This is a genomic window from Nonomuraea sp. NPDC059194 (assembly GCF_042754765.1).
Classification (GTDB): Bacteria; Actinomycetota; Actinomycetes; order Streptosporangiales; family Streptosporangiaceae; genus Nonomuraea.
Genome location: NZ_JBHZBH010000026.1, coordinates 54,261 through 111,264 on the forward strand (window position 1 = coordinate 54,261; position 57,004 = coordinate 111,264).

51 protein-coding genes (2 of these 51 only partly in view) are annotated in these 57,004 nt (G+C 70.1%); 29 read left to right on the forward strand and 22 right to left on the reverse strand.

All coding sequences use genetic code 11. The features are described from left to right. The 3 genes from ACFXJ8_RS28340 to ACFXJ8_RS28350 all read right to left on the reverse strand — a co-directional run. On the reverse strand, positions 1-561 hold the beginning of the coding sequence (locus ACFXJ8_RS28340; RefSeq protein WP_379647015.1) for an ABC transporter substrate-binding protein. Its footprint begins 1,077 nt before the window's first position; the window shows 561 of its 1,638 coding nt (coding positions 1-561); its start codon is at positions 559-561; the stop codon falls past the left edge of the window. Positions 562-668: 107 nt separating this feature from the next. After that, positions 669-1,142 (reverse strand): DUF1772 domain-containing protein, encoded by a 474-nt coding sequence (locus ACFXJ8_RS28345; protein ID WP_379647016.1) that lies wholly within the window; start codon positions 1,140-1,142, stop codon positions 669-671. After that, a complete protein-coding gene (locus ACFXJ8_RS28350) occupies positions 1,139-1,957 on the reverse strand; it encodes an NmrA family transcriptional regulator (RefSeq protein WP_379647017.1) in 819 nt (272 codons plus the stop codon). The genes ACFXJ8_RS28345 and ACFXJ8_RS28350 overlap by 4 nt, the downstream gene beginning before the upstream one ends. Positions 1,958-2,039: 82 nt before the next feature. Here ACFXJ8_RS28350 and ACFXJ8_RS28355 point away from each other — a divergent pair, with 82 nt between their 5' ends. The 4 genes from ACFXJ8_RS28355 to ACFXJ8_RS28370 all read left to right on the forward strand — a co-directional run bounded on the left by ACFXJ8_RS28355 (position 2,040) and on the right by ACFXJ8_RS28370 (position 8,714). After that, positions 2,040-2,969, forward strand: coding sequence for an AraC family transcriptional regulator (locus tag ACFXJ8_RS28355; protein ID WP_379647018.1), 930 nt, complete (start codon positions 2,040-2,042; stop codon positions 2,967-2,969). A 230-nt stretch (positions 2,970-3,199) separates the two neighbouring features. After that, positions 3,200-3,517: a hypothetical protein gene (locus ACFXJ8_RS28360; protein WP_379647019.1), complete on the forward strand. Its 318-nt coding sequence runs from the start codon at positions 3,200-3,202 to the stop codon at positions 3,515-3,517. Positions 3,518-4,107: 590 nt separating this feature from the next. After that, positions 4,108-6,729 (forward strand): Tex family protein, encoded by a 2,622-nt coding sequence (locus ACFXJ8_RS28365; RefSeq protein WP_379647020.1) that lies wholly within the window; start codon positions 4,108-4,110, stop codon positions 6,727-6,729. 713 nt (positions 6,730-7,442) lie between these two features. Beyond that, on the forward strand, positions 7,443-8,714 hold the full coding sequence (locus tag ACFXJ8_RS28370) for a hypothetical protein (protein WP_379647021.1): 1,272 nt from the start codon (positions 7,443-7,445) through the stop codon (positions 8,712-8,714). Between the two features lie 565 nt (positions 8,715-9,279). Here ACFXJ8_RS28370 and ACFXJ8_RS28375 read toward each other — a convergent pair. After that, positions 9,280-9,618: a hypothetical protein gene (locus ACFXJ8_RS28375; RefSeq protein WP_379647022.1), complete on the reverse strand. Its 339-nt coding sequence runs from the start codon at positions 9,616-9,618 to the stop codon at positions 9,280-9,282. On the opposite strand from ACFXJ8_RS28375, the gene ACFXJ8_RS28380 reads away from it, so the two are divergent. Further along, positions 9,581-9,970: a hypothetical protein gene (locus ACFXJ8_RS28380; RefSeq protein ID WP_379647023.1), complete on the forward strand. Its 390-nt coding sequence runs from the start codon at positions 9,581-9,583 to the stop codon at positions 9,968-9,970. The genes ACFXJ8_RS28375 and ACFXJ8_RS28380 overlap by 38 nt on opposite strands. Before the next feature lie 60 nt (positions 9,971-10,030). On the opposite strand, the gene ACFXJ8_RS28385 is transcribed toward ACFXJ8_RS28380, so the two are convergent. The 3 genes from ACFXJ8_RS28385 to ACFXJ8_RS28395 all read right to left on the reverse strand — a co-directional run bounded on the left by ACFXJ8_RS28385 (position 10,031) and on the right by ACFXJ8_RS28395 (position 12,504). Further along, a complete protein-coding gene (locus ACFXJ8_RS28385; protein WP_379647024.1) occupies positions 10,031-10,417 on the reverse strand; it encodes an STAS domain-containing protein in 387 nt (128 codons plus the stop codon). A gap of 122 nt (positions 10,418-10,539) precedes the next feature. Beyond that, entirely contained in the window at positions 10,540-11,928 is a 1,389-nt protein-coding gene (metG, locus tag ACFXJ8_RS28390; RefSeq protein ID WP_379647025.1) for a methionine--tRNA ligase, read from the reverse strand. A 120-nt stretch (positions 11,929-12,048) separates the two neighbouring features. Then, on the reverse strand, positions 12,049-12,504 hold the full coding sequence (locus ACFXJ8_RS28395; RefSeq protein ID WP_379647026.1) for a universal stress protein: 456 nt from the start codon (positions 12,502-12,504) through the stop codon (positions 12,049-12,051). Between the two features lie 87 nt (positions 12,505-12,591). Here ACFXJ8_RS28395 and ACFXJ8_RS28400 point away from each other — a divergent pair, with 87 nt between their 5' ends. Next, a complete protein-coding gene (locus tag ACFXJ8_RS28400) occupies positions 12,592-12,957 on the forward strand; it encodes a hypothetical protein (protein WP_379647027.1) in 366 nt (121 codons plus the stop codon). A gap of 4 nt (positions 12,958-12,961) precedes the next feature. Here the strand turns inward: ACFXJ8_RS28400 and ACFXJ8_RS28405 are convergent, their stop codons facing one another. Then, positions 12,962-13,648 carry a DUF998 domain-containing protein gene (locus ACFXJ8_RS28405; RefSeq protein ID WP_379647028.1) on the reverse strand — a complete coding sequence of 229 codons (687 nt, stop codon included), beginning with the start codon at positions 13,646-13,648 and terminating at the stop codon, positions 12,962-12,964. Between the two features lie 231 nt (positions 13,649-13,879). Between ACFXJ8_RS28405 and ACFXJ8_RS28410 the strand changes: the two genes are divergently transcribed. Further along, on the forward strand, positions 13,880-14,995 hold the full coding sequence (locus ACFXJ8_RS28410) for a sensor histidine kinase (protein WP_379647029.1): 1,116 nt from the start codon (positions 13,880-13,882) through the stop codon (positions 14,993-14,995). A 9-nt stretch (positions 14,996-15,004) separates the two neighbouring features. Here ACFXJ8_RS28410 and ACFXJ8_RS28415 read toward each other — a convergent pair whose 3' ends face one another. Beyond that, positions 15,005-15,913 carry an anti-sigma factor RsbA family regulatory protein gene (locus ACFXJ8_RS28415; protein ID WP_379647030.1) on the reverse strand — a complete coding sequence of 303 codons (909 nt, stop codon included), beginning with the start codon at positions 15,911-15,913 and terminating at the stop codon, positions 15,005-15,007. 274 nt (positions 15,914-16,187) lie between these two features. Further along, positions 16,188-17,528 carry an APC family permease gene (locus ACFXJ8_RS28420; RefSeq protein ID WP_379647031.1) on the reverse strand — a complete coding sequence of 447 codons (1,341 nt, stop codon included), beginning with the start codon at positions 17,526-17,528 and terminating at the stop codon, positions 16,188-16,190. A 111-nt stretch (positions 17,529-17,639) separates the two neighbouring features. Between ACFXJ8_RS28420 and ACFXJ8_RS28425 the strand changes: the two genes are divergently transcribed. Together ACFXJ8_RS28425 and ACFXJ8_RS28430 are read left to right on the forward strand one after the other, a co-directional pair. Continuing rightward, on the forward strand, positions 17,640-18,014 hold the full coding sequence (locus ACFXJ8_RS28425) for a hypothetical protein (RefSeq protein WP_379647032.1): 375 nt from the start codon (positions 17,640-17,642) through the stop codon (positions 18,012-18,014). 84 nt (positions 18,015-18,098) lie between these two features. Next, positions 18,099-19,538, forward strand: a complete 1,440-nt coding sequence (locus tag ACFXJ8_RS28430; RefSeq protein ID WP_379647033.1) for a DUF2079 domain-containing protein — start codon at positions 18,099-18,101, stop codon at positions 19,536-19,538. Here the strand turns inward: ACFXJ8_RS28430 and ACFXJ8_RS28435 are convergent. Then, positions 19,517-20,611 (reverse strand): glycosyltransferase family 4 protein, encoded by a 1,095-nt coding sequence (locus ACFXJ8_RS28435; protein ID WP_379647034.1) that lies wholly within the window; start codon positions 20,609-20,611, stop codon positions 19,517-19,519. The two genes, ACFXJ8_RS28430 and ACFXJ8_RS28435, sit on opposite strands and share 22 nt — an antisense overlap. 23 nt (positions 20,612-20,634) lie before the next feature. On the opposite strand from ACFXJ8_RS28435, the gene ACFXJ8_RS28440 reads away from it, so the two are divergent. The 3 genes from ACFXJ8_RS28440 (at position 20,635) to ACFXJ8_RS28450 (ending at position 26,041) form a co-directional block, all read left to right on the forward strand. Beyond that, on the forward strand, positions 20,635-21,477 hold the full coding sequence (locus ACFXJ8_RS28440) for a PIG-L deacetylase family protein (RefSeq protein ID WP_379647035.1): 843 nt from the start codon (positions 20,635-20,637) through the stop codon (positions 21,475-21,477). A 46-nt stretch (positions 21,478-21,523) separates the two neighbouring features. Next, positions 21,524-22,603 carry a lysylphosphatidylglycerol synthase domain-containing protein gene (locus ACFXJ8_RS28445; protein ID WP_379647036.1) on the forward strand — a complete coding sequence of 360 codons (1,080 nt, stop codon included), beginning with the start codon at positions 21,524-21,526 and terminating at the stop codon, positions 22,601-22,603. Between the two features lie 63 nt (positions 22,604-22,666). Continuing rightward, on the forward strand, positions 22,667-26,041 hold the full coding sequence (locus tag ACFXJ8_RS28450; protein ID WP_379647037.1) for a BTAD domain-containing putative transcriptional regulator: 3,375 nt from the start codon (positions 22,667-22,669) through the stop codon (positions 26,039-26,041). On the opposite strand, the gene ACFXJ8_RS28455 is transcribed toward ACFXJ8_RS28450, so the two are convergent. Then, a complete protein-coding gene (locus tag ACFXJ8_RS28455; protein ID WP_379647038.1) occupies positions 26,010-26,561 on the reverse strand; it encodes a hypothetical protein in 552 nt (183 codons plus the stop codon). The two genes, ACFXJ8_RS28450 and ACFXJ8_RS28455, sit on opposite strands and share 32 nt — an antisense overlap. A gap of 197 nt (positions 26,562-26,758) precedes the next feature. On the opposite strand from ACFXJ8_RS28455, the gene ACFXJ8_RS28460 reads away from it, so the two are divergent. Then, positions 26,759-27,277 carry a DedA family protein gene (locus ACFXJ8_RS28460; protein ID WP_379647039.1) on the forward strand — a complete coding sequence of 173 codons (519 nt, stop codon included), beginning with the start codon at positions 26,759-26,761 and terminating at the stop codon, positions 27,275-27,277. Positions 27,278-27,297: 20 nt separating this feature from the next. Here ACFXJ8_RS28460 and ACFXJ8_RS28465 read toward each other — a convergent pair whose 3' ends face one another. Next, positions 27,298-27,489 carry a YegP family protein gene (locus ACFXJ8_RS28465; RefSeq protein ID WP_379647040.1) on the reverse strand — a complete coding sequence of 64 codons (192 nt, stop codon included), beginning with the start codon at positions 27,487-27,489 and terminating at the stop codon, positions 27,298-27,300. Between the two features lie 119 nt (positions 27,490-27,608). On the opposite strand from ACFXJ8_RS28465, the gene ACFXJ8_RS28470 reads away from it, so the two are divergent. Further along, complete coding sequence (locus ACFXJ8_RS28470) at positions 27,609-28,472, forward strand: D-alanyl-D-alanine carboxypeptidase family protein (protein ID WP_379647041.1); 864 nt, start codon at positions 27,609-27,611, stop codon at positions 28,470-28,472. Positions 28,473-28,507: 35 nt separating this feature from the next. On the opposite strand, the gene ACFXJ8_RS28475 is transcribed toward ACFXJ8_RS28470, so the two are convergent. Then, positions 28,508-30,838, reverse strand: a complete 2,331-nt coding sequence (locus ACFXJ8_RS28475; RefSeq protein ID WP_379647042.1) for an arylsulfatase — start codon at positions 30,836-30,838, stop codon at positions 28,508-28,510. Positions 30,839-31,057: 219 nt separating this feature from the next. Here ACFXJ8_RS28475 and ACFXJ8_RS28480 point away from each other — a divergent pair, with 219 nt between their 5' ends. After that, positions 31,058-32,740, forward strand: coding sequence for a SulP family inorganic anion transporter (locus ACFXJ8_RS28480; RefSeq protein WP_379647043.1), 1,683 nt, complete (start codon positions 31,058-31,060; stop codon positions 32,738-32,740). 14 nt (positions 32,741-32,754) lie between these two features. Here the strand turns inward: ACFXJ8_RS28480 and ACFXJ8_RS28485 are convergent, their stop codons facing one another. The 4 genes from ACFXJ8_RS28485 to ACFXJ8_RS28500 form a co-directional block, all read right to left on the reverse strand. Further along, positions 32,755-33,195 (reverse strand): DUF6114 domain-containing protein, encoded by a 441-nt coding sequence (locus ACFXJ8_RS28485; protein ID WP_379647044.1) that lies wholly within the window; start codon positions 33,193-33,195, stop codon positions 32,755-32,757. 25 nt (positions 33,196-33,220) lie between these two features. Continuing rightward, positions 33,221-33,811 carry a DUF6230 family protein gene (locus ACFXJ8_RS28490; protein ID WP_379647045.1) on the reverse strand — a complete coding sequence of 197 codons (591 nt, stop codon included), beginning with the start codon at positions 33,809-33,811 and terminating at the stop codon, positions 33,221-33,223. 189 nt (positions 33,812-34,000) lie between these two features. Further along, the gene (locus tag ACFXJ8_RS28495; protein ID WP_379647046.1) at positions 34,001-34,837 is read right to left on the reverse strand and encodes a TrmH family RNA methyltransferase; all 837 of its coding nucleotides are present in this window, start codon (positions 34,835-34,837) and stop codon (positions 34,001-34,003) included. Next, on the reverse strand, positions 34,830-35,582 hold the full coding sequence (locus tag ACFXJ8_RS28500) for a DUF4184 family protein (RefSeq protein ID WP_379647047.1): 753 nt from the start codon (positions 35,580-35,582) through the stop codon (positions 34,830-34,832). Before ACFXJ8_RS28500 ends, ACFXJ8_RS28495 begins: the two co-directional genes overlap by 8 nt. A 103-nt stretch (positions 35,583-35,685) precedes the next feature. Between ACFXJ8_RS28500 and ACFXJ8_RS28505 the strand changes: the two genes are divergently transcribed. From ACFXJ8_RS28505 to ACFXJ8_RS28560, 12 genes are all read left to right on the forward strand, one after another. Beyond that, on the forward strand, positions 35,686-36,324 hold the full coding sequence (locus tag ACFXJ8_RS28505; RefSeq protein WP_379647048.1) for a cation transporter: 639 nt from the start codon (positions 35,686-35,688) through the stop codon (positions 36,322-36,324). A gap of 210 nt (positions 36,325-36,534) precedes the next feature. Then, entirely contained in the window at positions 36,535-38,214 is a 1,680-nt protein-coding gene (locus ACFXJ8_RS28510) for a substrate-binding domain-containing protein (RefSeq protein ID WP_379647049.1), read from the forward strand. 107 nt (positions 38,215-38,321) lie between these two features. Continuing rightward, the gene (locus ACFXJ8_RS28515; RefSeq protein WP_379647050.1) at positions 38,322-39,905 is read left to right on the forward strand and encodes a sigma-70 family RNA polymerase sigma factor; all 1,584 of its coding nucleotides are present in this window, start codon (positions 38,322-38,324) and stop codon (positions 39,903-39,905) included. A 263-nt stretch (positions 39,906-40,168) separates the two neighbouring features. Then, on the forward strand, positions 40,169-40,537 hold the full coding sequence (locus tag ACFXJ8_RS28520) for a hypothetical protein (RefSeq protein WP_379647051.1): 369 nt from the start codon (positions 40,169-40,171) through the stop codon (positions 40,535-40,537). Continuing rightward, entirely contained in the window at positions 40,534-41,664 is a 1,131-nt protein-coding gene (locus tag ACFXJ8_RS28525) for a GNAT family N-acetyltransferase (RefSeq protein WP_379647052.1), read from the forward strand. The genes ACFXJ8_RS28520 and ACFXJ8_RS28525 overlap by 4 nt, the downstream gene beginning before the upstream one ends. Positions 41,665-41,871: 207 nt before the next feature. Continuing rightward, a complete protein-coding gene (locus tag ACFXJ8_RS28530; protein ID WP_379647053.1) occupies positions 41,872-42,708 on the forward strand; it encodes a glycosyltransferase family 2 protein in 837 nt (278 codons plus the stop codon). A gap of 8 nt (positions 42,709-42,716) precedes the next feature. Continuing rightward, the gene (locus ACFXJ8_RS28535) at positions 42,717-43,718 is read left to right on the forward strand and encodes a glycosyltransferase family 2 protein (RefSeq protein ID WP_379647054.1); all 1,002 of its coding nucleotides are present in this window, start codon (positions 42,717-42,719) and stop codon (positions 43,716-43,718) included. Further along, positions 43,715-44,518 carry a polysaccharide deacetylase family protein gene (locus tag ACFXJ8_RS28540; protein WP_379647055.1) on the forward strand — a complete coding sequence of 268 codons (804 nt, stop codon included), beginning with the start codon at positions 43,715-43,717 and terminating at the stop codon, positions 44,516-44,518. The genes ACFXJ8_RS28535 and ACFXJ8_RS28540 overlap by 4 nt, the downstream gene beginning before the upstream one ends. Further along, positions 44,511-45,833, forward strand: coding sequence for a lipopolysaccharide biosynthesis protein (locus ACFXJ8_RS28545; RefSeq protein ID WP_379647056.1), 1,323 nt, complete (start codon positions 44,511-44,513; stop codon positions 45,831-45,833). Before ACFXJ8_RS28540 ends, ACFXJ8_RS28545 begins: the two co-directional genes overlap by 8 nt. Before the next feature lie 8 nt (positions 45,834-45,841). After that, complete coding sequence (locus tag ACFXJ8_RS28550) at positions 45,842-49,021, forward strand: hypothetical protein (RefSeq protein ID WP_379647057.1); 3,180 nt, start codon at positions 45,842-45,844, stop codon at positions 49,019-49,021. 50 nt (positions 49,022-49,071) lie between these two features. Continuing rightward, positions 49,072-50,259, forward strand: coding sequence for a DUF418 domain-containing protein (locus ACFXJ8_RS28555; RefSeq protein WP_379647087.1), 1,188 nt, complete (start codon positions 49,072-49,074; stop codon positions 50,257-50,259). A 50-nt stretch (positions 50,260-50,309) separates the two neighbouring features. Next, on the forward strand, positions 50,310-51,116 hold the full coding sequence (locus ACFXJ8_RS28560; protein WP_379647058.1) for an SDR family NAD(P)-dependent oxidoreductase: 807 nt from the start codon (positions 50,310-50,312) through the stop codon (positions 51,114-51,116). Positions 51,117-51,123: 7 nt separating this feature from the next. Here the strand turns inward: ACFXJ8_RS28560 and ACFXJ8_RS28565 are convergent, their stop codons facing one another. The 3 genes from ACFXJ8_RS28565 to ACFXJ8_RS28575 form a co-directional block, all read right to left on the reverse strand. Then, positions 51,124-52,503, reverse strand: coding sequence for a xylan 1,4-beta-xylosidase (locus tag ACFXJ8_RS28565; protein WP_379647059.1), 1,380 nt, complete (start codon positions 52,501-52,503; stop codon positions 51,124-51,126). A 105-nt stretch (positions 52,504-52,608) separates the two neighbouring features. After that, positions 52,609-53,361: an SDR family oxidoreductase gene (locus ACFXJ8_RS28570; RefSeq protein WP_379647060.1), complete on the reverse strand. Its 753-nt coding sequence runs from the start codon at positions 53,359-53,361 to the stop codon at positions 52,609-52,611. A gap of 31 nt (positions 53,362-53,392) precedes the next feature. Then, positions 53,393-54,421 carry a phosphotransferase family protein gene (locus ACFXJ8_RS28575; protein WP_379647061.1) on the reverse strand — a complete coding sequence of 343 codons (1,029 nt, stop codon included), beginning with the start codon at positions 54,419-54,421 and terminating at the stop codon, positions 53,393-53,395. A 300-nt stretch (positions 54,422-54,721) separates the two neighbouring features. Here ACFXJ8_RS28575 and ACFXJ8_RS28580 point away from each other — a divergent pair, with 300 nt between their 5' ends. Further along, entirely contained in the window at positions 54,722-55,804 is a 1,083-nt protein-coding gene (locus ACFXJ8_RS28580; protein WP_379647062.1) for a GNAT family N-acetyltransferase, read from the forward strand. Further along, a complete protein-coding gene (locus ACFXJ8_RS28585; RefSeq protein ID WP_379647063.1) occupies positions 55,801-56,922 on the forward strand; it encodes a DegT/DnrJ/EryC1/StrS family aminotransferase in 1,122 nt (373 codons plus the stop codon). Before ACFXJ8_RS28580 ends, ACFXJ8_RS28585 begins: the two co-directional genes overlap by 4 nt. Here the strand turns inward: ACFXJ8_RS28585 and ACFXJ8_RS28590 are convergent. Next, on the reverse strand, positions 56,903-57,004 hold the 3' portion of the coding sequence (locus ACFXJ8_RS28590) for a PLP-dependent aminotransferase family protein (RefSeq protein ID WP_379647064.1). The gene runs 1,329 nt beyond the window's last position; the window shows 102 of its 1,431 coding nt (coding positions 1,330-1,431); its start codon lies beyond the right edge, outside the window; it ends in the stop codon at positions 56,903-56,905. The two genes, ACFXJ8_RS28585 and ACFXJ8_RS28590, sit on opposite strands and share 20 nt — an antisense overlap.

The window sequence follows — 57,004 nt, forward strand, 5'->3', positions numbered from 1 at the left end:
GACCAGGTCGAGCGGGGCGGCGTACTTCAGCGTGAACTTCAGCGTGCCGTCATCGGGCGCCTCGATCTTCTTGACCGCGTCCCAGATGTAGGCGGCGCCGCTCTTCAGCTTCATGGTCCGCTCGATGGCCTTCTTGGCGGCCTCGGCGGTGACCGGGTTGCCCGAGTGGAACTTCACGCCCTCGCGGAGCTTGAACGTCCACTCCTTGCCGCCGTCGGCCGAGCTCCACTCGGTGGCCAGGCGCGGCTCGGGCTTCTGGGTCGTGACGTTGTAGCGGGTCAGCGACTCGTAGATGTTCTGCATCGCGATGTTCTCGTTGGAGTACGAGGTCGCGGGGTCCCAGTCGGTGACCACCTCGAGGTTGGGCGCGTAGACGAACGTCCTGTCGTTCTCCGCCGCCGTGCTCGCCTGGGGGGAGGCTGTGGATCCCGTGGCGGTCCCTGTGGCGGGCGCCGAAGGGGGCTGGCTGGCACCTCGCACCTGGCCGCCCGCGCACGCGGATGCGGTCATGGTCACGGCCCCGACGACCCCTGCGGTGAGCAAACGCTTGTGCCAGCGCATGGGGGGAGTTCCTTTCGTAAGCCACTCTGACGGGATCCGTGCTTTTCGCCCAGGTTTCGCCCCGCCGGGCAAGATCGTAGCGACTTACGCCTCCCCCTTTGCGGGCATCACCACAACAACAGCCCGGCCCCCGCGACGGCCAGGGACGCGAAGCTCACCAGGCCCCTGATCGTGTTCCACCTTCGCCAGCGGGCGGAGTAGGCGGCCCAGAGCCGCTGCGGCTCGCCCTGATCGGCCTCCAGGGCGTTGTTCATCGGCACGTTGACGGCGGCCGTGACCGCGAACGAGCCGGCGATGTAGAGCCCGCCCGAGGCGAGGAAGGCGATCCCCGCCCCGGACACGTCCTGCGTCAGCAGCAGCACGCCGGTCGCGACGGGAGCGACCGGGGCCGCCAGATACATCAGCAGGAACACCGGGTTCAGGATCTTCCTGTTCATGCTGCGCATCGCCGCGACCGCCTGCTCGGCCCTGATCGCGTCGAGCCCCGGCATCACCGAGATCGAGAACCCGTAGAACAGCCCTGCCATCGCGCCCAGCAGCACCAGGCTGAGCAGCGCGGCGATCTGCGTCAGCGTCGTCACCGTCCGCCCCACACCCCGGTCGCCGCGGCCTCCTCGGCGTACAGGCGGAAGTCGCGGGGCTCACGGCCCAGCGCCCGCTTCACGCCGTCGGCCAGGTAGGCGTTGCGCCCGTCCAGCACCTTCGTGAACAGCTCGGTCAGGAACTCCACGTAGTCCGCGGGCACCTCACCCTCGGCCAGCATGGCGGCGAACTCCTTGGTCGTCACCGACTCGTACCTGATCTCCCTCCCGGTGGCCCTCGCGATCTCCGCGACGGCGTCACCGAAGCTCAGCAGGCGGGGGCCGGTCAGCTCGTAGATCTGCCCTGCGTGCCCCTCGGTGGTCATCGCGGCGACCGCGACGTCCGCGATGTCCTCCGCGTCGACGAACGGCTCGCCGATGTCCCCCGTGGGCAGCACGACCTCGCCCGCGAGCACCGGCTCCAGCAGGAAGGACTCGCTGAAGTTCTGCGCGATCCAGGTCGAGCGCAGGATCGTCCAGTCGGCGCCCGAGTCGATCAGCGCCTGCTCGGTCGGCAGGCCCTCCTCCTCACCGCGGCCCGCCAGGAGCACCAGCCTGCGCACGCCCATCGAGACGGCGAGCCTGGACAGCGCCCCGATGTGCTCGGCCGCGCCCGGCGCCGCCATGTCGGGGTAGTAGGCGATGTAGGCGGCCGACATGCCGTCCAGGACCGGCGCCCACGTCCTGTCGTCCTCCCAGTCGAACCTCGGCGTGCCGTTCCGCGAGCCGACGCGAACCGGCAGACCGAGGGACTCGAGCTTGTTCACCACGCGGCGGCCGGTCTTGCCGGTCCCGCCCAGAACCAGGTTTGTCATGCCTCAAGCCTGGCCGGGACCCCCTGGCCGAGACCATCGCTGAGAAGCTCGCCCCCATCATCGAGCGTCTAGGCTTCGGGACATGGACGCTCTCGCAGGACTCCTCGACGGCCCGCGGGCCAGAGGCGCCTTCCTGCTCCGTTCGATCATGATCCCGCCGTGGTCGGTGCGCATCCTCGACCGGGCCCCGCTGACGCTGGTCTCCATGCTGCGCGGCGAGTCGTGGGTGGTCCCCGACAGCGGGTCTCCCGTACGGCTGCGGCCGGGCGACGTGGCGATCATGCGCGGGCCCGAGCCGTACACGGTGGCCGACGACCCCGCCACCGAGCCCACCGTGCTCATCCACCCCGGCGAGCGCAGCACCACCGTCGACGGCGTGGAGCTGTGCGCGACGATGGACCTCGGCGTCCGCACGTGGGGCGACAGCCTCGACGGCCCCACGATCATGCTCAGCGGCACCTACCAGATGCAGGGCGAGATCAGCACGCGGCTGCTTCGCGCCCTGCCGTCGACGCTGCTGGTGCCCTCGCTCGACTCGCCCCTGCTCGCGCTGCTCGGCGACGAGGTCGCCAAGGACCAGCCGGGCCAGGAGGTCTTCCTCGACCGGCTGCTCGACCTGCTGCTCATCGCCACGCTGCGCGCCTGGTTCTCCAGGCCCGAGGCGGAGCCGCCCGCCTGGTACCAGGCGCACAGCGACCCCGTCGTCGGCCGCGCCCTGCGCGTGCTGCACAACGAGGCCGCCCGCCCGTGGACCGTCTCCTCGCTGGCCGAACGCGTCGGCGTCTCCCGGGCGGCGCTGGCGCGCCGCTTCACCGAGCTGGTGGGCGAGCCGCCGATGTCCTACCTGACGAACTGGCGGCTGTCCATGGCCGCCGACCTGCTGCGCGAGCCCGACGCGACCGTGGCGTCGGTGGCCCACAAGGTGGGGTACGGCAGCGCGTTCGCGTTGAGCACGGCGTTCAAGCGAGAAAGAGGCCTGAGCCCACAGGAACACCGCATGGCCCCCGCATAGCCCCTCCGCGACCCACAGCTCCGCTCGCGGGCCTGCCATTCCTCGGAAAACGCCCACCCGCGACCACGCGGACGGCCGCACGGACCGGCCCCACTCTGCCGGCCCCCTCAGAAGAACGCCCGCCCGCGACCACGGGGTCGGCCGCGCGGTGGGGTGCCAGAGGGGCAGGCGGGGCGAATATTACGCTCCGTTGCGGTTCTCGACTCTGAGCGCCGGAGATATTACCCTGCGTGATCGCCGCAGCGCCCCGCCTGACCCCCGGCGGAAGAGCATGGCTGTGGGTGCTCATCGCCGCTCTCGCCTGGACCATGCAGGTCGGCGGCTGCACCACCGGCCACGCCGGGGCGCTCACCGCTGAACGTGAGGTGGTCACCCAGGACCGCGCCACCACCGTCGAGGAGGTCTCGCGGAGGTCCGAACAGCCCCTCCGCCGCCCCGCCCGCCGGGTGACGAAGGGGGACCGCACCCCCACCAACACCACAGCCGTCCCGCACCCGTGCGTGCGGACGGCCGAGCTCCGAACGCTGCTCTGCGTGTGGCGTACGTGACAGGGCCCGCGCCCGCCGTACCACCACATGATCGGAGCCAGAGATGAAGGATTGCTGCGTCGTTCTGGAGACTTGGACTCACCACTGCCCGCAGTGCCGCTCGGAGTGGCAGCACACCTATGAGGCATGGCACGTCGACAACGGGCGCGGCAGGTGCGCCGTGACCTGGCGTCACCACGGCCACCTGGTGCCCGCCCCGTGGTCGGGGCCCGTGTGTCCCGAATGTTCGACGCCGGCGAGGGCGACCGTTCCTCGCTGCGCCGGTGTCCCCAGGGCGACGGTTCCTCGCTGAGTGCGCGTGCCGCCGTCGTCTCCGCCGGACGGCGGCGGCATGCGCGTGGTCGTCCCCGCGTTCGCGGAAAACGTCGGTGCGGGGGTTTAGGGTTTCGGGTTCAGGCTCGCCGTGACGGCGGGGACCGAAGTCCTGCTGGGCGCGCGCCCTCGGCGGACGGGACCATGGGGAGACGGAGGCGCCAGACCGGCTTGCCGTACGGGAGGAATGGGCTTCTGCACGGCAAGGCGACGCCGGCGAGCGCACTCCGACCCCGGGTCCGGCACAATTGGGCGGCGGACCATCGAAAGGCGAATCAGTGCTCTCTATTCACCAGCGGATCGCGGAAGAGCTGGGCGTACGCGACGGGCAGGTGCAGGCCGCGGTCGACCTGCTCGACGGCGGCGCCACCGTGCCGTTCATCGCGCGTTACCGCAAGGAGGTCACCGGCACGCTCGACGACGCGCAGCTGCGCACGCTGGAGGAGCGGCTGCGCTACCTGCGTGAGCTCGAGGAGCGGCGCGCGGCGATCCTGGAGTCGGTCGAGTCGCAGGGCAAGCTCACCGACGAGCTGAAGGAGCAGATCCTCGCGGCCGACACCAAGGCCCGCCTCGAGGACATCTACCTCCCCTACAAGCCGAAGCGCCGCACCAAGGCCATGATCGCCCGTGAGTTCGGGCTCGAACCGCTGGCCGACGCGCTGCTCGCCGATCCGACGCTCGACCCCACCGCCACCGCCGAGCCGTACGTCGTGGAGGGGCTGGCCGACTCGGCCGCCGCCCTGGAGGGCGCGCGGGCCATCCTGATCGAGCGGTTCGCGGAGGACGCCGACCTGATCGGCACCCTGCGCGAGCGCATGTGGTCGTACGGCAGGGCAGCCTCGACCGTGCGCGAGGGCAAGGAGGAGGCGGGGGCCAAGTTCTCCGACTACTTCGCCTTCAACGAGCCGTTCACCAAGCTGCCCTCGCACCGGATCCTCGCGATGTTCCGCGGCGAGAAGGAGGAGATCCTTTCTGTCGCGCTCGAGCCCGAGGAGGGGCCCGAGTACGAGCTGCGCATCGCCTCCCGCTTCGGCGTCTCCGACCAGGGCAGGCCCGCCGACAAGTGGCTGGGTGACACGGTTCGCTGGGCGTGGCGCACGCGCATCCTCGTCCACCTCGGCCTCGACCTGCGCATGCGGTTGTGGCAGGCGGCCGAGGACGAGGCGGTGCGGGTGTTCGCCGCCAACCTGCGTGACCTGCTGCTGGCCGCTCCCGCCGGCACCCGCGCGACGATGGGCCTCGACCCCGGCCTGCGCACCGGCGTCAAGGTGGCCGTCGTCGACGCCACCGGCAAGGTCGTCGAGACCGCGACCGTCTACCCCCACGAGCCCAAGCGGCAGTGGGACCAGTCTCTCGCCGTCCTCGGCGCGCTCGCCCAGAAGCACGGCGTCGAGCTGATCGCCATCGGCAACGGCACGGCCTCCCGCGAGACGGACAAGCTGGCCGGCGAGCTGGTCAAGCACATGCCCGGGCTCACCAAGATCGTGGTGTCGGAGGCCGGCGCGTCGGTCTACTCCGCATCCGCCTACGCCTCCCAGGAGCTGCCTGACCTCGACGTGTCGCTGCGCGGCGCGGTCTCCATCGCCCGCCGCCTCCAGGACCCGCTGGCCGAGCTGGTCAAGATCGACCCGAAGTCCATCGGCGTCGGCCAGTACCAGCACGACCTGGCCGAGACCAAGCTGTCGCGCTCGCTCGACGCGGTCGTCGAAGACTGCGTCAACGCGGTCGGCGTCGATGTCAACACCGCCTCGGCGCCGCTGCTGACCCGCGTGTCCGGCATCGGTTCCACGCTGGCCGACAACATCGTCCAGCACCGCGACGCCAACGGTCCGTTCAGGTCGCGCAGCGCGCTGAAGGAGGTGGCGCGGCTCGGGCCCAAGGCGTTCGAGCAGTGCGCCGGGTTCCTCCGCATTCCCGGCGGCGACGACCCGCTCGACGCCTCCAGCGTCCACCCCGAGGCGTACCCGGTGGTCCGGCGGATCCTGACCTCGGTCGGCGCCGACCTCAAGTCGCTGATCGGCAACACCGCGACGCTGCGCTCGCTCAAGCCGGCCGAGTTCGTGGACGACACCTTCGGCCTGCCGACGGTGACCGACATCCTGGGCGAACTGGAGAAGCCGGGGCGTGACCCGCGGCCCGCCTTCAAGACGGCGACGTTCAAGGAGGGCGTGGAGAAGCTCTCCGATCTGGCGTCCGGGATGATCCTCGAAGGGGTCGTCACGAACGTCGCGGCCTTCGGGGCGTTCGTCGACATCGGCGTGCACCAGGACGGTCTGGTGCACGTGTCGGCGATGTCGCGCACGTTCGTCAAGGACCCGCGCGACGTGGTGAAGCCCGGCGACATCGTCAAGGTGAAGGTGCTCGAGGTCGACATCCCTCGCAAGCGCGTCTCCCTCACGCTGCGTTTGGAGGACGAGAACACGGCGGGCGCCCGTCAGGGGCGTGGCAGCCGTTCGTCGGAGGCGCGCGGGGACGGCCAGCAGGGCGGCGGCCGTCCGAGCACCGGCCGTCCAGGAGGCGGTCGCGCTGGTGACGGTCGCTCTGGAGATGGTCGCGGCGAGGGCCGCTCGGGTGGCCGCTCGGCTGACGGACGCTCGGGCGGCACCGGTCGCGGTGACGCTGGCGGTCGTGGCGAAGCCGGTCGCGGTGACAGTGGCCGTGGTGACGGTGGCCGCGGTTATGCGGGTGGCCGCGGTGATGGCGGTCGCGGTGACAGTGGGCGCGGTGACAGTGGCCGCGGCGGACGAGACGGGGGCCGCGGCAACGGCGGCGCGCGCAATGGAGACGGCCGTGACGGTGGTCGCCAGGGCGGACAGCGCGGCGGACAGCGCCGCCCCGCCCCGACGGGCGCCCTCGCCGAGGCCTTGCGCAAGGCTGGCCTGGCAGGCGACGACCACTGACCGCACCCGGGGTGCGGGCCCAACCAAGGCCCCGCACCCCGCCTCGCCCTGCCCCACCCCACACACCTTGTGCACCCGCCGGACCCGATCGGCCCACACCGGAACGGTCGAACCAGCTGGTCCGCATCGGAACCAGTCGATCGACACCGGAACCGGTCTATCCACATCCGCCGGAACCGGTCAGCCGTCACATCCCCGCACCGCAGATCGACGGTCGCCTTCCCCGCACTTCGCGGCATCGGTCGACGACCTCCCTCCCACACCTCCGACCGATGGTCGCTTTTCTCACCTCGCGACACCGGTCAACGACCGCCCTACCGCCACCTCAGATCGATAGTCGCCCCATACCTCGTGGCACGATCCGAGCCCGGTGATGGCATCTCACGACACCGACCAACGGCCCGTCGTGGCGCACCTCACGACACCGACCGACGTCGCGGCGCACCTCGCGACACCCGACCGTGGCGACACCGACCGACGTCGTGACGCGCCTCACGACACCGATCGGAGCCCGGCCGTAACCCACCTCGCGACAGCGATCGGAGCCCAGCCGCCTTCTCGCCGAATCCCGATTGGCCCATGTGGGGTGCCCCTCTGGCGTACCGCTTCGCTCCTCGCTGGGCCGGTGCGTTCGTGTCGGAAACACGCTGGTGCGGTTCAGCGGCGAGCGGACGGATGGCTGGCGCGCCTCGCCGAATGGGTACGGTCGGGGGGTGGACGAGACCAGTGACCTCTACCGCGACGCCGTCCGGCAGGCACGTGACCTGCTCAGGTGGCGATCGCCGCTGCGTGCCGAGCTGTGGGCGAGCAGGCTGACCGCCGAATGGCACGACGATGATGAGGCGAGACGCTCGTTCATGGAGCTCGCCACACGCGACGACACACCTGAGGCACGCCTGATCACGACCGCGCTCGCCTCCGTCGCCCAACCACCCGCCGCCGACGACGTGACCGACGGTGACGCGACCGCGAACGAGATCTCCGCAGCGAAGACGACCGGGGACGAGGCAATCGCAGGCGAGCTCTCCACGGCCGAGACGACCAGTGACGAGACGACCGCGAGCGAGATCTCCGCAGCCGAGGCGACCGGTGACCGTGTGCCCGGAAGTTCAACGCCCGCAGGTGAGGTGCTTCAAGACCCGGCGCTTCGATGGATGGAGCTCATGGGGCAGGCCCAGCCCAAAAGCGCGTGGTACGGCACTGCCGACCCCTACGGCGAGCAGGCGCTGGCCGTCATCTCCTTCGTCTACCCCAACGGCAAGGAGCCCCACCTGGCGGTGGTCGGCATCGACCAGGCCAACGGCGGGTTCGCGGTCGACGCGGTGATCGAGGAGCCGAAGTTCCTCGACGACCTCGATGTTCGCCCAGCCGATCCCGTGCGGGTGGCGGGCCGGATCATCAACGCGTTCGAGCTCACGGACGCCGTCCTGGGCGCCCCGGTCGCCGACACCCTCCCGCAGGGTCGCGCGATCGTGCTGGCCAGGGCCCGCAGCACCGAGGCCTCCACACCAGACACCAAGAGCACCGACACCACGCGCCCGGCACGTGCGAAGGACGAGGGTGTGGGCGTGCGTCGCGCGGAACGTGATGAACGAGGTCCGAGGGGCGGCGCGGGTGGGCGGCGGTCGCCGGATGACACCGTGGAGCGATTCGACGATCTTCCCGATGTGCCCGGCGCGGATGAGGCGTTCGCCACACTTGTGGAGTTCGTTGGCGATCGTCCGTCGTGGTGGAGTCCGGCGCGGGTCACACAGTTCGTGACCTCGTGGCTCCCCAGGGAAGCGATCATGAGCGAGACCGCCATCGACGCGATGCCGCAGGTCCTGCGGGCCTGGACGGCTCATCTGGGAGATCATCCGGAGGTGCGCGAACGCGTCGAAACCGACTCTCGGGATCTTCGGCTCCTCATGGCCGACGAGTTGCGGTTCAGTCTCGCCAAGCGGCTGAGGCTCGCCGAGAAGGACCACCGGGGGACGGACCGCTGACCAGTGCGGCTATGCTGCGCAGTGACCTTTTCTGCGGCCCATTGAGGGAGAGCTACAGCATGTACAAGGAGTTCGCGGCCGAGGCTGTCGTCTGGGTGGTCCCGATGGTGGTCCTCATCGGCCTCGCCCTCATGATCACCGCCTGATCCAGGGTATTCGCTGACTCAGCCCGCGAGACGGCCCTTTCCACAGGAGCCGTCCGTGGGCTTTCGGTCGTTTCCCTCGTTTGGATCGTCGTCCGTGCAGCCCGCGCATCGCGATCCCGGCCCTACGGCGCGGCCCTTGCCATACGGCGCGATCCCGGCCCTACAGCGCGGCCCTTGCCATACGGCGCGATCCGGGCCCTACGGCGCGGCCCTTGCCCTTCGCTGCGATCCTGGTGGGCCCTGCGGACCCCAGCCACGCCATCCGCCAGCGCGCCCCAGACCTTTCGCGCACCCTGGTTCTGGCGGGCGACGGCGCTACCACGCAACCGTGGCTTTGCGGCGCGTGCGAGGCCGCGGTATAGGTTTGCGGCGCGTGCGAGGCCGCGGTATAGGCCGGTCTCGAGGGTGATGCCTGCGGGTCAGCGGTAGTACAGGTAGCGGACGGCGGTGCGGGCGGAGACGTACCAGCGTCCGTAGTCGTACCGGTTACGCCACATGCTGGACAGCTTGCCCGACCGGACCGTGCAGGAGGCGATCCTGACGCTGCCCGCGCGCATCGTGCCCACCCAGTCGCCGCAGCTGCCGACGCTTCTCCCGTTGACCTTCAGCTTGGCGGTGAGCTTGACGCTGTAGACCGACTGCCGGGAGACGTTCTTGATCCGGACGTTGACCCTGCACGTGCTCCTGCATCTGCCGAAGTACGGCTTGCCACGCAGCAGCTTGGGCCGAGCCGAGGCGACGGCGGACGAGGAGGCCATACCGGACGAGGAAGCCGCACCGGACGAGGAAGCCACCGCCGACGAAGAAGCCACCGCAGAAGACGACCCCACCGCGGGCCAGGAAGCGACAGCGAGCGACGACGCCACAAAGGGAGAGGCAGCCACCGCAGAAGACGACGCCACTGCGGGCCCGGAAGCCGCAGCGAAGGACGACGTCACAGCGGGTGAGGGAGCGCCGAAGAGGGAGGACGTGGCAACCGACGAGAAAGCGGAAGGTCCCGCGGGGGCGGCCGTAGACGCCGAGGCGACGGCAGGCATTCCGAAGGCCAGCGAGGTGGTCACGGCAGCGATGGCGATATTTCGTAACATCCAGTCCCCAAGTCCCCCGTAAAGATCCAGAAGCCACGATTAACCCGCTAAACGATCGCCCCTGTCAACACAAGACAGGCGGCTAACCGGCGAACGGCGGAGCGTCCCCCGCCTCGGAGAGTTCGGCGATGGCGAGTTCGGCCGTGGTCCTGATGTCGAAGAACTTGTCGAGCGCGGTGATCGCGAACAGGTGCTTGCAGCGCCCGTTCAGCCCCGACAACAGCAGCCGCCCACCCGAGGCGGTGACCGCCTTGTGGAGGTAGACCAGCACGGACAGCCCCGAGGAGTCGCAGACACTGACGGCCTGCATGTCGATGACGATCATCGGAGGCTGACTGAGATCGAGCGCTTTGGTGACGCGATCTCGCACTTCGGCCGCCGATCCGAAGTCGAAGTCTCCTGTCAGCCTCGCGATGACACAGGGACCTTGCAGTCCGAGGCTGATCGACAAGGCCTGCTCCGCAGTCACCCAGCTCCACCTACCCGTGTAGCACGCTTCGATCCCGCTACCTTACCGAAGGTCGCGGGGACTTCCTCGCCCACCCGTCGGAGGGCGAGGCACCCGCGCATCACGCATCAAAGCACCACGGATCAAAGGAGCCGGGGGAACAGAGGCGCGGGGGCGGGCAGCCGCTCCCCCGTCACCTGCGCCGCCACCCTCGCCGCCGCTCCCGGCAGCAGATCTTCCAGCTGTACGGCAAGCGTCCGGCACGCGTGGACCAGCGTCGCCAGCGCGACCCGCGGGTCGGCCTGCTTCCACGGCTGTTCCCGCTCGATGTACTTGTTGGCCTCCTCCACGATCGACCACACCGCCGCGGCGGCCGCCCTGAAGTCGAACTCCTCCAGCGCCGCGTGCACCCGTTCCTCCACGTCGGGCACGAGCACGTCGGGAACGAGCACGTCGGGCACGTGCCCGTCGCAGAACCTGTGGACCATGGTGACCACGCGCTTGACCAGGTTGCCGAGGCCGTTGGCGAGGTCCTCGTCGTGGCGGGCGGCCAGCCGTACCTCGGTGAAGTCGGCGTCGCCGACGCGCGGCACCTCGCGCAGCAGCCACCAGCGCACCGCGTCGGTCCCGTAGCGGGCGGCGAGTTCGGCCGGATCGGCGGTCGCGCCGGACGACTTGGAGATCTTGCGGCCGTCGACGGTGAGGTAGTCGTGGACGTAGATCTCGGTGGGCAGCGGCTGGCCCGCGGACAGCAGCATCGCGGGCCAGTAGACGGCGTGGAAGCGGATTACGCCCTTGCCGACCAGGTGGATCTTGCGTCCGTTCGCCCACCAGCGCTCGTAGTCGTCCAGCGCGGTGACGTAGTTGGCGAGTGCGTCCCACCAGACGTAGATCACCTGGGAGGGGTCGCCGGGAACGGGGATGCCCCAGCCGCGGGCGCGTTCCTGCGATCGGGAGATGCTGATGTCCTGCAGCCCGGCATCGATGAAGGACAGCACCTCGTTCCTGCGGGCGGCCGGCTCGATCCGCAGCCGGCCGTCGGCGATCAGCGCCTTCAGCTCGTCCTGGTAGCGGGACAGGCGGAAGAACCAGTTCTTCTCCGAGACCTTCTGCAGCGGGCCGCCGTGCTCGGGACAGGTGTCCTCGGTGGAGAAGGCCTCGCAGCCGACGCAGTACAGGCCCTCGTAGGAGCGCTGGTAGACGTCGTGCTCGGCGGCCCGCCACAGCCGCTCGACGCCCGCGCGGTGGGAGGGGTCGCGGCTGGTGCGCACGAAGGCGTCGAAGGAGAGCGCCAGCGGCTCGCGCAGCGCCTCGAACGCCGCGGCGTTGCGGTCGACGAACTCCTGCACCGGCACGTTCGCGGCCTCGGCGGCCAAGACGTTCTTGAGCGAGTTGTCGTCGGTGCCGGTCTGGAAGCGCACCGGCTCGCGTCTGCGGTAGTGCCTGGCCAGCACGTCCGCCTGGACGATCTCCAACGCGAAGCCCAGGTGGGGACGGGCGTTGACGTAGGGGATGGTCGTCGTGATGTACATCGGGGAACCTCCAAAGGGGCCCCGGACATGCGAAGAGGCCCCGGTCATCAGGGCCTCTGCGAAGACGTCGGCGAGCCCCTAGGGGGCCATCATTCGCCGAGTCGTCATGGGTTGACGATATCAGGCGGAGTCCTCCTTGGACGGCACGATCAGCACGGGACGGCCCGCGTGGTGCAGCACCCGGTCGGACGTGCTGCCGAGCAGCAGCGACCTGACCCCGCCCTGCCCCCTGGTGCCCGTCACGATCAAGGTCGCGTCGAGCTCCTCGGCCACGTCCACGATCGTCGACCAGACCGCCAGCGAGTCGGGCTCCCAGCGCGCCGTGGCGTCGAGGCCCGCCTGGACGGCCAGCCGGGCCCCCTGCTCGGCCAGCTCTCTGGTGGCGGCCTGGATCGCCGCGTCCTCGGCCGTGGTGTCGACCGGCGCGATCATCCCCGCCGAGCCCCTGATGGAGGCGAGCGCCAGCCGCTCCCACACAGCCAGCACGACCGCCTCGTGTCCCTTCAGCAGGCTGCCCGCGTAGGCGATGGCGGCCTTCGCGTCGTCCGAACCGTCGTACGCCACCAGGATCGTCATCTCGGCTCCCCTCAACGTGGTGATCTCTCTCCACGTCCTACCCGGGGCATCCGTTTCAATCGTTTCGGGAGCGGTAGGGCGGATGCTATGACCGTGACAAGGTTCCATGATCTCTCGCTCGCCGACCGCGACAGGGAGTGGGACGCAGCGGAGGCCGAGCAGCGGGTCCGTTCCTGGGCGAAGGCCGAGGACGCGCCCAACGCGAAGTACCGCGAAGCCCACGTCTGGTACGACTCCGACAACGCCGACGAGTTCGGTGGGTACAAGCTGCCCATCGCCGACGTCGTCAACGGCACGCTCAAGGCCGTTCCCCGGGCGATCATGGCGGCGGGCGCCGTCATGCAGGGCGCGAGGGGCGGGGTGAAGATACCGAAAGACGAGGTGGACCGGGTCAAGGCCCACCTCGCCAAGTACTACGCCAAGCTCGGGGAGACACCCCCGTGGGAGCGTTGACCACCTACGCGGCCAGCGACCGCGACGTCTGGGCGGGAGCCGTCGCCGCTGGAGCGGCGTGCTGGACGGACACCAGCCGGTGACTGCGGTGGGCCCTCCCGTGCGGTAGCCGTACCAGATGCAGGGTCAGGAACAGCAGCAGCCCGAGCTCGGAGACCACCACGAACCGCTGGGTGAGCCCGGCCGGAATGTCGCTGTTGCTGAGCGGGATCCCGAACATCCTGACCACGTAAGGGATCACGACCAGCACCAGCGCGCCGAGCGCGACGGCGCTGAGCGCCTTCATCGCCCACGCGTAGCCCACCCTGGCCCTGGCCAGCAGGAGGCCCGCCACCGGCAGCACCAGGAAGGCGACGAACCCGGCGTAGCGGTGGATGCCGCCCGACAGCGACAGCGGCACCCCTGGCCGGTCGGTCGGGAAGAGGCCGAGCAGGAAGATGCATACCCCCCACACCGCCACCAGGGCCACGACCCTGCCGTCGCCGCCCGACCTGCGCAGCGCGACCGCGATGAGCGCCGCCCCGGCCGCGAAGAGCGTCAGCGAGGCGGGCAGCAGCCACCCGATCGGGTGGAAGGCGTACTCGCTGATCAAGGTGTGCATCGGGTCGAGCCCTGCCCCCGTCTGCAGCGCGAGCATCGCGCCCGCGCCCGTGCCGAGTGCCGCCAGTCCGCCGATGAGCAATCCCTTCATGCCCTCAACGCTCGTGGAATGCGGCCTTGCGGAGTATCGGAGATCGGCCCCACGCGGTCCCTGAACCGACCCTTACGACCTTGGGAGGAGCGTCCCCTGCACCACCCCGATGACCTGCCGGAAGCCGACCCTTGGTGGGGCTGCCCCCCTCAGGGTGAGTACGGCGGGCGCCCACATGTCCGTCTCGGGGATGATTCGCCGCCGCCCGAGGTCGCTCTACAGTCGGGGTTCATGAGGCTCGACTGGGCGATCGCCGCGATCGTGGCCGTGTTCTCGCTGGCAGAGGAGTTCGGTGGCCGGACCGTCGAACCCGACCGCGCCCACCCGGCGCTGTGGATCGGGCTCGCCCTGGCGAGCGCGGCTCTGGTGGCCGTACGGCGGCGCATCCCGTTCGCCGCGCTGGCCGTCTACACGGTGTTCGGCGGCGTGGCCATTCCCCTTTCGCAGGAGACGCTGGGCGCCTGGCAGTTCTATGTCGAACTGCTGCTGCTGTTCACGCTGATGGCGGAGGTGCCGCCAAGAAACTGGCGTACGCCCGCGGGCCTGGCACTCGCGCTCGGCTTCGTCGGCCTGATCGTCTTCACCGACGACGCGCCCATCGGCCCCGGCGACCTGGCCATCGCCCTGGTGATGACCAGCGTCGCGGCGGGCGCGGGCCTCGCCGTCCAGCGCTACAGGGAGGTCGCCGCCCAGGCGCAGGAGCGTGGCGCGCTGCTGGCCAGGGAGGCGGTCAACGAGGAACGCAACAGGATCGCCCGCGAGCTGCACGACATCGTCGCCCACAGCGTCAGCGTCATGGTGATGCAGTCGGGCGCGGTGCGTCGCTGCCTGAACGAGGAGCAGACGCGCGAGCGGGAGGCGCTGACGATCGTGGAGGAGGCGGGCCGCGGGGCCGTACACGAGCTGCGGCGCATGCTGGGCGTGCTGCGGTCGGGGCCCGAGACGGAGGTCAACATCCCGCAGCCCAGCCTGGCCCGGCTGGAGGAGCTGGTGGAGCAGGTGCGTGTGGCGGGCCTCGATGTGAAGCTCGACGTGCGCGGCGAGCCCGTCCCGCTCTCGGCGGGGCTGGAGCTGTCGGCCTACCGGATCATCCAGGAGGCGCTGACCAACACGCTGAAACACGCGGGAGCGACCAGGGTGGCGGTCACGGTCGCGCACCGGCGCACGGAGCTGTCGCTGGAGATCACCGACGAGGGGCCGACGCCGGGTCACGAGCCGCCGGAGCGGCGCGGGCTCGGCCACGGCCTCATCGGCATGAGCGAGCGGGTGGCGCTGTTCGGCGGCCGGATGGAGGCGCACCCCCTGCCGGAGGGCGGGTTCACCGTGCGCGCGACGTTGCCCGTCTGATCGTGTGGTTCACCGGTCGAAGTACGCCCGCACCACCGTCGAGCCCTCACGGGTGTGGACGCGGACCAGGTCGCTGAGCAGGTTGACGATCAGCAGGCCGCGCGAGCCAGGCGTGCGCGGGTCGACCGGGGAGCGGCCGGCGAGCGGGTCGGTGATGTGCCCCCCGTCGCTGACCTCGCAGACCAGGCGGCTCTCCTCGTGCCAGATCCGCAGCACGCCCGATCCGCCCCCGTGGTCGAGGCTGTTGGCGCCCAGCTCGGAGACCGTCAGCTGGACGTCGTCGAGGCGGGTGCCGGTCAGCCCGGCCGCCGTCGCCCACTCGTTGGCCAGGTGCCGTACCTGGCCGAAGTTGGTGCTGTCGAAGTGGAGCGCGACCGAGGCGGGCGGCTCGTAGAGCGGCACGTTGTAGCCGTCGATCACGCGCAGGGGCGCGTAGGCGGCGCTCTCGCGCTCGCCCGTGATGTCCTGGACGACGGGGTGGGTGAGCTCGGCGTCGTCGAGGATCTCCGGCTCCAGCCGTTTGACGTCGTACGGGCACATGATCGTCACGCGGCGGCCCTCGAACGCCAGGTTGATCAGCGCCTCGTGCTGGACGCACGCGGGGTACTCGGTGCCGGTGCGCCCGGCCCAGATGGGCTCGCCGATGATCCGCACGTGCCGGTCGGGGAAGTTGTCGGCGAACTCGCGCAGCACCCCGGGGATGATCCGGCCCGGATTGCGGCCCACGACGGTCATGTCCAGCATCCGCACCCGCTCGGCGGCCTCGTCGAGCTCGTCCCTGATCACCTCGAGATTCGGGCCCGGTACGGCCACGGCCACCGGGTCACCCGCCGCCAGTCCCGCGCGGATGAACGGGACGGTGCCCGAGAGGTAGTCCGCGTCGTCCCTGTAGAAGAACGCGGGGTGGGCGAACGCCATACCTGTGAGGTTACCGCGACAGGGTGAGTTACACCTGATCATCGGGTATGACATAGGTACTCCCCACTGGAAGGATTCCGCTAGGTGAAGAAGCTCCAGCTGGTCCCCCGCCCGCGGCCCCCTCGCCGCCCTCTCCCCCTCGACCTGCGAACTCCCTCCGGCAGACCCCTCCCTTTCTGAGGCTCCCCAACCCCTTTCCGACCCTTCCACCCTCCTTCCGAGCCCCTTTCCGAGACGCGGACGGATCCCGGGGACGGGCGCGCTCGTGCCTGGGTCAGTCCGGTGGGTTGATCTTGGTGATGTCGATCTCCTTGATCGGCCCCACGAACAACCGGTTGACGAACCACAGCACGACGCCGATGCCGACGAGGATGGCCGCCCGCAGGTAGACGTCGCCCGACCGGCCGGTGATGGGCAGGGTCAGGAACAGGCAGACCACCGCGCCCAGGGCGGGCATCCACGTGGGCGCGACGAAGTGCTCGTGCTCGACCCTGTCCTTGCGCAGCACCAGCACGCAGATGTTCACCAGCGCGAACACGCACAGCAGCAGGAGCACGGTCGTGTCGGCCAGCGGGCCGATCTCGCCCGTCGAGACCAGGGCGGCGGCGATGCCCACTGTGAAGACGATCGCCACCCACGGCGTGGCCCTGGTGGGATGGACCGCTCCAAAGGTGGCGGGGATGATGCGCTGCCTGGCCATGCCGTACACGAGCCTGGAGGCCATGAGCATGTTGATCAGCGCGGTGTTGCCGACGGCGAGCAGCGCGATCAGCGCGAACACCTTGGGCGGGAAGGCCAGGCCCGCCACCTTGACGACTTCGAGCAGCGGTCCCGTCGAGGCGACGAGTGTCTTGGTGTCGACCAGCATCGTGGCGGTGAAGGCGACCGCCAGGTAGATCACCGCGGCGACCGCGATCCCGCCGAACAGCGCCCGCGGGTAGTCGCGCTGCGGTTCCTTGGCCTCCTCGGCGAGGTTGACCGAGTCCTCGAAGCCGAGCAGCGCGTAGAAGGCGAGCGCCGTGCCGCCGAGGATGCCGAGGAAGGCGCCGCTGACCGGATGGAACTCCAGCGCCCTGGCCGGCTCGCCCTCCCCGGTGAACAGCGCGTAGATCCCGATGGCGACGATCACCAGCAGGCCGAAGGCCTCGATGATCGTCAGGGTCACGTTGACCTTCACCGACTCGGAGATTCCGGCGAAGTTCACGATCGTGATCAGGGCCAGGAAGATGAACGCGCCGACGACCACCGGCAGCGTGATGAACTCGGCCAGGTAGCGCCCGCCGAAGGCCCTGGCCGCGGCGCTGGCCGAGGTGATGCCGCTCATCATCACGGCGAAGGCCACGATGAACGTGACGAAGGGGATGCCGAACGCCTTGTTGGTGTAGAGGGCGGCGCCCGCCGCCTGGGGATACTTGCCGACAAGCTCCGCGTAGGCGGTGGCGGTCAGCGCGGCCAGCACGAAGGCGACGAGGAACGGCGCCCACAGCGCACCGCCGACATGCCCCGCCACCTTGCCGACCAGCGCGTAGATGCCCGCGCCGAGGATGTCGCCGACGACGAACAGCAGAAGCATCCTGCGCCCGATGACCCGCTTCAGTTCGTGACTTACGGTCATGGCCCGACTCCTACCCGTGCGTGTGACAGGTGATGTAAGCGGGATGTAAGTGAACATCAAGTCTGAGACCATAAGGTCCCTTCTGCTAGACATCCTACGAAGGGCACTAGAATGCGTTTCCTCAAGCGGGCCATCACCGTCTCCGCGGCCACGCTGACTCTCGCGGGCCTCACGGCCTGCGGCGCGGTGGGCACCGCCGTCGACTGCAACGCGGTCGCCAACGAGGCCACCAAGATCATGACTGAGTGGTCGGGAAGCCTGAGCACCGCCATGACCGACGACGCGGCCATGGAGAAGGCCTCCAGCACCGCCGCCGAGAAGTCCAAGGCCCTCGCGGCCAAGTACGACGGCGAGCTCGCCGCGGCCCTCAACGACCTGGCCGCCGGCTTCGAGAGCATCAAGGACCTCAAGGACGCCTCGAAGCTCACCGAGTTCACCGGCAAGATGCAGGGCTTCTCCACCAAGATCCAGAGCGCCTGCTCCTGATGAACCGCCCGGCCGCCGCACCGCCTGTGGGGGGCAGTGCGGCGCGGCGGCCAGGGTCAGCCGTCCGGTCTACCCTTGTCCTCCGTGCGCCTGACGACCTCCCCCCGCCTGTGGGTCTACCTCCTGTCGCTCGCCGCGGCGTTCGCCTACGCCGTACTCGGCCTGGTCAGGCTCGCCACCTTCCGCGCCACCACCTTCGACCTGGTCATCGTGGACCAGGCGGTGCGCGGCTACTCCCGCTTCGGCCCGCCGTACATCCCTTCGGTGGGCGTCTTCCACGGCCGCGGCCTCGACTACGTGCAGCTGGCCGACCACTTCTCGCCGATCTACGCGCTGCTCGCGCCGCTCTACTGGATCCATGACGGCCCCGCCACGCTGATCGTCGCGCAGGCCGCCCTGTTCGCGGCCGCGATCCCGTTCCTGTGGGTGTTCACCCGCCGAGTCCTCGGTACGGCTCCCGCCTACCTCGTCGCCTTCGCCTACGCCGTGTCGTGGCCGATCGCCCAGGCCGCCGCGTTCGACGCGCACGAGGTCATGTTCGTCCCGCTGCTGACCGCCATCATGATCGAGCGCTACCAGGCGGGCCGGCCGCTGCCCGCGTTCCTGGCCATGCTCGCCCTCCTGCTCGTCAAGGAGGACATGGGGCTGATGGCCATCGGCGCCGGAGCCTGCCTCGTCGTGCTCGGCGACCGGCTGCGCGGCCTGCTGTGCGTCACCGTCGGCCTGGCGTGGACGGTCCTGGTGCGCGGCGTGCTGCTCAAGCTGGTCGGCGGCGACACCGGAGACTTCTGGGCCTACGGTCACCTCGGCGCCGACGTGCCGAGCGCGCTGCTGCACATGCTCGGCGACCCGCTCGGCACGCTGGCCCTGCCGTTCAGCGAGGAGGCCAAGGTCGACACGCTCTTCCTGCTGGTCTGGCCGACGCTGCTGCTCTGCCTGCTGTCGCCGGTCTCGCTGATGGCGCTGCCGCATGTGCTGGAGCGCATGCTGTCGGACCGGTCGTCGTGGTGGCAGGCCGACTTCCAGTACAGCGCGTTCACCGTGGTCATCCTGTTCTGCGCGGGCGTCGACGGGCTCTCCCGGCTGCTGCGCTGGGTCAAGGGCCCCAACTCGATGAAGCTCGCGTGGTCGGTCGGCGTCGCGGCCGTCGCCCTCACCCTGGTGCCCCGCTTCGCCCTGGACCAGCTCACCCATCCCGCCTTCTACCGGGCCGACCCCGACCGCACGCTCGCCGCGGCCGAGGCGGTGTCGAAGGTGCCGTCGGGCGTGGTCGTCGAGGTCGTCAACTCGCTCGGCCCCGCCCTGACCTCACGAGCCACCGTCCTGCTGTGGGACCACCAGCCCCGCTACGCCCCCTGGGTCGTGGCCGACGTCGCCAGATGGGAGTATCCCCACGGCTCGCCCACGGCCCAGGCCGAGCGGGTCGCGCTGCTGCTGTCGTCGGGTTACGAGAAGCTCTTCGAGCGCAACGGCTACGTCGTGCTGCGCAAGAGCGCCGCGGGTCAGCCGATGGCCTCCTCATAGCAGCGGTCGAACCCTTCGAGGACCAGCGGCCACGCGCCCGCGGTCGGCGGCGTGGCGCGGTTGTGCTCGGCGATGGACTCGCGCAGCGCCGTGTCGGTCGACAAGCGCACGACCGCCCGCACCAGGTCGTCGAACGAGCGGCCGAGCAGCCCTTCCTTGCCGTTCCTGACGAAGTCGGCCACGCCGCTCTGGCTGCGGGCGACGACCGGCAGGCCGGCCGCGCGCGCCTCGAGCGCGGCGATCCCGAACGACTCGCGGGGGGCGGGGGCGATGAAGACGTCGGCCGTGGAGAGCACCTTGGCGATCTGCTCGCGGGTGTGGCGGCCGGGCAGCGAGACCCACGAGGTCATGCCGTTCGCGGCGAGAAAGCGTTCCATCGCGCCGCGCGCGGGACCCTCGCCGATGATCGTGGCCCGCATCGGGACGCCGGAGGGGACCCTCGCGCGCGCCGCCCGCAGCAGCCGCAGCAGCCGGACGGGCTGCTTGCGCGGCGCGAACCTGCCGACCGCCACGAGGTGCACCTCCCCGTCGTGCGGCGGCCGGCCGTCCGCGGGCCGCCATCCTGAGACGTCGAGGCCGTTGGAGACCACGTGGACGGGCGTGCCCCGGCCCGCGACCGCGCGGATCGGGCCGGCTGCGGCCGTGCTGACGGTGGTGGCGACGAGCCCCCACCTGTGCCACTCGAACCCGAGCCTGAGCGCGGTGTAGAGCAGCCGGGTGACGGGGTCCCACATGCTGTGCACCGTCACCACGACGGGCAGCCCCGCCCTGACGGCGGCGCGCACCCCCATCCACGCGAACGGCGAGACGGCGCCCGCGTGGACGTGGACCACGTCTGGTCTGCCCGAGGTCATGAGCCTGGTGAGCTTGCCCACACCGCGGGGGTGGACGGGCAGGTCGAACGGCATCCTGGCGACGATCCTGTGGACGCCGGCAAGCGCCTCTCCCCTGGTCGCGGTGGCCACCTCGACGGTGTGGCCGGCCTCGCGCTGCATCCTGACGAGGTCCGCGACCTGCACCTCGATGCCCCCGAGCCGCGGAAGATAACAGTCGCTGACGTGAAGGATCCGCACCCGTCCCACACTAATCTGACCTTGTGCCACCACGTACCGCTGTGTTCTTCCACGCCCATCCCGACGACGAGGCCCTGCTGACGGCGGGCACGATGGCGATGCTCGCGGCCGAGGGCCACCGAGTGGTGCTCGTCGTGGCCACGGCGGGCGAACGCGGCCTGGCCGAGATGGAGAAGGGCGAGGCGCTCGGCGAGAAGCGGATGAAGGAGTTGTACGAGTCCGCCGCGGTGCTCGGCTGTGCGCGCGTGGTGTGTCTCGGCTACGGCGACTCGGGTCTCAGCCCGTCGGGCGGCTTCGCCGAGGAACGGCCCGACAACGCCTTCATCGACGCCGACTCCGAGGAGGCCGCCAAGGCACTGGCGGCCGTGCTGGAGGAGGAGAAAGCCGACCTGCTGTCGATCTACGACCCCGCGGGCGGCTACGGTCACCCCGACCACGTGCAGGTGCACAGGGTGGGCAGGAGGGCCGCGCAGATCGCGGGCACGCCGATCGTGCTGGAGGCCACGGTCAACAGAGACCCGCTGATCAGGGCGTTGCGGCTGGCAGGCAGGGTCTACACCTTCCCTCCCGAGTTCGACCTCAGGACGTTCGAGAGCGCCTACACCGCGGGCGACCAGATCACCCACAGGGTCAACGTCAGGAAGTACGCAGGGCGCAAACGGGCCAGCATGCGCGCCCACGCCTCCCAGGCCAGCGGCGGCGAGGGCGACAGGACGCTCGCCGTCCTGCTGAAGATCCCCGGGCCGCTCTACCGCCTCGTCTTCGGCACCGAGTGGTACGTCCGCCGCGACCTGCCGCCGGGCACCCGCCTCCGGCACCCCTTCGACAGACACCCCTTCGACCACCCCTTCGACGAGGCGCCGTGAGTCCGAAGATGACCGAGCACCCGCGATCCGGGGCAGGCTGGTACCGATGAAGAACAAGTGGCTCCAGATCGCCCTGTCGGCCGTCTCCCTGGCGCTGGCGGTGACGCTCGTCGTCTACCTCCCGCAGATCGTCCAGGCCCTCACCGGCAAGCCGGTCTCATGGACGGAGATCGGCGCGGAGTTCGCCGGGATGAGCCCGTGGACGATCGCGCTGATGGCCGCGGTGTGGCTGGCCAGCCTGCTCGCCTACACCTTCGTGCTGACCAACTCGCTGCCCGGTCTGAACAACCTGCAGGGCCTCACGCTCAACGCGGCGGGCAGCGCGGTCAGCAACCTGCTGCCGTTCGGCGGCGCCGCGGGGGTGGCGCTGACCTTCGCCATGGCCAGGAGCTGGGGCTTCGGCAACCGCCCCATCGTGGTGATGACGCTGGTCAGCGGTGTGTGGAACACCATGTTCAGGTTCGTGCTGCCCGCTCTCGGCATCATCGCGCTGCTGATGGCGGGCGAGGTGCCCAACCCGACCGTGGCCCGCGCCGGCTGGGTCGGTGCGGTCTCGATCCTGGTCCTGGTCGCCGTCGTCGCCGCCGCCCTCTACTGGGACCGCGCCGCCGCCCTGCTCGGCCGCGCCCTCGACAGGCTGGTACGGCTGGCCCGGCTGAGGTTCTCCGCGTCCGAATCGTTGGAGAAACTCCGCAAGGACACGGCGGGGATCGTGAAAACCCGCTGGGCGGGCCTGTCCGCCAGCATGATCGCCTTCCTCGCCCTGCAATGGCTGATCATGATCTGCTGTATGTGGGCGACCGGCGCGTATCCTGGTCTTGCACAATCGATCGCAGTCTTCGCCCTGTCCCGGGTGCTCACCGCGGTCCTGGTCACACCTAGTGGCGCGGGGCTCATGGAGGGGGGTGTCGTGTTGCTGTTGACAACCGCTTTCAACGTGGACACGGCCGCCGCCACGGCCACGGCGTTGTTGTTCGGGTTCTGGACCTACACTGTCGAGATCCCTTTCGGCGGGCTGGCTCTGGGAGCCTGGGCGCTACTGGGGAGGAACCGCAGGAATCGTCGCGAACGCCCATCCCCGCGCCCACCCTCGAACCCTCACACGAACATGGAAACGCAGCCGTGACCATCGTGAACCTGACAAAGACCTTGTGCGTGATTCGGAAGCGCGCATAGCGTGGCGGCTGACATGGTGGCGTTCCGGGTACTGGGGCCGGTCGAGGCGTACGAAAGCAGCAGCGACGACGAACTCGACCTCGGCGGGTTGCGGCAGCGAGCCGTGCTCGCCCGCCTTCTCGTGGCCAGAGGGCAGGTCGTGCCTGTCGACACCCTGCTCTTCGACCTGTGGGACGACGACGCGGCCAAGGGCGCGCAGTCGGGCCTGCAGGTCTACATCTCCCGTCTGCGGCGGGTGCTCGAGCCCGGCAGACCGCGTGGCGGGCCCAACAGGCTGCTGGTGACCGTGGCCTCCGGCTACGCGCTGCGGGTCGCGCCCGACCAGGTCGACGCCCTGCGCTTCGAGCAGCTGGTCAGGGCGGCGGGCGAGCATCTCGACAGCGACGATCCGCAGTCGGCCAGGACCAGGCTCGGCAAGGCGCTCGGGCTCTGGCGCGGCACGCCGTACTCCGACTTCGCCGACCAGCCGTGGGCCGAGGCCGAGGTCAACCGGCTCACCGAGCTGCGGCTCGTGGCGCGCGAGCGCCACGCCGACACCGGGCTGCGCCTGGGCATGCACGCCGAGACGGTGCCCGACCTCGAGGCGATGACCGGCGAGAACCCCCTGCGCGAGGAAGGCTGGCGGCTGCTGGCCCTCGGCCTCTACCGGTGCGGCAGGCAGGGCGACGCGCTGGCGGCCCTGCGCAGGGCGCGCGGCATCCTCGCCGACGAGCTGGGCATCGACCCCGGGCCCGCGCTGCGCAAGCTGGAGTCCGAGATCCTGGCCCAGTCGCCCGAGCTCGAACTGACCGCCCCGCCACGGCCCGCACGGCAGCCGGCGCCGGTCGCCGACACCTGGCCGCCCAGGGCGACCACCCTCGTCGAGCCGCCGCCGCTGGAGCCTGAGCCCTTCATCGGCCGCGACTCCGAGCTGGCCAGGCTGACCGGCGCGGCCGCCAAGACCGCGCGCTTCGAGGTGGCGATCGTCACCGGCGACGCGGGCGCGGGCAAGACGACGCTGCTGCGCCAGCTCGAGGGCAAGCTCACCGGCGAGGGCTGGACCGCCGCCTCCGGCGCCTGCCCCGACTCCAGCGCGACCCCGCCCGGCTGGGCGTGGGTGGGCATCCTGCGCGCACTGGTCGAGAAGACCGGAGCCGGCGAGTACGGCCAGCTCCTGGCCCCGCTGCTCGACGACGGTGAGTCCGACCCCGACGAGGACGAGGTGTCCGGCGGCTTCCGCCTGCACCGCGCGGTCGGCGGCTATCTCGCGGGCGTGGCCCGCAGGTCGCCCGTGCTGGTCACGGTCGAGGACCTCCACTGGGCCGACGACCAGACGCTCGCGTTGCTGCGCGCGCTGCCCAGCCTGCTGGCCACCAGCAGGGTGCTGCTGGTGGTGACCTGCCGCGACAGCGAGCTCGACGACCGGCAGTCCGACGTGCTCGCCGCGCTGGCCAGGCTCGGTCCGGTCAGGGTGAGCCTGTCGGGGCTCGACCCGAAGGCGGTGGCCGAGCTGGTGCGGGCCACCTGCGTGCGCGAGGTCGACGAGGACGCGGTCGAGTCGATCGTCGAGCGCACCAGAGGCAACCCGTTCTTCGTGCGCGAGACCGTGCGTCTGCTCGACGCCGAGGCGGTCGGCGGTCGCGCGACCGCGGCCGAGGTGGCCTCCCAGGTGCCCTCCGGCGTGCGCGACGTGCTGCGGCGGCGCATCTCCCGGCTGCCCGAGCGCGCGCAGCAGATCCTGCTGCAGGCGGCGGTGATCGGCCGTGACGTCGACGTCGACGTGCTCGTCGAGGTCTCGGGCGACGAGGACGCGGTCGTCGACGCCGTGGAGGCGGCGCTGCTGGCCGGCCTGGTCACCGAGCCGGGTCCTGGAATGCTGCGTTTCGACCACGACCTGGTGCGCGACACGATCTACTCCGACGCCTCCAGGCTGCGCCGCACCAGGCTGCACGCCGCCGTGGCGAACGTCATCGAGCAGCGCAGGCCCGCCGAGGTGGCGGCGCTGGCCCACCACTTCTTCGTCGCCGACGTCGCCGACAAGGCCGTCCACTACGCGGGGCTGGCCGCCGAGCAGGCCGAGCGGCGCTTCGCCCATCGCGAGGCCGCCACGCTGTGGGAGCAGGCCATCGCCGCCTTCGACCGCACCGGCGGCGACACGGCCGAGCGGCTCAAGCTGATGCTCGCCCAGATCAAGGCGCTCGCGCTGTGCGGCGACATGACGGCGGCCAGGCTGCGGCGGCGCGAGGCGATGGACCTGGCGTTGCCGCTGAGCAACCCGGTGCTGACGGCGCGGGTCGCCGCGGCGCTCGCCGTACCGCACAAGGGCATCGCCCGCGACTTCACCCAGACCGCCTGGGAGATCGTCGACGTCACCGAGCGGGCGCTGATCGAGCTGCCCGAGGGCGAGCAGACACTGCGCGCGAGCCTGCTGACCACGCTCGCGCTGGAGCTGGAGGGCTCCTCCTCGCCCGAGCGGGGACGGCAGGCGTCGCTGGAGGCGCTCGAACTGGCCAGGCAGAGCGGCGACCCGACGCTGCTGGCCGCGGCGCTGAGCGGCAGGCTGCGCCAGTCCTACGACATCCCCGCGGTCGACACCCGCGAGAGCATCGGCCGTGAGCTGCTGGAGGTCGCCCAGCACTCAGGGCAGATGGCCGTGCAGGCGCTGGCCCACCTGGTGCTGCTGGAGTGCGCGGCGGCGCGCGGCGAGTTCTCGGTCTCCGACGAGCACGCGCGGGCGGCCGAGCGGCTGGCCAAGCAGTACGACCTGTCGGCGCCCGCCGCGGTCGTCGCCTGGTACGAAGGGCAGCGGCTGATGATCGCCGGCGACTACGCCGGCGCCGAGCGGGCCTACCGCGAGGCGGCCAGGATGACGGCGCGGGCGGGCATGCTGGAGGGCCGCCAGGACCTTCCGCTGATCACGACGTTCTGCCTGCACCTGGTCGACGGCAGGGCGGCGCAGATGGTGGAGCTGCTCGGCGAGGCGCACCAGCGCGGGGCCAAATGGACTCTCGACGCCTACGCCCTCGCCCTGGCCTCGGCCGGGCACGTCAAGGACGCCAAGGCGGTGGCCACGACCAGGCCGCCGGTGCGGCCCGACTTCCTGTACGAGCTGGCCATGACGTGGCGGGCGCTGGCCGGGATGCTGCTCGACGATCGCGAGCGCATGGTCGACTGCTACGACAAGCTCAAGCCGTTCGCCGACCGCATCGCGGGCGCGGGCACCGGCGTGGTGGCGCTGTGGCCCGTGGCGCTGACGCTCGGCGATCTGGCGATCAGGCTCGACCTGCCCGACGCGGCTCGCGACCACTACCACAAGGCCCTGGAGGTGGCCAGGAGGGTCGGCGTGCCGCGGTGGGTGGAGGCGGCGCAGCGGGCGGTCAGCAACGCACCAGGATCCGATCCGACCTGATGGCCTTCTTCTGTCCCGCGACGACCAGTTCGATCCGGTACCAGCCGGGGTTGTCCTGGACGTGGAGCTCCCACTTGACGTTCCTGCGCGCGCCGGTGAAGCCCGCGTACTCGCTCTGGTAGGTCTTCCACGCCCTGTTGACGGCGCTCCACCTGGTCAGCCGCCAGTGGTACATGAGGGTGGCGCCGGCGTCGGGGTTGAGCACGACGGACCTGGCGACGAAGCTCTTGTCACAGGCGGCGCCCCTGCCGCCGAGGGAGCTGACGGTGATGGTGCCGACCTCGGGCTCGGCCTGCCCGGCCTGCCCCGCCTGCCCGGTCTGTCCTGCGTGCCCGGTCTGCTCGGTGATCGGCATGGTGGTGGCCGAGAGGTTGACGGTCGTGGTGGCCCGCGACGTGGAGCTCGCGGTGCCGTAGGCCGAGACGCCGGCGTAGGCGGCGGCGAAGGCGAGCGCGCCGACCAGCAGCCTGGCGGCGGTGGAGGACCCGGTTTCCAGGACCGCCTTGCTTCTCGTGCCCATGATCTACACCTCTTCTCTTTGCCCTCATATGTAGAGGGAAGGAGTTGAGATCCGCTTGATGGCGGCTTGCTCCGCAGCTCACCCATGGCAGGGCGGGTGATGCCGCCCGGGTAGCGTGGGTGGCGGGTAGCGCGGCGAAGTCAGGATGACCTAAGGTTAGCCTGGCCTAATATTCTGTTCGGGTGGTGATGTCTGGTATGCGGCCGATTGCGATCGCCATCCCTGATCCGACGCGCGCCTCGCTTTTCGGCCTGCCGTACTGGCTGATCGTGGCGGTCGGGGCGGTCGCGCTGTTCGGCGCCTTCCAGGCCTACTACTGGATCGGGTTCAAGCTCGGCGACAAGCTCTACGAGTCGCGGTTCGGCAGGAAGCTGCCCCGCGAGCGCATCCGCGCGGTCGAGCGGGTCGTCGAGAAGTGGGGGGCGCTCGCCGTCTACGCATGCTTCTGGGTCCCCGTCCTGCGCCACACCCTGCCATGGGTGGCAGGGGCGCTGCGCATCTCCTATCCGTGGTACGTCGTGGCCAGCGCGCTCGGCTGCCTGACCTGGGTGCCGGTGACCTCGTTCGCGCTCTACTCGGTGATCTGGGGCTGGCTCCAACTGGCCACCCACTCCCCTGTGGCCGCCGCCGTCGCCGCGGTGCTCGGGGTGAGTGCCGTCACCGGCTTCGTGATGTGGCGCAGACGCCGTAAGAGCGAGAAGGCCCTGGCCGCCTGACCTGTTGTCAGACGGCGGCCTCAGACGGTGGCCAGCGTCGCGTCGTCGACCGTCGCCTCGGGGGCGTTCTTCCTGACCGACTCGATCCCGTTCACGCAGGCCGCCTTGGTCGTGTAGCCCTCGCTGATCGCGATGGTCTGACCGTTGCCCGCGACCAGCTTGAAGCGGAACTCTCCACGCCTGTCCTTGGTGATGACGAACTTGCCTGCCATGTCGATCTCCCCCGATATGACGGTTCTAGGGATCATTTACCCGCGTCCACGACGACGTTTTCCCGCCATAGGGTCAAGTTCCGCATATCAACGGTTGATCACCTGTCACCATGTCGGACATGTGTATTGGGGGCATTCGACTACTGACCGGCGCCGCGGCGCTCGCGCTGATCATGGGGTTCTCCCCGCCGACGCTCGCCGAGACACATGCGGCCGGAGAACCCGAGGTGGGCGCGCGGATCGCCTACGTGGTCGACTCCTCTGAGACCGTCCACCTGGGCAAGCGTGAGACCCGTAGGGTGCCGGTCGCCAGCCTGGTCAAGGTCATGACCGCCTACGTCGTCCTGCGGGAGGGCGAGCTCGGCGACCTCGTCACCATCACCAAGGCCGACGTACGGCACGCCGCCGACAACGGCGCCACCAGCGCCGCGCTGCGCGCCGGTGAGAAGGTGACGGTCAGGGACCTGCTCTACGGTCTCATGCTGCCCTCAGGGGCCGACGCGGCCAACGCGCTGGCCCGCACCTATGGCCCGGGCAAACCCGCCTTCATCGCCAAGATGAACACCGCCGCCCGCCAGTTGGGCCTGGCCGACACCGTCTACACCAACGCCGACGGCCTGCCCACACCCAAGGGCGGCGGCCACTCCACGGCCGTCGACCAGGCCAAGCTGGCCAAGATCGCGCTGGAGGACTCGGCCTTCAGAACCGTCGTGTCCAAGAAGACGTACAAGGTCGGCAAGACCTCGCTCCACCGGGCCCACACCTGGACCAACACCAACAAGCTGCTGGGCCGGGCCGACGGAGTGATCGGGGTGAAGACGGGGTTCACCAGCAAGGCGGGCTTCTGCCTGCTGTTCGCGGCCGAGCGCGACGGCCGGCGCGTCTTCGGCGTGCTGCTCGGCGACCAGGACGGGCGCCGCTTCACCACCGCGGACAGGCTGCTCGACTTCGCGAGCGAGCAGATCGCCGCCACCACCCCCTGACCGTCACCGCCGCGAGCCCCCGGCCGCTTGCGCGGCTACTGCTTGGCCATCAGCCGGTGGTGACGGTGTTCGGGGCTCTCCAGATGGCTGTGGTCGTCCTGGCCGATGTCGATGCGGACGTAGCCGATGGCTCCGGTGAAGGCGTTGTCGCCCTCGGCGTAGTCCTCGCTCACCGGGGAGGCGGTGTCGACCCCGACGTCCAGCGTCTCGTCGGCGGAGAAGATGTGCGGCACCGTCTTGTCGATGCGGCCGTCGATGACCTTGACGTCGTCCACGGTCAGCAGCCCCGTCCCGCCCAGGCCGACGCCTCCTCCGTCGTAGCTGAACTCATAGCGGACGACGTGCCGTCCGGCGGTCAGCGGTTCGGGCGCGCGCAGGACGTACCGCTCCTTGCCGAGGTAGTTGTAGCAGTAGGTCAGACGGCCTTCGTGCAGGTAGAGCGCCCATCCGCCGAACCTGCCGCCCTGTACGACGATCACGCCGTGGCCGCCGCCGTCGGGCACGTCGATCTCCGCCGTGATCGAGTGCGACTTGTTCTTGATGTTGGGCACGGTGTTCTCGAGCAACTGCCGCATCCCGTCGTACAGCGTCATCGAGGTGCGGTCGCCGAGCAGGTCGGGCCGGCCTGCGACGTCGGGATTCGTCCGTTCCGCGGCGCGGTCGTCCAGCGGGAACACCTGGTACTTGGCGGCCTCGATGAGGAACTGCTCTTTCAGCCTGGCCAGCCGCTCCGGCTCCCGCGCCGCGAGGTCACGGGACTGGGTCCAGTCGGTGGTGGTGTCGTAGAGCTCCCAGACGTCCTCGTCGAAGGCGGGCATCTGCTGCGCCCCCGTCTGCCAGGGGATGCGGTGGCGGGTCACCGCCGTCCAGCCGAGGTGGTAGATGCCGCGGTTGCCGAACATCTCGAAGTACTGGGTGGTGTGCCGTTCGTCGGCGTCGGCGTCGGCGAAGCTGTAGCGCATGCTGACGCCCTCGATCGGCCGCTGCGCGACACCGTCGACGGAGTACGGCTCGGGCAGCCCCGCCACCTCCAGGATCGTCGGCACCACGTCGATGACGTGGTGCCACTGGTGCCGGATCCCGCCGCCTTCCTCGATCCCCGCGGGCCAGTGCACGATGAGGCCGTTGCGGGTGCCGCCGTAGTGCGAGGCCACCTGCTTGGTCCACTGGTACGGCGTGTCCATCGCCAGCGCCCAGCCGTACGGGTAGTGCGGATAGGACTCGGGGCCGCCGAGCTTGTCCAGCTCGGCGGCGACGCTCTCGACGGTGTCCTGCAGGCCGTTCAGCGTGAAGAGCTCGTTGGTCGTGCCGTCCAGCCCGCCCTCGGCTGAAGCGCCGTTGTCGCCCAGTTCGTAGAACAGCAGGGTGTCGTCCAGCGCCCCCATCTCGGCGAGCGCGTCGACCAGCCTGCCCACCTGGTGGTCGGTGTGCGTGGCGAAGCCCGCGAAATTCTCCATGAGCGCCGCTGCGACCCGCTTCTGCAGGTCGGAGAGCTGATCCCAGTGCGGGGCGAGGGAGGGCCACGGTGACAGCTCCGCCTCCTGCGGCACGACTCCGAGCTCCTTCTGCCGGGCGAGCGTCCGGTCGCGCAGTGCGTCCCAGCCACCGTCGAACCGCCCCAGGTACGGCTCGCGCCACGCGGGCGCCACGTGGTGCGGGGCGTGCGTCGCGCCGAAGGACAGGTAGACGAAGAACGGCTTGTCCGGGGTGAGCGACCGTTGGGCCCGTATCCAGGCGATCATCTGGTCGACGAGGTCCTCCGACAGGTGGTAGCCCTGCTCGGGCGTGCGCGGCGGCCGCACGGGCGTAGTGCCGTCGAACAGGGTCGGCTCCCACTGGTTGGTCTCGCCGCCGAGGAAACCGTAGAACTTCTCGAACCCGTCGCCGACCGGCCAGCGGTCGAACGGGCCCGAGGGGCTGGTCTCCCAGGTGGGCGTCTGGTGCATCTTGCCGAAGGCGGCGGTGTTGTAGCCGTTGTACTTCAGGATCTGGGCGATGGTCGCGACGCTGTTGGGCCTGATGCCGGTGTAGCCGGGCGCGGAGGTCGCCATCTCGGTGATGGCGCCCATCCCGACCGAGTGGTGGTTGCGGCCGGTGAGCAGCGCCTGCCTGGTCGGCGAGCACAGCGCGGTGGTGTGGAAGCGGGTGTACTTCAGTCCTCCCGAGGCCAGCCGTTCGGCGGCGGGCATCTCGCAAGGACCGCCGAAGGACGAGGAGCCACCGAACCCCATGTCGTCGATGAGCACGATCACCACGTTGGGCGCGTTCACCGGCGGCCGCAGCGGCGACCTCTTGTCGAAGGCGGGCGCCTGGTTCCTGATGTCCTGCGCCGTGAAACCCAGCGGGGCACTGTCGGGAATGGGCAAATTCCGGCGCCACCCGTCTGATGCGTGACTCATCGCGCTCCCCCGTCTCCGCGATCGGCGAAAGTCGATCCCCGCAGACGGTTCTCCCCGAGGCCATGAGCCACCACGCAAGAGCAGGCCAATAATGGACAATCATCTTTGGTCTCTTGAATCTGACTATTCCGACACTGGGGATGGGCCGGGTAGCGACTGTCCCGACGTACGTGGTGGTCTCGTCGGATGGATGTGTCCCGGGCCTCGGTGGCGCAGGTGATACCGCTCGTCGGGCAGTTGCGACACTATCCGGCCGGTTCGGCACGCGCCGATCTCGTGACCGCCCTGTCGATGGCGGTGACTCTGCTACCCCAGGGTCTGGCCTACGGCGTGCTGGCCGGTTTGCACCCGGCGGCCGGTCTCTACACCGCGATGGGCTCGGCGATCGTGTTCGCCCTGCTGACCGGCACCCGCTTCGTCGCGGTGGGCGCCTCCTCGACCATGGCGCTGCTGACCTTCACCACGGTCCACGACAGGGCGGGCGGCGACCAGGGCAGGGCCGTCGCGCTGACGGCGGCCCTGTCGGTGCTGGTGGGACTGTGGTGCCTGCTGGGCGCACTGCTCCGGCTGCAGGGCATCGCCGAGTTCCTGTCCTCACCGGTCATGCTCGGTTACCTGGCGGGCGTGGGCATCGAGATGATCGCCGGGCAGGTCGGCCCGCTCCTCGGCATCCCTACGCCCCACCCCGAGCCGATCGTCAAGCTCTGGTACGCGCTCACCCACCTGGAGCTGAGCCAACCCCTGACCGCGGCGACGGGCGTGGGCGGCCTCATCGTGATCGTGCTGCTCAAGCGGTTCCTGACCGCCGTGCCCGCCGGGCTGGTGGTCTGCCTGGCCGCGATCGGGATCTCGGCGGCGGCGGACCTGGCCCAGCGGGGCGTGGCCGTGGTCGGCACGGTCTCAGGCGGCCTGCCGACACCCGCCCGAGTGCTCCTGGTGAGCTGGAACGACGTGTACGCCCTGCTGCTACCCGCCCTGGGAATGGCGCTGATCGCCTCGATCGAAACGGTCAGCGCCGTCCGGCGGACGGGCATCGACCTCGCCGGCCGGATCGTCCTGTCCAGGGAGACCGCCTCTCTGGGCGCGGCGAGCATCGCGACCGGCGCGCTGGGCGGCTTCCCTCCCATGGCCAGCACCAGCCGCACCATGACGGCCCAAGCCGGTGCGCGCTCCCAGCTCTTCCAGCTGTTCACCGCGGCCATAGTGATGTTCGTCCTGGTCAGCGGCGGGCCGTTGATCGCGCTGCTGCCGATGGCGGTGCTGGCCGCGATCGTCGTGGTGAGCGCGCCCAAGCTCATCGACATCACTGGCTTCCTGCGGCTGTGGCACGGCTGGCGCGCGGAGAGTGTGATCGCGCTCGTCACCGTCGTGGGCGTCGTGGGCCTCGGTGTGCTGCGCGGTCTGATCGTCGCCGTGATCCTCTCGACAGGCCAGTTGCTGCGCCGTACCGCCCGGCCGCACGACACGCTGCTGGCCGTCCACCCCGGGCAGCAGGCGCCCAGCGAGATCGCCGAAGGCGCCTCGCCCCATCCCGAGATTCTGATCTACCGCGTTGACGCGCCGCTGTTCTTCGCCAATGCCCGGCGGATCCGGCAGCGGGTGCTCAGCCTGGTCACCACCGTCGAGCCACGGCCACGCTGCGTGATCATGGACGCCGAGGCGGTGTTCTACGTGGACGCCACGGCCGCCGAGACCCTGGCCGAGCTGGCGGCCGAACTTCAGGCGCTCGACTGCCGGCTGGTGCTGGCGTCCGTTCACGGCCCCGTCGTCGCGGTCCTGCGGGCCAACCCCTATCACGACGGCGCCACCCAACGGCTCCGCGTCTTTCCCACGGTCGTCGAGGCCTTCGCCACCATGCGCGGCGCGTAAGGCGACCTCGCGGCTCACCGGGCCGAGCGCATCGCTCTCGCCTTCGACACGAGCGCCCGCGTCATGCCGAGCGTCATGTCGAGGAGGTCGCGGACGCCCAGGGAGTCGATCCGGGCTGCCGGTCTGCTGAGGGGTGTCCAGGCGATGACCAGCGTTCCGCCCAGCAGTCCCAGGCTCATGCCGACCAGGAATCCCCCCAGGTTGGAGTAGACGAACGACGCCATGGACAGCAACACGGCCACCAGGCCGAGGAACACCCGTTGTCCCGGCTGCAGCCACACCAGCACCCCTGCGATCATCATCAGCAGCGCGATCAGGTACGTGGCCCCCACCGCGCCGAACAGGATCGCCACCGACAGCGCGTCGATCGCCAGCGGGACGGACAGCAGTTCCGCCCCCGCCAGCACGATGAACAGCCCGCCCCAGAACGGCCTCGACCGCCGCCACGACCTCATGATCTTCCGCTCCTTCAGAAGCACGTCAGAAGCACTCGTGCTCGCCGGCCCGCAGGCTCAGCTTGAGGTCAGGGAGCCTGAAGGTGGCCGCCGTCACGGCCCACGCGGTCAGCCTGACGTCTCGCAGGGTGACCGTCCTGCCTTGCGCGCCGAAGGTCCCGGCCGGGCCCCTGGCCGCGGGCACGTCCAGCGTGCTGGCGTCGCGGCCCAGTTCCAGGTCGTTGATGGTGGCGTCGGCCCGCGCCACCGCCGTGTCGATCACCATGTTCTCCACTGTCACCGGCGCTTCCAGTCCGCCGGTGATCGTGACGGTCACCGCCCCGAGCGGCGACTTCACCACGGCGCTCTGACACAGATCGGTCACCTGGGCGCGGCCGATGCCGGTCACGATGACGGGGATCGTCCGGCCCTTGATGTCGTGCACCACGCCCTCTGCCAGAGTGAAGCCCTGTGCCCGCAGCTCACCGGCGAAGAGTTTGAACGTGGAGCCCGCGACCACGAACGAGGCGCCGATCGCGCCCTGCGCTGTGGCGCCGACCAGAAGCGACGCCATCGCCACCACCGGCGTGAAGATCAAGGCGAACCGCTTCCACCGCACGCGTCCCTGCTCAGCCATGACTGCACTCCGCATCCGTACGCCCCCGACGACCCGACCCTTCGTCACGGAGAGTGACGGTTTGGCCTGAGTGCGATCATGGTGAGGCTTGCGGGCTCTTGTCAACGGACGCCATGCACGTCATGTCTTTCCTGGCTCACGCCTGGACAAACTTATCGAAGAGCAGAGGAATCGGTGAAGCTGAGGCCGCTACCCGGCGTTACTCGAACCGCGTGGCGTTCCGGCACCGCGCATCAGCCCGTGGCAGGCGATCGCGGCGGCGGCCACCACGTTGAGCGAGTCGACGCCTGAGGCCATCGCGGCGGGGCTCATCGCGATGCACACCTGCTCGTCGGCCTCCCGCAGCCAGCGGGAGGACAGCCCGTCACCCTCCGCCCCGAGCAGCAGCGCCACCCGATCGCTCAGCTCGACGGTGTCCAGCGGGGTCACGCTCTGGTCGGGAGTCAGCGCCAGCGCCTGGAACCCAGCCGCGCGGATCTGCTCCAGCCCGCCGTACCAGTCGTCCATGCGCACGTAGGGGATCGCGAAGACCGCGCCCATCGACACCTTGACCGAGCGCCGGTAGAGAGGGTCCGCACACCGCGGCGACAGGACGATCGCGTCGACCCCGAGCGCCGCCGCGCACCGGAAGATCGCCCCGACGTTTCCGTGGTCGACCAGATCCTCCAGCACCACGATCCGCGAGGCGCCGGAGAGCGCGTCGGCCATCGGCGGCAGCGGCAGCCGTTCCATCGAGGCCAGCGCCCCCCTGTGCACCTGGAATCCGGCGACGCCGTGCATGACCTCCTCCGAGACCACGTAGACGGTCGCGTCGCCGAGCACGTCGGCCAGCGGCTCCAGCCATCGCTCGGTGGTCAGGACGGCGCGCACGGGGTAGCCCGCGCCGATCGCCCTCCTGATCACCTTCTCCCCCTCGGCGACGAACAGGCCCTGCTCGGCCTCCAGGCTCTTGCGCAACTCCACGTCGCGCAGGCCGGTGAAGTCGGACAGGCGGGGGTCGTGGGCGTCGGATACGTACTCAGGCACGGTCGAATCCTGCCACGAGCCGCCTGAACTGCCAGATCGCGGTGTAGACGGTGAGCACGAGGCACAGTCCGACGATCGTGCCCGCGCCGATCCTGGTGACGAGCGCGGCAAGGCTCGGCCCGGGCGGGTTCAGCAGGGGCCAGCAGGCCGCGCCCACCACGGCGCCGGCCACGCCCGTCCACAGCACTGCCTGCCGTACCCGATCGCGCAGCAGCAGCCCCTCGGGGGCGGACACGTCGGCCATCCGCGACAGGCCGCGCCATGCCCACCACACCACGAACGCCAGGCCGGCCACCGAGGAGAGGTACTGCAGCAGCCGGAAGACCGTGATCACGCCGAGCACCTCGTGGTCGAGCCAGGTCCAGCCCCACACCTGCGAGCTGTAGGAGTGGGTGAAGGAGTCCCAGAACACGTGGGTGGCCGACCCGATCGTCGCACCCGCGAGCAGGGGCAGGATCCGCGGGGCGGGACGCAGCGAGGCGGCCCTGCCGACGAAGGCCGGCGGCAGCAGCGCGACGAGCGGCAGCCGGAAGATCCCGGCGAAGGCGGCGATCAGCACGCACACGACGAGGGGGTTGACCGTGACCACCCATGCCACGGAGTGCCAGAGCGTGTAGTCGGGCAGGAACGGCAGGAAGATCGGCAGGTCGGGCACCATCGCGCCCAGTGCCAGGGCCCACGGATCAAGCCATCTCACCCGGAACATCGGGATGACGGCGGCGACATGGCTCGGTGTGAACGGCACGAAGGCTCCCCCTGTGATGTTTGACCGAGCTTTGCACAGAAACGAAATGATAACGATCAGTAGTCGATAGGGTACGGAACGCTGTCGTCGGCCGGAGGGGGTCATGGTGCTCGACCAGCGGGATCACTCGCATCCGGCCGTGTCGGCCGCCTGGCTTCGCGATGCGGCGAGAGCTCGTGTCCTGTCGGTGGTCACGCTGGTGTGGCTCGGTTTGGAGAGCTCGCTCGGCCTGGCGGCGGGGCTGGCCGCGCACTCGGTGGCGCTGATCGGCTGGGGGTTGTCCTCCCTCGTCGAGGCGCTGGCGAGCCTGATCGTGGTGTGGCGGTTCACCGGCGCGCGCACGCTCTCGCACCATGCGGAGGAGCGGGCCAGGCGCGCGGTGGCGGTGAGCTTCTGGCTGCTGGCGCCCTATCTGGTCCTCCATGTGCTGCACGATCTCGACGCGGGCCACCGCGCGGCCCCGACCGTGCTCGGCATCGTGGTGACGGCGGTGAGCCTGGTCAGCATGCCCGCGCTCGGCCTGGCCAAGCGGCGGCTGGGCGCGCGGCTCGGGTCGGCGGCCACGCGCGGGGAAGGGGCGCAGAACCTCATCTGCGCGGCGATGGCGGGCGGTGTTCTGGCCGGGTTGTGGCTCAACACGCTCGGCTGGTGGTGGGTCGATCCGGCGGTGGCGACGGGGCTGGCGGTGGTAGCTGTGCGCGAGGGAGCGCGCGCGTGGCGTGGGCACGACTGCTGCCACTGACCCGAACGCTCGGTAATCAATGCACCAAATCAATGGTTTTGCCACACCAAGCGCACCGAGTAAGGTTCCGTCAGCACCGCGGAGTTTCTCCCGGTATGGTGACCCGAATCTATCGACACCGAAGAGGGCAACGTGGGGCGACACCGTACAGATGAGCTCGATGACGGCTATCGCACACCACGCCGGCGCCCCAGCAGAGGGCGCGGCAGGGTGCTGGTTCCCCTGGCGGGCGCGGTGGCGCTCGCCGTACTTCTGGGCGTCGCCGCCTTCGTCATCTTCAACAAGGAACGCGGCTGCACGGGCGACCCGCTCGCGCTGCGCGTCGTGGCCACGCCTGACATCTCGCCCGCGCTGAACAAGATCGCCGAGTCGTTCAACAAGACGGGCAAGGCCGTCGACGGCCACTGCGTCACGGTGAGCGTCGCCAAGGAGTCCGCGGCCAAGTCGGCCAACAGCTACGCCAACGGCAAGCTCCAGGCCGACATGTGGATCGCCGACTCGAGCCTGCTGGTCGGCCTGCTGCGCGAGGCCGAGTCGGGCGTCACGCTGCCCGCGCCCTCCGGGTCGGTCGCCACCTCGCCCATCGTGCTGGTCGCCGCCAAGAGCGCCGCCGCGAACCTGACCAAGAGCCTGAAGCCGAGCTGGCAGAACCTGATCAGCGTGGCCAACGTGGCCAACGCCGACGGCCCCGGCAAGAACATCCGCGTCCTGGCGCTCGACCCCGCCAAGAACTCGGCCGGCCTGGGCGCGCTGGTGGCCGCCGCGGGTGCGGCCGAGGAGGCGGGCCTGGGCGACGAGCAGCTCGTCGGCGCGCTGAAGAAGCTGTCGGAGCAGATCGCCGCCGACCCGAGCGCGCTGCTGGCCAGCCTGACCGTCAAGTCGGGCAGCAGGGTGCCGGTCGGCGTCGCCTCCGAGCAGAGCGTCTGGGCGCACAACAGCAAGAAGTCCGCCTCGCCCGTCGTCCCGCTCTACCCGCAGGACGGCACGCTGAGCCTCGACTACCCGATCGTCGTCACCGCCAAGGACGCCGCCACCCAGAAGGCGGCGGCCGCGTTCGCCCAGGAGCTGGCCTCCGACTCCGCCAAGACCACGCTGCGCGGGTACGGCTTCCGCACCCCCGACGGCAAGGGCGGCGCCGCGCTCGCCGCGGACAAGGGCTTCGAGCAGACCGCCCCTGAAGCGCTGCCCTCGCCCGACACCAGGCACGTGGCGAGCATGCGGCAGACCTGGTCGCGGCTCAACCTGGGCACCAGGATGCTGGCGCTGCTGGACGTCTCGGGCACCATGGCGCTGCCGATCCCCGGCGCGGGCATGACCCGCATGCAGGCCATCACCAAGATCGCCGGTGAGGGGCTCGGCCTGTTCCCCGCCGACAGCGAGATCGGCGTCTGGAGCTTCTCCACGCTGCTCGACGGCGACAAGGACTACAAGGAACTGGTCCCGGTCGGCCCGCTGAGCGAGATGGTCAACGGCGTGCCCCGCAAGCAGATCCTCGGCCAGCAGCTGGCCACCGTACGGGCCAAGGCCACCGGTGACACCGGGCTCAACGACACGCTGACGGCCGCCTACCGGGAGATGAAGGACAGCTACGAGCGCGACAAGATCAACACGATCCTGATCCTGACCGACGGCGCCGGCAACGACGACCCGACCGGCAAGGTCACCAACGCGCAGATGCTGGAGTTCCTGAAGAAGGAGTACGACGCCAAGCGGCCGGTCAACCTGCTGATCATCGCGTTCGGTCCCGACGCGCCCAAGGGCAGGAAGCAGATGGACGCGCTGGCGGCGGCCAGCGGCGGCGAGGCGTACATCGCGGAAAACATCCTCGATGTACGCAAGTTCTTCGTGCAGGGCATGAAGCGCCGACTGTGCGCGCCCGACTGCCGATAGAAACCCTCCGATACCCGGTCGTTATGTCCGGGCAACCGCCCTCCAAGAGGGGGCGTCCTACCCGCGTGGGGCTATGAGAACGAGCTCGCCCGCGGGGAGGAAGATCCGTGCCCGGATGGCCTACTGTCGACCGCGCCGACGATCACCGGTTGGTGGAGGCGCTGCGCCGTGCCGACCCCGACGCTCCCGCCCACCTCTACGACGCCTACGCCGAACGGCTGCACGACTACGCCTGCTCGCTGACCGGCGACCGCGACGCCGCCTCCGACGCCGTGCACGACGCGCTGGTGACCGCGCAGGGCCGTACCGACCAGTTGAAGGAGAGCGGCAGGCTGCGGGCGTGGCTGTACGCGCTGGCCCGCTTCCAGAGCGTCGCCAAGACGCCCAGAACGCCCGCCAGCCCGCCCCCGGTCCTGGACGACCCCGAGGATCCCGAGCTGGCCGAGGTGGTGCACGAGGCGCTCGGGGAGCTGAGCAAGGGCGAGCGGGAGGTGCTCGAGCTCTCGCTGCGGCACGGGCTGACCCCTTCGGAGGTGGGCGCGGTGCTCGGGCTCACCTCCAGGCAGGCGGCGACCAGGCTGGGCCGGGCCCGCGACCATCTGGAGAACGCCGCCGCGGCCGTGGTGCTGGCCAGGACGGCGCGCGCGCACTGCCCCGGCATGTCGGCGATGGTCGACTCGTGGGAGGGGCCGCTCACCCCGATCCTGCGCCACCGCCTCGCGAGCCATATCGGCGGCTGCGAGGTGTGCACCGAGGGCAGGCACCGGCAGGTCTCGGCTGCCCGGCTCCTCGACCTGGTGCCCGTCGCCTTCCCACCGATCTCGCTGCGCCGCAGGGTGATCGACACCTGCACCACCCCCGAGCGCGACCAGACCAGGACGCTGATCACCGAGCGCGGCGACAGCTTCGACAGGACGGGCTTCCCCGTGCCGGCGGAGCGCCGCTCCCGCCGCAGGCCGCGCCGCCTGGCGCCGGTCTTCACCGTCGGCGCGTGCGTGCTGGCCGCGACGGGCGCGATGATCGTGATGAACGGCCAGGCCGAGCCCGCCGCGTTGCGTGTCATCCCCTCCGCCTCGCCTTCTGTCTCCGAGTCCGTGCCCGCCCTGGCCGACCCTTCGGCGGAGCCGTCCCCCGAGGACTCCTTCGAGCCCGAGCCGCAGATCGAGGACGAGGAGCCGGCCGAGCCGACCCTCTCGCCCGCCGATCGGCAGGCGCCGCGGTCGCGGGCCGCGGCCAGACCGGTGCCGACTCCCGCCTCGCTGCCGTCGACCAGCCGGCCGCGGCCGGCCGCCAGCCGTACCGCCTCGCCCGCCCCGGCCGCCAGGCTCTCCGTCACCTGCCCGGGGAGCGTCGAAGGAGCGGGCACGGTACGGCTGGCCGCCCGCGACACGACCGTCACGTGGAGCGCGACCACCTCGGACGGGCTCGGCGTCTTCCCCGCCGGAGGGTCGATCAGGGCAGGGCAGGAGACGTCCGTCTGGGTGACGGTCAACGATCCGGGCTCAGGCGGCACGGGGACCGTCACGATCAGGTCCAACGGCGGCGGGCGGTCCTGCGCCGTCTCGTGGAGCGGGCAGGAGGGCAACGAGCCCGAGCCGACCGAGGAACCTCCCACCTCTCAGGGCCCAACGGAAACACCCGGCCCAGGTGTGGCGAGCAGCACATCATCGCATGAGCCGCAAGACGACTAAGACCTCATTTTGGTGACAAAGACCAACAAACCAGACTTTGGGCGGCGACGATCTCCCTGAATAGGGCAAGCTAGAGGCCCCTCGGGGGCCACGCGGTGTTGGACGCTCTTGACAGTGTGTTGAACAACACATTGGAATCTCGGCATGCTTGGTAAACCTGGAGCTGCCGCCAGACGTCGGCATTGACGACCCCGAGGCGTTGTTGATCCCATGAATAATGCGATCAATCGTGTCTTCGTCAGCTAGATGCCAGGAGTGGGGAGATGGTCAGCAAGTGGAAGGCGCTCACATGGGTGCTGGCGGCCGCGTGCATCGCGGGGGCGGTGATCGCGCTTGCCGACATCCAGACGCCACTGCGTCCACTTCTGATCTCTCTGTTCCTTTTGGTCGTTCCTGGTGCCGCGGTAGTCGGTTTGTTGCGTGATCGTGACCCACTTGCCGCACTATCAGTAGGAGCCGCGGCAAGTCTCGTTCTTAACGTTCTCCTTGCCCAAGCCATGCTTCTGTTCGACGCATGGTCCCCAAGGGCCGGCGTTGCGACAGTCGCCGTCCTCGCTGGGTTCATGTACGTACTGCGCGTGTTGTATCGGGGGAAGAACATGCAAAGCGAACAGGGGGCGAGGTCTCGGTGAAAATCTCGATCGTTCGCCCGGGCGAGCTCGGTGAGCCCGAACGGTTTCGATGGCGGGAGTTGCAGAAGGCGGATCCCTCGCTGGACAACCCCTTCCTTTCGGTCGAGTTCGCGCTCGCCATGGACCGCCTGCGCGACTACGTGAGAGTGGCCGTCGTCCACGACGGCGGCCAGATCGCGGGATTCTTCCCCTACGAACGGCACAGCTTCGGCATCGGAAAGCCGCTCGGCGGCTTTCTGACCACGTGTCATGGCCTGATCTCGGCCCCCGAGCTGAAGATCGACACCAGGGCCCTGCTGAGGGCCGCCAAGCTGAGCGTCTTCGACTTCGACCACATGGTGGCCGGGCAGGCGACGTTCGCGCCGTTCGAGACCGACGTCAGGCCCGCCCCGATCATGGACTTCACCGAGGGGTTCGACACCTGGATCGAGCAGGTGAAGGCCAACTCGCCCAAGAACCTGAAGACCGTGCGCTACAAGGAGCGCAAGCTCGGCAGGGAGCAGGGCGAGCTGCGCTTCGAGTACGCCTCGGCCGATCCCGAGGTGCTGCGCGTGCTCCTCAACTGGAAGTCCGACCAGTACCGCAGGACCGGCAGGGTCGACAGGTTCGCCCAGCCGTGGATCGTCGAGCTCATCGACCTGATGCACGCCGAACGCTCCGCCGGCTTCTCCGGGGTGCTCACCATGCTCTACGCCGGTGACACTCCGGTGGCGGGCCACTTCGGACTGCGCACAGCCACCACTCTGGTCGGCTGGTTCCCCGCCTACGACACCGAGTTCGCCCGCTACTCCCCCGGCATCGTGCACCACCTGCAGATGGCCGAGCACGCGGCGGGGGCCGGAGTCCTCGCCGTCGACATGGGCAAGGGCGGCAAGGAGTACAAGGACTGGCTCAAGAGCGGAGTCCTCTACGTGTCCGAGGGCCGCGTGTCCAGGCCGTCGGCCACCGCGGCCGTCCACTGGATCGGCAGGACTCCCGTCAACAAGGCGCGAACAATCGTGCTCGATCGACCGTCTCTCTATAAGGTGGCCGATCGCGTACTGAAGGGATTCGGGCGGGTGCGCACGACTCTGCAGTCCGATTCGTCATCGGAGTCAGCAGTAAAGGAACCCACGGGAGCGCGCTGAGCGCTCCCCACCCTCGCACCACGGCACGACCAGCACTGAGCACCAGCACCAGCACCACCAGCACCACCAGCACCCTCCATTGGCACCCTCACCCCATGGACCCTTCATGCACCGTTCGTCACTTCTGCCATTCCTGATGATCCATGGGATCGCGGATGGCCCCGGGTCCGTACGGCAGCGACAGGTCCCGGAAGGATTTAGCGCACCATGAGTCCCGAGATCACCAAGGCAAACGGCCACAAGATCCAGGGTTCGGCCCTGAGATCCATGCCGCCGATCGAGCGGTTCACGCCGCTCACCCCCCACCTGGCCATTTCGCCGACGGTCAGCGTGGTGGTGCCCGCGATGAACGAGGCGGAGAACCTGCCGCACGTCTTCGCCACCATCCCGCAGTGGATCGACGAGATCGTGCTCGTCGACGGCAACTCGGTCGACGACACGGTAGCCGTGGCCCGCAGGCTCAGGCCCAACGTCAAGATCGTCACCCAGACCGGCAAGGGCAAGGGTGACGCGCTGGCCGCCGGGTTCGCCGCCTGCACCAGCGACATCATCGTCATGATCGACGCCGATGGCTCGACCGACGGCCACGAGATCATCTCGTTCGTCGGCGCGCTCGTCACCGGCGCCGACTTCGTCAAGGGCTCGCGCTACATCTCGGGTGGAGGCAGCGACGACCTGACCTTCAGCCGCTACTTCGGCAACAAGGTGCTGACCACGCTGGTCAACGTCTTCTACCGGACCAAGTACACCGACCTGTGCTACGGCTACAACGCCTTCTGGACCCGTCACCTGCCGGTTCTCGACCTCGACTGCGACGGCTTCGAGGTGGAGACCCTGATGAACGTGCGGGCCGCCAAGGCGGGCCTGCGCGTGCACGAGGTGCCCAGCCACGAGCGCTGCCGGATCCACGGCGAGAGCAACCTGCACGCCGTCCGCGACGGCATCAGGGTGCTCAAGACCATCCTGCGCGAGCGGCGCCGCCGTCCCACGCAGCCGGTGCCCGAGCCCGCCGCCCGTCCGGCGGCCGACCGGGGCGTGGCGTAAAGGTCGTCATGAAGAGTTCGGTCGTCATCTGCGTCTACACCGAGGACCGCTGGGAGGACATCAGGCAGGCTGTCGAGTCCGTCGAGCGCCAGCGGCGCCCGGCCCACGAGCTGATCCTGGTCGTCGACTACAACCCTGAGCTGCTGCGCAGGCTGAGGCAGGCCTATCCGGTCGCCGTGAGCGTGGGTGCCCAGGGGGAGAGCGAGACCGGCGGGCAGGCGGGCGCGACGAGCATCCGCGTGGTCGCGAACGTCCACGACAAGGGGCTGTCCGGCGGCAAGAACACCGGAGCCGAGGTGGCGACCGGTGACATCGTCGCCTATCTCGACGACGACGCCGTCGCTGATCCGGGGTGGTTGGAGGCTTTGGAGGAGGGCTTCCAGGACCCCGCGGTGGTCGGCGTGGGAGGCCGCACGGACCCGCTCTGGCAGACGGGCAGGCGCCCCGGCTGGTTCCCGCACGAGTTCGACTGGACCGTGGGGTGCAGCTACCGGGGCATGCCCGCCGTACGGTCGCCCATCCGCAACGTGATGGGCGGCAACGCAGCGTTCAGGCGCGAGGCCGTCGGCGAGGTCGGCGGCTTCCACAGCGGCATCGGCCGCAGCGTGCAGGGGCGCAAGAGCCGCCCGCTGGGCTGCGAGGAGACCGAGTTCTGCATCAGGCTGTCGCAGCGCAAGCCGGGCTCGGTCATGCTGTTCGAGCCCGCCGCCGTGATCGGCCACAAGGTGCCCGCCCAGCGCGCCACCTTCGCCTACTTCCGCTCCCGCTGCTACGCGGAGGGCCTGTCCAAGGCCCTGGTCACGCAGAGCGTCGGCACGCAGGACGGGCTGTCGAGCGAGCGGGCGCACGCGCTGAAGGCGCTTCCGCTCGGCGCGCTGCGCGGCCTCGGCGAGGCGGTGCGCGGCGACGTGTCGGGGATCGGCAGGGCCTTCGCGATCGTGATCGGGCTCGCCTGGACGACCTGGGGATACGTGGTCGGCTCCGCCCGGCTGAAGGCGGTGCGCACATGATCAGGGTGCCGATTCTGATGTACCACTCGGTCACCGAGCGGCCCAACCAGGACACCAGGCCGCACGCCGTACGCACCGGCGACTTCGCCGAGCAGCTCGACTACCTGGCCACGCGCGGCTTCACCGCGCTGACGGTGGCCGACCTGGTCGCCGCCGTCCACAAGAACAACGGCAGGTCGCTGCCCGACAAACCGATCGTGCTGACCTTCGACGACGGCTACGCCGACTTCCACGCCAACGCGCTGCCGCTCCTGGAGCGCCACGACTTCCCCGCCACGGTCTTCCTGACCAGCGGATGGGTCGCCGACGCCGGAAAGGACGCCGCGGGCAGGCCCCTTGACGACATGCTCAGCTGGGGCCAGGCGCGCGAGATCGCGCAGTCGGGCATCGAGATCGGCGGCCACAGCCACAGCCATCCCCAGCTCGACCAGCTTCCCGACGCCGAGCTGCGCCAGGAGCTGCGCAAGAACAAGGGTCTGCTCGAAGACAGGATCGGCGCGCCGGTCGCCACGATGGCCTACCCCTACGGCTACTCCAGCGCCAGGGTGCGCCGCGAGGTGCGCAGGGCGGGCTACTGGGCGGCCTGCGCGGTGAGCAACACGCTGGCCGCCGATCGCCACGACTTGCTGGCCATCCCCCGGCTCACCGTGGGCCAGCACACGTCGATGGCGATGTTCAGGCGCGCCGTCGAGGGCAACGCGATCCCGCTGATCTACCTACGGGAGCGGGTGCTCACCAAGGGCTACGCGGTCGTCAGGCGAACGAGGTACGGACTGCGGCGGGTACGCGGGAATGTCTGACCGATCGGTCCTGCGCAAGCTCATGCGGGACCTGCGCAACCCGCTCTTCCGCAACGGCTACGCGCTCATGGCCAACACGGCGATCACCGCCACGCTCGGCATGGGCTACTGGCTGCTGGCCACCCGCTTCTACACCCCCGAGGAGTTCGGCAGGGGGCAGGCGCTCATCACCGCGATGCGGCTGTTCGCCTCGCTGACCGCGCTCGGCTTCGTGGGCGCGCTGGCCAGGTTCATCCCGATCTCCGGGCGCCGCACCGGCGGCGTCATCCTGCGCGGGTACGGCATGGCGGCCGTCACGGGCGGCGCCGCCGCTCTGGGCTTCCTGCTGACGCTGCCGGTATGGGGCGACATCTACGCGGTGCTCGGCACCCCCGCCATGAGCCTGTTCTTCCTCGGCTCCGTCGTGGTGTGGGCGGTGTTCACGCTGCAGGACGTGGCGCTCACCGGGCTGCGCGAGGCCGCCTGGGTGCCGGTGAACAACCTGGTCTTCGGCCTGGTCAAGATGGGCCTGCTGGCGCTGCTGGCGACCCGGCTGCCCGAGGGCGGCATCTTCGTCTCCTGGATGATCCCGACGGCGATCGCGCTGGTGCCCATCAACTTCCTGATCTTCGGCATCCTGGTGCCCAGGCACGTCCGCGAGACCGAGCAGACCGCCCGGCCGCCCAGCCTGCGCGAGATGGGCAGGTTCCTGGCGGGCGACTTCCCCGGCACGCTGTCGATGCTGGCGATCGTCTACCTGGTGCCCGTGCTGGTCGCGGCCAGGGTGGGCGAGGCGACCTTCGGGCGCTTCTCCATGGCGCACACGCTGGGCTGCATGATCGAGCTGCTGGCGATGAACATGGCGGTCTCGCTGACAGTGGAGGGCTCCTTCGACCGCTCGATGCTCGCCGCCAACGCCAGGAGGGCGCTGAAACGCGCGCTGATGATCATCACTCCGATCATCGGGGTGGCGCTGGTCGCCGCTCCGCTCATCCTCACTATCTTCGGCTCCGAATTCGCCGTGGAGGGGACGATGCTGCTGCGGCTGATGGCGTTGGCGGTGCTGCCGAGGGTGCTGATCGAGATCTACCTGAGTTCGCTGCGGGCGCTGGGCCAGGCGCGCAGGCTGGCGCTGGTGCAGATCGGGCTCGCGGTGCTGGTGCTGACCTCGATCATGGCCCTCTTCCCCTTCGTGGGAGTGGACGCCGTGGGATACGGTCTGCTTTTCAGCGAGATTTTGGTAGCGTTGTTGATCTTCAGTAGTCTCCGTAAGATTCTCAGATACGGCGAAACCGGGCAGCCGCGTGTCATGCGCAGGTCGTCCGAGGTCGCATGATGGTCAACGTGAGGCAACCGGCGGGCGAGGCGATGACGACGGAGACGACCGGCACGTCCGCGGCTTCCAAGGCCGCGGAGGTGGAGGAGAGCGACGTGTCCGAGGAGCCGGAGTTCGATCCTGACGCCACTGGGGTGATCCCGCGGATCACCGTGCCCAAGGACGACCCCGCCGCCCCTCGGACCGACGCTCGGCAGCCGGAGGCGGAGTCCCCGGAGACAGTGGCCCCCGAGGCAGAGTCCTCGCAGGCTGGGTCCCCGGAGGCTGGGTCCCCGCAGGCTGGGTCCCCGCAGGCTGGGTCCCCGCAGGCTGGGTCCCCGCAGGAGGAGTCGCCGCGGGAGGGCCGGGCCGCCGAGGAGGGCTCTCCGTCGACGGACGACGAGCCGGAGGCCGCCGCCGACGACGTCACACAGGACAGCCAGGCCCGGGCGCCGGAGTGCGCCGACGAGGACACCGCGGAGAGCCCGGCGTCGTCGCCGGAGTCCGTTGATGACGAGGGCACACCGGAGAGCACGACCCCCCGGGCGCTGGAGTCCGCCGACGAGGACACGGCCTCTCAGGCGCTGGAGTCCGCCGAGGAGGGCACGCGGGAGAGCGCGGCCCCTGAGACACCGGAGTCCGCCGACGAGGCGCGGGACGACGATCCAGAGATCGCCGACGAGGTCACGCAGGAGACGGCCTTCCCGCACGAGGCTGAGGCCGACAGCGACCAGACCAATCCCGCGCTCCGACTCCCCGAGCGGGAGCCGGAGCCGGACGACAGCACGGAGATCACCCAGGCCGTCCGCCTGCCCCCGCGGCCCCAGACCGAGGAGCAGGCCGAGAAGCAGGCCAGGGCCGCGGACGAGGCGGCGGACTCCACCGTCGCCACGCGCGTTCCCACGCCCTTCTCCTCCGTGCAGGTCGGCCGTCCCCCCGAGGCCCCTGAGAACCCCGCGGCCCCCGCGAGCCCCGCGACCTCCGCGGCTCCCGCGGCTCCCGCGGCGCCTGCCGTACCCAAGAGGAAGCCCGCCGCCCCCGCCCACGGGTGGGGGGCGCGGCTCACGGCGCTGGCGCAGGGCGCGCCGCGCTGGCTGCCGGTGCTGCTGGTCCTCGAGGGCCTGGTCATGTACGTCCTGGCGCTGCGGGTGCCGCCGGGGCCGCTGCGCGGGGTCGACCCCGCCGACATCGGCGGGCTCGGGCTGATTTCGGCGATGCCGCTGAGCGCGTTCTTCGCGATCATCCTGATGATCGTCTCGTTCTTCGTGACGGTCACCCAGAGCACCGACCGCAAGTTCCTGCTGCTGTTCCAGATCGCCGCGATCACCTTCGCCCTGCACGGAGCGGGCGCGATCGTGGCCGACGCGCCACGCTTCCCCACCGCGTACGTGCACGCGGGCTTCGTCGACTTCATCTCCAGAACCGGCGAAACGGCGATCAGCCTCGACGCCCGCATGGCCTGGCCGGGCTTCTTCGCGCTGTTCGCGTTCGTCGGCAAGGCGGCGGGCATCACCGACTTCACGCCGATCCTCAACTGGACGCCGCTGCTGTCGAACCTGCTCTACCTGCTGCCGTTCGTGCTGATCCTGCGGCAGGTGGTGGCGACCACGCGGGCCAGGTGGTTCGCGGCGCTGCTGTTCATCCTGGTGCAGTGGATCGGCCAGGACTACTTCTCGCCCCAGGGCTTCACCTTCGCCCTCTACCTGGCCTTCGTGGCGATCCTGCTGCGCTGGTTCGGTAAGGTCGAGGCGCGCAGCAAGCCGCTGCCCGCCAAGGGTCCCGTCCGCAGGCTGCTGGCCAGGCTCGACGCGATGCTGCCGGGCGAGCTGGCCTACACCGGCACCTTCAGGGCCGACAAGCTGCTGATGCTGATGCTGCTGATCGCGCTGTTCTTCGCCGCGACGGCCTCACATCAGATCACGCCGTTCATGATGCTGGGCGTGCTGACCGCCTTCCTGCTGGTCAAGCGCACCTCGCTGACGTGGGCGCTGCCGTTCTTCTTCGGCCTGGTGGTGCTGGCGTGGATCAGCTACCAGACCGTCGGGTTCTGGCAGGGCAACATGGAGGCGATCTTCGGCGGCATCGGCAGGCTGCTGGAGAACCTCCAGCGCGGCACCGGCGACCGGATCGCGGGCAGCGACCCCGTCCACGCGCTCGTGCTCAAGACCCGTCTCGGCATCTGCGCGGCCGTCCTGCTGCTGGCGGCGGCGGGCCTGGTCAGGCGGCTGCGGCGCGGCGTCTTCGACCGGGCGGCGCTCGTCCTGCTGTGCGTGCCCGTGCTGGCCATGGGCCTGCAGAGCTACGGCGGCGAGATGGGCCTGCGGGTCTACATGTTCATGCTGCCGGGCGCCTGTTTGCTGGCCGCCTACGCCTTCTTCCCGAACCTGCCGGCCGACAGCGAGGACGCCTCCGAGGAGACGGTGCCCTTCCGCCAGCGCAATGTCAGGTTCAACCCGAGGACCACGAGGATCATCTCGATCGTGCTCGCCGCGTGCGTGGCGCTCGCCCTGTCGATGGCCTTCCTCATCGCCCGCTACGGCAACGAGAAGTTCGAGCGCGTGACCGCGGGCGAGGTCGCCGCGATGCGCTACGTCTACGAGCACGACAAGCCGAGCGCCAGGGTGCTCTACCTGGTGCCCAAGCTCGGCCCCGAGGTCACCCCGATCCTGCCGTGGGGTGAGCGCGACTTCGAGAAGGTCGACTTCACCCAGCAGGCGCTGGTGCACAAGGACCCGACCACCATCAAGGACGTGGTCGACAAGCTGCGGAGCAGTGAGCGCAACACGTTCCTGGCCGTCACCAAGGGGCAGGCGGCCTACCTCCAGCTGAACGAGGGCTTCCCGGCCGACTGGTACCCGAAGTTCGTGGCCGCGCTCGACAAGTCCAAGGAGATCAAGAAGGTCTACTCCAACGAGGACTCGGCGCTCTACACGTGGAAGAAGTTCGTCAAGGGCACCGAGATCCCCGATCCGCGCTACGCCAGTGGCGGTCCGGGTGATCCAGGATCCCCGTGGAGTGTGGTGGGCGTGATCGCCCTCGCCCTCACTTGGCTGGCGCTGTTCTCCTACGAGGTGATCCGCCTCCATGGCAGGGACAAGGCGCCACGGGCGCGCAGGCGGCTGCTGTGGGTCGCGATCCCGGCGTTCGTGATCGCGATCGCCGTCATCGTGGAACGGTTCCTGTACATCGGCCTGAACATGTTCCGCTAGTTCACCAAAAGTCACAGCGAACTCTGAGGTTGCGAGATGATGTCCACTTGATGTGGACATCTGCTCGCGCTCCCGGAGACCGGATCGCCGGCGTCGACGCGCTGCGTGGCTTCGCCCTGCTGGGCATCCTCGTGGTCAACATCGCCTTCCTCGGCTCCGGCTACCGGATGGCGGGGCTGCCGGAGCCGGGGTTCGACAGCGCGCTCGACTGGGGCGTGCGCTGGTTCGTGACCATGTTCATGGAGAACAAGTTCTACCTGCTGTTCTCCTTCCTGTTCGGCTACAGCCTCACCCTGCAGATCGGCTCCGCCGCCAGGCGGGGCGCGGCGTTCGCGCCGATGTTCCTGCGCCGGCTGGCGGGGCTGTTCGTGCTCGGGCTCGCCGACGCCGTGCTGCTCTTCCCCGGCGACATCCTCGGCACCTACGCCGTGGTCGGACTGGCGCTGCTGGCGCTGCGGAAGGTCACGCCGAGGACGGCGATGATCCTGGCCGTCACGCTGACGTCGGTGCTGGCGGCGGCCTTCGTAGCCGCCGCCGTGGCCGCCGGTCTCGGTTTCCCGGTGCCGGGCGCGGGCTCGGGCGGGGTCGCGCAGGCGCTCAAGGCCGACGTGCTGCTGCGCGGCGGCCCCGGAATGATCATCTCTGAGCACCTGAACGAGCTGTCGGTGATCGTCGTGCTGCGGGTGCTGTTCCAGGGCCCGGCCGTACTGGCTGCCTGTCTTGCCGGGCTCGCGCTCGGCAAGTGGGGCGCGCTGCGCGAGCCGCGCACGGCGACGCTGCGCAGGATCCAGCAGCTCGGCTTCACGGTGGGCGTGGCGGGGCAGGCCTTCCACTCCTACGCGGCCTGGGGCGGCTCGGGGCAGGTGCTGCGGCTGCTCGGCCAGGCCGTCGACCTCGTCACGGCGCCGCTGCTGGCCGCTGCCTACGCCGCCACCCTGCTGCGCCTGCTGCCCCGTCTGCCGCGCCTGGGCCGCATGCTGACCGCTCCCGGCCGCATGGCGCTGACCAACTACCTCGGGCAGTCGCTGATCTGCTCGCTGATCTTCACCGGGTACGGCCTGGCGCTCGTCGACCGGGTCAGCCCGCCCGTCGAGGTGCTCATCGCGCTGGCCGTCTTCGCCTTCCAGGCCGCCTTCAGCCACCGGTGGCTGCGCGGCCGCCGCCACGGCCCCGTCGAGTGGTTCCTGCGGGCGCTCACCTACTGGAAGATTCCCTCGCAACGGGTGCAACCGACCTGAAGGCGCCGGTGTTTCAGAGGGTGTAACCGCATCCGCTGAAAGGCGCACTCATGGATCTGCAGCTTTCCGGCCGCGTGGCCGTCGTCACCGGAGCCTCCAAGGGCATCGGCCTCGCCACCGTCTCCGCCCTCCTGGAGGAGGGAGCGAAGGTCGTGGCCGTCTCCCGCAAGGGCGCGCCCGGCCTCGACGCGCTGGCGGGACCGAACCTGACGCACGCCGCGATCGACCTCATGGACCCCGAGGGGCCCGCGGCCGCGGTGGAGCGCGCCGTCGAGGTCTACGGCGGGCTCGACATCCTGGTGAACAACGCCGGTGGCCCGCCGCCCGGCGTGAAGCTGCCCCGCTTCTCGTTCCTGGCGCCCTCGGACGCCGACTGGCGGCAGATGTTCGAGTTCAACCTGTTCGCGGTCGTGCGTGCGATCAGGGCGGCCATCCCGCACCTGCTGGCGCGCGGCGGCGGCTCGATCGTCAACGTCACCACCGGCGCCGTCAGGCAGCCCGCCCCGATGAACGTCGACTACCAGGCGGCCAAGGCCGGCCTGCTGAACCTGTCGAAGGCGCTGTCGGAGGAGTACGCGCCGCAGGGCATCAGGGTCAACACCGTCGCCCCAGGCCCGGTGCGGACCGCGTGGTGGACGGAGGAGGGCGGCGCGGCCGACATCCTCGCCGGGGCCACGGGCGCCGACCGTGACAGCGTGATGGACACGGTGGCGCCGCAGATGATGAACCTGCTGACGGGCCGGCTCGTCGAGCCGGGAGAGGTCGCCGACGTGATCGCCCTGCTGGCCTCGCCCCGCTCGGCCAGCACGACGGGCGCGGAGTTCGTCGTCGACGGCGGCTTCCTCAAGGCCGTCTAAGGACGTCTCAGGAGGCGGTGCCGCGCTGGCTCCACTTGATCTCGTACGGCTCGAAGGTGAACTGCTTGCCGTCCACCGTGGCGGTCAGCCGGGCGTTGGTGGTGTTGACCATCACCATCTGCTGCGGCTGGCCGAGCACGCGCACCTTCGGGTCGCTCGAGGTCGGCTGGTCGACCTTCACATGGGCGGGGAACCACTTGGTGAACCCGCTGAGCAGCCCCGCCATCGGCATCTCGTCGCCGCGTCCTGGCACCCACATGCAGCCGTGGCACTCCCGCTGGCCCTTCTTGTGGGGGTTCCAGTAGAGCGCGGTGGTGACGCCGCTCTTGGCGAACTCCATCATCGCCGTGGCCTGCACCGCGGCGGTCCGCTCCTCGCTCCAGCCGGTGTTCTCGGGCTCCATGTAGTACTCGGCCCACCACACGGGCAGGTCGGGCGCCTGCTGCCGCAGCCACGTGGTGATCGCCGAGAACTTGGCCGTCGCGCTGAACTCGTCGGGGGTGGGCGGCTGGTCGCGGGTCATGGTGGCGCCGTCGACGACGATGAAGTCGGCGCCCTTCTTGTTCTGGATCCAGTACTCGATGGCGCCGAGCACCCGCCGGTCGGCCGTGCCCCATTCGCCCCTGACAGGCGACTCGCCCGCCGTGGGGGCGTGATGGTCGATCGGCACGTACGGGCCGCCGACCTTGATCTCGGGATTCACCTGCTTCAGCGCGTCGTAGACCTTGTTGTAGAGCTCGGTGTAGGCCTGGGCGTCCCAGGTGTTGCTGGCCTGGTTCCAGAAGCCCTTGAACTCGTTCCAGACCATGAAGTGCCTGACGGTCGGATAGCGCTTGGCGACGGTCGCGGCCAGCTTGGCGTAGTCGTCGAAGTGCTCGCGCTTGGGCGCGGTGGTCGCGTTCTTCGCCCAGTCCGTACGGCCGGCCGTACCGCCCCTCATCCAGTCGGGCGCGCAGCACAGCGTGATGATCGGGATGCCCCGCGAGTCGGAGATCAGCTTCATCCGGCGGTCGAGGCTGCGGAAGTCGTACTTGCCGGGGCTCGGCTCGGGGTTGTCCGCGCCCCAGCCCATGATGTGCTGGTTCTGCAGCATCGGCTCGCGGCCGAGGATGCCCGCCGCCCGGTCCCTGACCTCGGCGGGCTCCTGGTCGGCGCTGTACTGCGTGTGGGTGACGCCCCAGCGCGGCCAGCCCTCCGTGACCGGCGGCGCGGCCAGCGTGGGCGCCGCCTGGGACGGCGGGATCGTGTTCGGCTCGCCCGAGGCCTTGGTCCTGGAGCCCGCGTAGATCATGATCCCCGCGACGAGCACGAGGGCGATGACTCCGGCGGCCAGCGCGATCGGCCATGGAGAGCGCCTGTGCGCGTGACGGCCGTTCGTCGGTATCACCGAAGCCTCCTGAAGCGTTCCACACGACAAAGCCGGGGCGAACTGCCCGGCTCATCCCCAAGGTAACCGGACCAATTGCAGAACGCTTGAAAGTTGCTCTACCGGTTAGCTGGGATTCGGCGGCAATTGTCCCCCCGCGGGTCCAGGGACGCCAGCATAACGGTAGGGAATCGGTGATCTGCCGGGTTGGACCACCAGCAACGTGCCAGGCTCCTCGGCGTAGAAGGCCGACTCCACGGCCGCCGCGACATCCTCGGCAGTCAGCAGCGGGAAGCCCGCTCCGACGAACATCTCCCGCTGCTCGGCCACCAGCGGGGTGTCGGTGAATCCAGGGCACACCGCGCCGATCCTGATCCCCTCCCTGGCCAGCGGCGCGGCCAGACCCCTGACCAGGCCGACGACGGCGTGCTTGGTCATGGTGTAGATCGGGTCGCCGTCGAAGCCGACCAGCCCGGCCAGCGAGGCCGTGACGACGATCGCGCCGCCGCCCGAGCGGATCAGCGCGGGGACCGCGGCATTGACGCCGAAGACGACGCCGTCCACGTTGACGCCCATGACGGTGCGGTAGCGCTCCAGGTCGAAGGCGGCCAGGTCGACGCCGCTGGTCATGCCCGCGTTCAGGTGGGCCAGGTCGAGCCTGCCGTAGGTGTCGACGGCGAGGGCGGCCGCGCGCAGGGAGGTCTCGGGGTCGCTGACGTCGCCCGCCAGCCACACGCCGCCCACCTCCTTGGCGACGCGTTCGACGCCGGCCTCGTCGCGGTCGACGAGGACGCAGCGCGCGCCCCCTGCCGCCATCCTGCGCGCCACCGCGGCGCCGATGCCGCTGGCGGCTCCGGTGATGAGGACAACGCTGCTCATCGGGTCTCCTTGACTGTCGCGGCCGACCAGGTCACGGGGTGCGGCTGTCGAGCGTGCGGTGGGCGCGCTCGATCAGGACGGGCACCGCGCCGCCGATGCTCTCGAACCCCTCCCCCACGGTCTTACCCTGCCGGAACCTGGCGTGGATACCCTCCACGATGACGGCGAGCTTGAAGTTGCCGAACGCCACGTAGAAGTCCAGGTCGGAAAGGTCCCTGCCGGACACCTTGGCGTAGTGGGCGGCGAACTCGGCGGTGTTGAGGAAGCCGGGGGCGAGCGTGACGTCGCCGGCCACGGGGATCGCGGCGCGCTCCTCGTCCCCGGGGTCGTGCCAGTAGGTGAGCGTGAGGCCGAGGTCGGCCAGCGGGTCGCCGAGCGTCGACATCTCCCAGTCGACGACCGCGCGGATCTCCGGCGGCGCGAGGCTCACCAGCGTGTTGTCGAGCCGGTAGTCGCCGTGCACGAGTGTGGAGGCCGAGGTGGCGGGCAGGCGGTCGCGCAGCCTGGCGACGAGCCGGTCGTAGGCGGGCTCCTCGCGGTCGGCGGAGCGGGCCCACTGCTGGCACCAACGGTCGAGCTGCCTGGCCAGGTAGCCCTCGGGGCGGCCGAAGTCGGCCAGGCCCACCGCCGCGTAGTCCACGGCGTGGATCTCGGCGAGCACCTCGGCCAGCCGCTGCGACAGTCTCCTGGTCTCCTCGACGCCGGTGGTCAGCTCGGCCCGGTCGCGGACGGCCGCGCCGTCGACGTGGCCCATCACGTAGAACGGCGCGCCGATCACCTCGTCGTCGGCGCAGAAGGCGAGCGGCGGGGGGACCGGCACCGGCGTGCCGTACAGGGCGGAGATGACCCGCCACTCACGGCGCATGTCGTGCGCGGTGGGCAGGACGTGGCCGAGCGGAGGACGGCGCAGCACCACGCGCCGTTCGGCCGCCTCGACCAGATAGGTGAGGTTGGACCTGCCGCCGGAGATCAGCGACACCGAGACGGGCGCGCCCGCCGAGGGCACATGCTCGCCCATCCAGGCGACCAGGCGCGGCCAGTCAATGCCAGGTACCGTCATGGGACCCCATTAGAACCCGATTCTGTTCCCCGTGCCAAAGTTCCCAGTGCCAAAGTTCCCAGTGCCAAAGTTCCCAGCGCCAAAGTGGGCCAAAGTTCGCGGTGCCGAAGTTCGCGCCGTCGAAAGGCGCGCGGGCTACATGAGAGTTCTCTAAATTTGCGCGCCGACGTGGTCCACCACGTCCCCTCATCCTTTAACGTTGCTGTACACCGCCGCGCATGATCTGATCGTCAAGACGACCCCACCTGCTACGACCCACGAGCGTCGGCGGCCGGGGACCGCACACCCCAGTAGGAGCCCATGCGCATCACTCTTGTTCACCCCCGTGACCTGGGGCGCCAGGAAGTGGACCGGTGGCGGGCCTTCCAGGAGGCCGAGCCGAGCTTCGACAATCCCTTCCTGTCGCCGGAGTTCACGATCGCGGTAGGCGAGTCGCGCGACCAGACCCGCGTCGCCGTCATCGAGGACGGCAACGACGTGGTCGGCTTCTTCCCCTTCGAGCGGCATCCGCTCGGCATCGGCAAGCCCGTGGCCGCGGGACTCACCGATGCCCAGGGCCTGGTCAAACACGCCAAGGCGGAGATCGACGCCCAGGCGCTGATCAGGGGGTGCGGGCTGGGCGTGTTCGAGTTCGACCACCTGGTGGCCGGGCAGCCCATGCTGGCCGAGCGGCACGAACTCCACCCCTCGCCGATCATCGACCTGAGCGGCGGGTGGGCGGCCTACACCGACTACCTCACGGCCAACTCCGGCAAGACGTACAAGAGCACGCTGGCCAAGTCGCGCAAGCTCCAGCGCGACGTCGGGCCGCTGCGCCACGACTACGCCAGCACCGACCCCGCGCCGCTGCGCACGCTGCTGGCATGGAAGACCGACCAGTACCGCCGCACCGGCCGCACCGACAGGTTCGCCACCCGCTGGATCGTCGAGCTGGTCGAGCGCCTGCTGGCCACCCAGACCGAGACGTTCGCGGGCGTGCTCGACATGGTCTACGTCGACGGCGTCCCCATGGCGGGCCACTTCGGGCTGCGCACCAGGCACACGCTCGTGGGCTGGTTCCCCGCCTACGACACCGCCTACGCCAAGTTCTCCCCCGGCCTGATCCACCACCTGGCGATGGCCGAGGCCGCCGCCGCCGCGGGGATCGAGCTCATCGACATGGGCAGGGGCCCCAAGGAGTACAAGGACAAGCTGAAGACCGGAGAGCTGCAGGTCGCCGAGGGCAGGGTCGCGCGCGCCAGCGCGGGCGCGAGCGTCCACTGGATGCTCAGGGTGCCGGTGCGCAAGGCGCGCGGCGCGGTCCTGGCCAACCCGGTGCTGCACAAGACGGCCGACCGCGCGCTGAAGACCTACGGTCGCCTGCGCACGGCGCTGCAGGCGTGAGCCCCGCGCGGGCGCTCGAGCGACGCACCGGCCGCCACTGTCTTGAGCTGCCCTCCAACAGGCTCGGCCTCTACCTCGCGCTGCGCCACTTCTGCGTCCCCGGGCAGCGGCTGCTGATGTCGCCGATCTCCGCCGACGAGATCCTCTTCCTGGTGCTGGCCGCGGGCCTGCGGCCGCTGATCGCGCCGCTGTCGCGCCGCACCGGCAACATCGACCCCGCGCGCGTGGACCTGTCGGAGGTCGACGCCGTGCTGACCACCAACCTGTACGGCGTGCCCGACGACCTGGCCGCCTTCCACGGCAAGACCCTCATCGAGGACGTCGCCCACGCCATGGAGACCGCGGTCGGCGGACGCCCGCTCGGCACGTTCGGGGCCGCTGGGGTGTTCAGCCTTTCCAAGCACGCGGGCGCGGGCGCGGGCGGCGTGCTGGCCGTCGAGGACGCCGCCGACCTCCGGGCGCTGGAGCGGGCCCGCGACGAGCTCCTCCAGCCGGGATCATGGCGGGCCGAGGCGCTGTCGGTGGCCAGCTCGATGGCCCGCCAGGCGGCCCTCACCCTCGACCTCGTACGGCCGGCGCTGGCGCTGATGCGCGCGCTCGGCATGGAGGAGGAGCGCGAGGGCTACCGGATCGCGCTGCGCGCCGCCGAACTCGACGTGGCCATGAAGGCGGTGCCGTCGCTGCCCGCCTTCGACCCGTGGGTCCGCGCCGACCTCCACTCCTACCGGACCAGGCGCGGCGGCCTGTCCCGCTGGTACCAGAGCCGCAAGGTGGCCAAGGTCACGCGCGTGCGACCGCGGCGGCTGGCGGGCGTGCGGCGACTGGCCGAGCTGCCGAGTGTGGCGCGGGGCGTCCTCGACCACCTGGACCAGCCGCTGTTCAGGGTGCCGCTGCTGGTGGAGGAGCGCGACGCGGCCATCGCCGCGCTCGAACGCCGCGGTGTGGCCACCGGCTATCTCTACGCCCCTCCCTACGACGACTACGCGCCTGCCTTCACGACCCCCTCCCCCGCTCCTGACGACGCCCGGTGGTGGGCCGAGCACGTGCTGCCCGTCGATCCCGTCTACGCCCACCGGGCGCTACCGGTCCTGCGGGAGCTCACTCCAGCCCGCGGTTGAGGCCGCGGATGAGGTCGGCGAGGATCTGACAGCCGCGCCGCACATCGGCCAGCGAGGCGGAGCCGTACCCGATGACCAGGCC

Coding starts and splice junctions, on each gene's coding strand:
- ACFXJ8_RS28350 (WP_379647017.1), bottom strand. CDS start 1,957: ATGACAAACCTGGTTCTGGGCGGGACCGGCAAGACCGGCCGCCGCGTG.
- ACFXJ8_RS28355 (WP_379647018.1), top strand. CDS start 2,040: ATGGACGCTCTCGCAGGACTCCTCGACGGCCCGCGGGCCAGAGGCGCC.
- ACFXJ8_RS28375 (WP_379647022.1), bottom strand. CDS start 9,618: ATGGCCTCCTCGTCCGCCGTCGCCTCGGCTCGGCCCAAGCTGCTGCGT.
- metG (WP_379647025.1), bottom strand. CDS start 11,928: ATGTACATCACGACGACCATCCCCTACGTCAACGCCCGTCCCCACCTG.
- ACFXJ8_RS28395 (WP_379647026.1), bottom strand. CDS start 12,504: ATGACGATCCTGGTGGCGTACGACGGTTCGGACGACGCGAAGGCCGCC.
- ACFXJ8_RS28400 (WP_379647027.1), top strand. CDS start 12,592: ATGACCGTGACAAGGTTCCATGATCTCTCGCTCGCCGACCGCGACAGG.
- ACFXJ8_RS28405 (WP_379647028.1), bottom strand. CDS start 13,648: ATGAAGGGATTGCTCATCGGCGGACTGGCGGCACTCGGCACGGGCGCG.
- ACFXJ8_RS28410 (WP_379647029.1), top strand. CDS start 13,880: ATGAGGCTCGACTGGGCGATCGCCGCGATCGTGGCCGTGTTCTCGCTG.
- ACFXJ8_RS28415 (WP_379647030.1), bottom strand. CDS start 15,913: ATGGCGTTCGCCCACCCCGCGTTCTTCTACAGGGACGACGCGGACTAC.
- ACFXJ8_RS28420 (WP_379647031.1), bottom strand. CDS start 17,528: ATGACCGTAAGTCACGAACTGAAGCGGGTCATCGGGCGCAGGATGCTT.
- ACFXJ8_RS28425 (WP_379647032.1), top strand. CDS start 17,640: ATGCGTTTCCTCAAGCGGGCCATCACCGTCTCCGCGGCCACGCTGACT.
- ACFXJ8_RS28445 (WP_379647036.1), top strand. CDS start 21,524: ATGAAGAACAAGTGGCTCCAGATCGCCCTGTCGGCCGTCTCCCTGGCG.
- ACFXJ8_RS28450 (WP_379647037.1), top strand. CDS start 22,667: ATGGTGGCGTTCCGGGTACTGGGGCCGGTCGAGGCGTACGAAAGCAGC.
- ACFXJ8_RS28455 (WP_379647038.1), bottom strand. CDS start 26,561: ATGGGCACGAGAAGCAAGGCGGTCCTGGAAACCGGGTCCTCCACCGCC.
- ACFXJ8_RS28460 (WP_379647039.1), top strand. CDS start 26,759: ATGCGGCCGATTGCGATCGCCATCCCTGATCCGACGCGCGCCTCGCTT.
- ACFXJ8_RS28465 (WP_379647040.1), bottom strand. CDS start 27,489: ATGGCAGGCAAGTTCGTCATCACCAAGGACAGGCGTGGAGAGTTCCGC.
- ACFXJ8_RS28470 (WP_379647041.1), top strand. CDS start 27,609: ATGTGTATTGGGGGCATTCGACTACTGACCGGCGCCGCGGCGCTCGCG.
- ACFXJ8_RS28480 (WP_379647043.1), top strand. CDS start 31,058: ATGGATGTGTCCCGGGCCTCGGTGGCGCAGGTGATACCGCTCGTCGGG.
- ACFXJ8_RS28485 (WP_379647044.1), bottom strand. CDS start 33,195: ATGAGGTCGTGGCGGCGGTCGAGGCCGTTCTGGGGCGGGCTGTTCATC.
- ACFXJ8_RS28490 (WP_379647045.1), bottom strand. CDS start 33,811: ATGGCTGAGCAGGGACGCGTGCGGTGGAAGCGGTTCGCCTTGATCTTC.
- ACFXJ8_RS28505 (WP_379647048.1), top strand. CDS start 35,686: ATGGTGCTCGACCAGCGGGATCACTCGCATCCGGCCGTGTCGGCCGCC.
- ACFXJ8_RS28520 (WP_379647051.1), top strand. CDS start 40,169: ATGGTCAGCAAGTGGAAGGCGCTCACATGGGTGCTGGCGGCCGCGTGC.
- ACFXJ8_RS28530 (WP_379647053.1), top strand. CDS start 41,872: ATGAGTCCCGAGATCACCAAGGCAAACGGCCACAAGATCCAGGGTTCG.
- ACFXJ8_RS28535 (WP_379647054.1), top strand. CDS start 42,717: ATGAAGAGTTCGGTCGTCATCTGCGTCTACACCGAGGACCGCTGGGAG.
- ACFXJ8_RS28540 (WP_379647055.1), top strand. CDS start 43,715: ATGATCAGGGTGCCGATTCTGATGTACCACTCGGTCACCGAGCGGCCC.
- ACFXJ8_RS28545 (WP_379647056.1), top strand. CDS start 44,511: ATGTCTGACCGATCGGTCCTGCGCAAGCTCATGCGGGACCTGCGCAAC.
- ACFXJ8_RS28555 (WP_379647087.1), top strand. CDS start 49,072: ATGTGGACATCTGCTCGCGCTCCCGGAGACCGGATCGCCGGCGTCGAC.
- ACFXJ8_RS28560 (WP_379647058.1), top strand. CDS start 50,310: ATGGATCTGCAGCTTTCCGGCCGCGTGGCCGTCGTCACCGGAGCCTCC.
- ACFXJ8_RS28570 (WP_379647060.1), bottom strand. CDS start 53,361: ATGAGCAGCGTTGTCCTCATCACCGGAGCCGCCAGCGGCATCGGCGCC.
- ACFXJ8_RS28575 (WP_379647061.1), bottom strand. CDS start 54,421: ATGACGGTACCTGGCATTGACTGGCCGCGCCTGGTCGCCTGGATGGGC.
- ACFXJ8_RS28580 (WP_379647062.1), top strand. CDS start 54,722: ATGCGCATCACTCTTGTTCACCCCCGTGACCTGGGGCGCCAGGAAGTG.